Origin of the sequence: Actinoplanes sp. URMC 104 (assembly GCF_051386375.1) — a bacterium.
Taxonomy (GTDB): Bacteria; Actinomycetota; Actinomycetes; order Mycobacteriales; family Micromonosporaceae; genus Actinoplanes.
In genome coordinates this window covers 110459-168129 of sequence record NZ_JBPQTO010000011.1, presented here as the reverse complement: position 1 = coordinate 168129, position 57671 = coordinate 110459, and the positions used below count along the sequence as shown (strand labels likewise).

Below are 57671 nucleotides of genomic sequence, written 5' to 3'. Positions count from 1 at the left end.
GCTGCAGCTCGTGCCCAACACCGTGTCGACGATCGTGGGCGAGCTCGTCTCGTCCGGGCTGCTCTCCCGCGTACGGGACTCCGGCGACCGCCGCGTGGCCCGGCTCGACCTGACCGCGGCCGGGCGGCAGCACCTCGCCACGTGGTCCGAGGCCCAGCACGCCGTGCTGGCGGCGGCGATGGCCCGGCTCGGCGAGGACGACCGCCGCGCGATCAGCGACGCGCTGCCCGCCGTGCGGCGGCTGCTGGAGGTGCTCGACGAGGGCGACACGCCGTAACAGTACCTCCGAGGCAGAGGTATTTCCGCGGCCGGACTGTCAGAACTCGTCGTTCTTGATGGCCGCCTTCACGGCCTCCCACTCCGCGCGCGTGAACTCGACCGTGGCCTCGGGCCGCCTGGTCGACCGCACGGCGACGGTGTCGTCCTCGACCTTGATCTCGGCGCAAGCTGCGTCGGAGCAGAAGCTGCTTCGGCGCCATTCGCTGGTTTCGGTCATGCGAACCTCCCGAATGTCTTGATGGAAGAGGCTACGTGGTTGAGGCTCCGGCCGGAACTCAATACTACGGTTGACGGTATATCTCGTCTCCCGTACGGTTCCAGCCATGCAGGAACCCACTTTTCTCATCCTGGCCTCGCTGGCCGATCAGCCGTTGCACGGCTACGGCGTCATCCAAGCGGTGGCGGACATCTCCGGCGGCGAGGTGAAGCTGCGCGCCGGCACTCTCTACGGCGCCCTCGACCGGCTGGCCGAGCAGGGGCTCATCGAGGTCGACCGCGAGGAGGCCGTCGACGGGCGGCTGCGGCGCTACTACCGGATCACCGACAGCGGCGCGGGGGTGCTGTCGGGCGAGATCGATCGTCTGCGTCGCAACGCCGCGGCCGCCGAGCAGCGGCTGAGCCGGCGGCCCGGGCTGTCGATGGGGTTCGCGGCCGGGGGTGCCGCGTGAGCCTCGAGCGTCGCTATCGCATGCTGCTGCTCGCCTATCCGCGGCCCTTCCGGCGCGGGCACGCCGTCGAGATGGTCACCACGCTGCTGGAGATGGCGGCGCCCGGGCAGAGCCGGCCGGGGGCTTCCGACGCCTGGCACCTCGTGGTCAGCGGTCTGCGGCAGCGTTTCCGGCTGCCGTCCGGGCGGCCGCTGGTGTGGGTCGCGGCGGTGCTGGTCACCCTGATCGGCGGTGCCTTCGGCGCGGCGGCCGGCTCGTGGGCGGCCGAGCGGACGTTCACCGACCTGCCCGCCGACGCCGGCGTCACGGAGCTGGCCCGGCAGGTGGCCGGTGGCAGCGGCGAGGTCGGCCAGGACCGCTCGGCGTCGCCGTGGACGACGACCATGGTCGTCGCCGGCACCGACCAGCCGGGCTGGACCGCGGAGGCCGCCACGCGCAGGCTGGCGGCCGACGGCTGGACGGTCGGCGCGGTCAGCTCCCGGTCCGGCACCGCGGTCACCTTCGACCCCGCGACCGGCGCCCAGTTCGAGGTACCCCTGTCCGGCAGCGCCTTCGAGGCCAGGCGCGACGGCCTGCTGATGACCGTCACCGGCCACGTCACGCCCGGCGGCGCCCCATCCGGCGGGGCCTCGCCCGGCGGCTCGCCCGGCGGCTCGCCCAACGCCTCGCCCGGCGTTTCATCCGGCGGCTCGCCCGGCGGCGGCTCGTCAGGGCACGGCGCCGTCTCGATCGACCTTTGGCCGGCGGACACCGGCGCGATGCTTCCCGCGACGGTCGGCGGCGCGCTGGCCGGGCTGGTCGGCGGCTGGCTGCTGGCCGCCGCGGGCGCCTACCGCCTGCGCGGGTCGTCGCCCGCCCGCCGCCGGGTCGCCGCCGTGCTGACCGGTCTCGCGGTGGCCGCGCTGGCCCTGCCCGCGTTCGCCTTCTGGGTGAACGTCTGGCGGGTCCTCCGGGCCGCCGATCCTGAGGTGTTCACCGTCCACAGCGCGCTGAATGCGGGCCCGTACTGGTCGCACGGCACGCCGTGGATGCTGCTCGAACTCACCGTGGCGGGTCTGGTCGTGACCGCCGCGGCCTGGGTGGTGCTGATGCGCCGGCCGGCAGTGTCCCTGCTCGGCGACCACGTTCCCACAAGCGGTTAGCGGCCGCCACTTCCCGTCCGCCGGCCTGTGGATAGAGCCCATTTGTGGATAACCGTTCCGGGCAGGCCGAGCGGCGTACCGTCGGCTGCGCCCCGGCGAGGGGGTGTTCGGGCGCCGAGGGTGCGGGGAGACTGGCGGCATGAGTGACGAGACGGAGGTCGTGAAGCTTTACGAACGAGTGCTGGCAGCGTGGAACCGCCGGGACGCTGCAGGCTTCGCAGAGATGTTCGCGGCGGACGGGCTGCTCGTCGGCTTCGACGGCAGCCAGGTGCGGGGGCAGGACGTCGCCGGGCATCTGGGGCCGATCTTCGAGGACCATCCGACCGCGGCGTACGTGGGCAAGGTGGTCGGCGGCCGGGCGGTGGGCACGTCGGGGTGGCTGCTGCACGCCATCGCGGGGATGGTGCCGCCGGGTGGCGCGCGGGTGGACCCGGCGCTCAACGCGGTGCAGACGGTGGTCGCGGAGAAGCGGGGCGCAGGCTGGCGGGTGGTGCTGTTCCAGAACACGCCGGCGCAGTATCGGGGGCGTCCCGAGGCCGCGGCCGAGCACACCGCCGCGCTGGGGGAGCCGGGGTAGCCCGGCGGCGATCGGCTTGTCCATGGGCAGCCGGTGGAGCGTCGCTGAGGCGGAGCTCCGCGGCCGGACCGCTGTCGGCGTCGTCGCTCGTCAGCGGTTCGGCGCTGGCCGGCGTTCCGTTCCTCAGTGGTTCGGCGCTGGTTGGCGTCGTCGTTCGTCAGCGGTTCGGCGCTGGTTGGCGTTCCGCTCCTCAGTGGTCGGGCGTCGGTCGGCGTTTCCGCTTAGCGATTCGGCGCCGGCCGGTGGAGGACTGCTGCGAGGGCGGCGTGCGGGCGGTGGGTGCCGTCGCTCGGCCGCCGGTCGCGGGCGACCTCGGTGAAACCGGCCTGCCGCAGGCGCTCGGAGAACTCGTCGACCGGCCAGCGGTACGCCGTCACGACCTTGTGCTCGAACGGGCCGAGCTCGTCCGCGTCGAAGAAGCCGGCCACCAGCGTGCCGCCCGGCTTCAGGACGCGGCGGAACTCGGCGAGCACCCCGTCGAGGTCCGGCGGTGGCAGGTGGATCAGCGAGTACCACGACAGGATGCCGGCGACGGAGCCGTCCTCGGCGTCGAGGCTGCGCATCGAGCCGAGGCGGTAGTCGCCGTCCGGGTGGGCGGCCTTCGCGTGGGCGATGAACTCGGGCACCAGGTCGAGGCCCGCCGCGTCGACGCCCAGCGACCGCAGGTAGCCGGTGAGGTGCCCGGGCCCGCAGCCCACGTCCAGCACGCGCCCGGGCCGGATCGCCAGGTGCCGCCCGATGAAGGCGAGGTCGTCGGCATGCACCTGCTCGCTCGTGCCGAACAGTCCGATATAGAGGTCCGCCACGGCGGCGTACGCGTCCCTGATGCGCTCGACGTTCACCGCGCGAATCCTAGAGGGCGGACGCGGGTCACCCGGCCGCACACGGGCTGCCGGCGAGCGTGAACGCCGCCGGGGCGGTGTTGCTTCTGGTCCAGCGGCCGAGCAGGCCCACGGCGACGGTCGCGCCCGGGCGGATGGTGGCGTTCCACCGGGCGGCGGTCAGCATCACGGTAGCGCCCTCCTGCCGGATTGAGGCGTTCCAGGCGGACGAGACCTGCTGGTCGCCGGGCATCGCGAACGACAGGCTCCAGTCCTCGACCGCGGTGGTGCCGGTGTTGGTGATCGTCACCTCGGCGACGAAGCCGCCGGCCCACTCGGCGGTCGTCCGGTAGGCGACGCGGCACGTGCTCGGCGGCGGTGGCGGCGGCGTGGTCGGGGCCGGTGCGCTGACGGTGTTCGAGGCGATCGACAGGTTGCCGGCCGCGTCGCGTGCGCGCACGTAGTACGCCGGTGTGCCGAAGCCGCCGGACCGGAACGGCGCCACGAACTGCGTGCCGGTCGTCGTGCCGACGAGCGTCGAGCTGAACCAGCCGTCGAAGAAGAAGACGTCGTACGCGGTCACGCCTTCGTCATCCGTCGAGGCGTCCCAGGCGAGCGCGGGGCCGGCCGGCGTCACGGCGGTGAGGCGCAGGTTGCCCGGGGCGGACGGGGGCGTCGTGTCGCCCGTTGCCGCGGCCGGCGTCACGACCGTCACCGAGGTCGGCGAGCTCGCGGTGCGGCCGGCCGTGTCGCGGGCCAGCAGGAAGAAGCGGTACTGGTACGTGGGGCGGATCGACGAGCTGATCGTGATCGTCGTGACGTTGCCGGCCGGCTGCGACAGGTAGACGTCGTTGAACGCCTGCGTGTAGTTGACGTCGTAGCCCGCGATCGGGTCGGAGCCCGGCGTCGCTGCTGTCCAGGCGAGCGTGACCGATGTCGGGGTCACCGCGGTCACGCGGAAGTCGGTCGGCGGCGCGGGCGGTTGTCCCGTCGGCGTGGGCGGTGCAGGAGTCGTGGGAGCCGGGGTCGTCGGCAACGGGGTCGGCGGGGCTGGTGTCGTTGGCGACGTGGTTGGCTGTGACGTTGTCGTCGGAGGTGGGGCTGTAGGGCCTGGCGTGGTGCCGGCCGAGGTCGTGCGGTCCGAGGTGGTACGGCCTGGCGTGGAGCGCGCCGAGGCGGCGCGGTCCGACGTGGTGCCGGCCGAGGTTCTGCGGGCCGGGGTATTACGGCCTGGCGTGGAGCGCACCGAGGCGGCGCGGTCCGACATGGTGCCGGCCGACGTGGTGGGGTCCGACGTGATGCTGGCCGACGTGGTGTTGGCCGACGTGGTGTTGGCCGACGTGGTGGGGGTGGACCCTGTCGGCGCCGGCTGTGCGGATGCCGTTGACGCGAGGGCCGCCTCAGCTCGCGCGGCGGGGATCGCGTGCGTCGCCGGTCGCGCTTGGGTGCCTGAGGGGACGGCTTCGGCCGCGGTGATTGCTGCGCCGCTCAGGAGCGCCGAGACTGCTGCTGTGGCAAGTGACGTCGTGAGCAGAGCGCGCATCCGGGTCCCCATGGCGTCGACCGTTCCGGAAGCATCGACGTATGTCAACGTCTGCCCATCGGTTGGCAGCGCGGCGACCGGCTGTGGCTCGTGATCCGGCCGCGCCGCCTCCAGAAAGGCGATCTGGTTGCGCTCATCTCGCCGTCGGGTGCGAGCGATAGCGGCCGCATCGCCGCCACCGTCGCGGCCCTCGAGGGCTGGGGTCTGCGCGTGCGGCTCGGCGCGTACGCCGGGGGACGGCACGCCTTCTTCGCGGGCACCGACGACGAGCGCCTCGCCGACCTCAACGACGCGCTGCGCGACCCGGCCGTGCGTGGAGTGTTCTGCATGCGCGGCGGGTACGGCATGCAGCGCATCGTCGACCGCGTCGACTTCGCGGCCGTGCGCGCGGACCCGAAGGTCGTCATGGGGTTCTCGGACATCACTGCGCTGCACGTGGCGCTGTGGCGCGAGGCCGGGCTGGCGACGGTCCACGGGCCGACCGCGGGCCAGTTCGAGCGAGGCCCGTCGTCGCTGACCGTCCGAGCCGCCCGGCATGCGGTCATGCTGGACGACCCCGTCACCGTCACCGCCGTGCCGGACGAGCCGACCTACGCCGTACGCGTCGACGGTTCCGCCTCGGGCACCCTGCTCGGCGGCAACCTGGCCATGCTCGCCACCACCGTCGGCACCCCGCACGCACTCGACCTGACCGGCGCCATCCTGCTGCTGGAGGAAGTGGGGGAGGCGCCCTACCGCGTCGACCGCATGCTCGTGCACCTGCGGCGTGCCGGCTGGCTCTCCGGCGTGCGCGGCGTCGCGCTCGGCCAGTTCACCGACTGTACCGACGGCGGCCCCGGCTACCCGCCCATTCTCGACGTCCTCACCGAACAGCTCACCTCCCTCGGCGTGCCCGTGCTGGGCGGCCTCCCGATCGGCCACGGCGCCCAACAGGTCGCCGTCGGCCTCGGCGTCCCCGCCCAACTCGACACCGCCTCCGGCACTCTCATCGTCACCCCGGCCGTCACCTGACCCATCGCCTCTCCGCCGGACAGCTGCGCCGAGTCGTCGCCCGACCCGCCGGTCCGCCGCCCGACAGCTGCGCCCGGTCCGCGGCCGGGCAGCCGCGCCCGGGCCGCCGGTCCGCCACCCGGCAACTGCGCCCGGCCAGCCGGCCTGCCGCCGCACAAGCTGCGCCCGGGTCGCCGGCCGCGTCCGGCAACTGCTCCTGACCCGCCGGCTCGGCGCCGGACAGGCTGCGCCCGGGCAGCCGGCCCACCACCCGGCAACTGCCCCCGATCCGCCTTCCAGCCGCCGGATAGCTGCGCCTCGCGTCCCGCCGGCCCGCCGCCCGACAGGAGCGCCCGGTGGCTGGCCCATCGTCGAGAGCTGCGCCCGGTCTGCCGTCCGGCCTCCGGACAGCTGCGACCGGCCTGCCTTCCGGCCGCCGGACAGCTGCACCCCGCTTCCCGCCGCCCGGCAGGAGCGCCCGGTTGCTGGCCTACCCTCGAGGGCTGTGCCCGGCGTGCCGTCCGGGCTCCGGGCGGCCGCACCCCGCTTCGCGCCGCCCGACAGGAGCGCCCGGTGGCTGGCCTACCCTCGAGGGCTGCGCCCGGCGTGCCGTCCGGGCTCCGGGCAGCTGCACCCCTCTTCGCGCCGCCCGACAGGAGCGCCCGGTGGCTGGCCCACCCCCGAGAGCTGCGCCCGGCCCGCCTTCCGGCCGCTGGACAGCTGCGCCCGGCCGTCGGGCCGCCGCTGAACAGCTGCACCCCGCCTCCCGCTGACCCGCCGCTGGACAACGCCCGGCCCGCCGTCCGGCCGCCGGACAGCTGCGTCGGCCGCCGGCTCGCCGCCCGACAAGAGCGCCCGACCGTCGGCCGAGCCCCGAGAGCTGAGCCCGGCCCGCCGCCGGACAGGTGCGCCCGACCCGTCGGCCGGCAGCTGTGCGGCCCCGATGGTCAGGTGGACGGAGGGCACGGGGCGGTGGTCACTTGTCGGCCCATACCCCCAGTTCGTTGCCGCTCGGGTCGGTGAACTCGAAGCGCCGGCCGCCGGGGAACTCGTAGGGGCCCTCGATGATCCGGCCGCCGGCCGCGCGGACGGCGTCGACCGAGGCGTCCAGGTCGGACGAGTACAGCAGCACGAGGGGGCCGCCGACGCCGACGGGCTCGCCGGCGCGCAGGCCGCCGGCCTCGCCGGTGCCGTCGGGGCGGTGGATGCCCGCGTAGTCGGGGCCGTAGTCGGTGAACTGCCAGCCGAACGCCTCGCCGTAGAAGCGCTTGGCCGCGGCGACGTCGCCGACGGTGATCTCGACGTAGTCGATGGCGTGATGACGGTGTGTCGTCTGGTCACTCATGCGGGGCATTGTGCTCGCGGGGTACGACAACTTTCGCCGGCGCCGGTTCAGCCGAGCGTCAGCGACCGCAGTCCCAGGGCGGCGGCCTCGGCGGTGGACAGGGGAGCGCGGCCGGTGGCCCTGCGGAGCAGTGCGGCGTCGTCGCCGGGCGAGGGTTCGACGGTGAAGAGCATCAGCTTGAGGTGGTGGGCGGCGGCGGGGGTCAGCCACGGCGGGACGTTCGCGGCGTCGGCCACGTCGAGGCCGTGGATCGCGAGCTCGAAGAGGCGGGTCAGCAGGAACTCGGAGAGCAGCATGGCGTCGCCGTGCCGGGTTTCGACGACGCGCGCCGGGGGCTCAGCCTCGCAGGTGGTGACCACGAGGCGGGCGGCGGCCCGCAGGGCATCGGCGTCGGCGGTGGGGACGGAGGCGGCGATCTGCACCCGTTCGGCGTTGGCGGCGGAGCTGAAGCGGTGGTCGTTGCGGAAGTATTCGACGGCGGTGACGGCGGCGCGGAGCGGTGCGCGGAGGGCGACGCTCTGCGGCACGCGGCCGAGCGCGGTGACGACATGCCCGACGAGCTCGCGGATCCGCCAGGGCTCGCAGCGGGTCGGGCGTTCCCAGGCCGTACGGGGAAGGGTCTGCAAGGCGGAGACGAACGCCGCGGCCTCGTCCCGGAAGGCGTCGAGCACGCTGGGCGCCGGTCCCGTCATGGCCCGCATGCTTGCACACCGGCGGGCGAAAGGGCGAGAGCGAGCGGGTCAGGCCGGGGTGCGGGGGAGGGGGACGACCAGGGGTGTGCCGGTTGCGGGGTCGGGGACCACGAGGGCGGCCAGCCCGAAGACCTCGGCCAGCAGCTCGACGGTGAGGACCTCGGCGGGCTCGCCGCGGGCGACGATGCGGCCGTCGCGCAGGGCGACGACGTGGTCGGCGTAGCGGGCGGCCAGGTTGAGGTCGTGCAGGACCATCACGATGGTGCGGCCGCGTTCGCGGTGCAGGCGGGCCACCAGGTCGAGCACGTCGATCTGGTGGGCCAGGTCGAGGTAGGTGGTGGGCTCGTCGAGCAGCAGCACCTCGGTGCCCTGGGCCAGGGCCATGGAGATCCAGGCGCGCTGGCGCTGGCCGCCGGAGAGGGCGTCGACCGGACGGTCGGCCAGGGCGCGCATGTCGGTCCACTCCAGAGCCTCGGTGACGATCCGCTGGTCGGCGGGCGACCACTGGCGGAACCAGTTCTGGTGCGGGTGGCGGCCGCGCATGACGAGGTCGGCGACGGTGAGGCCGTCGGGGGCCACCGGGCTCTGGGGGAGCAGGCCGACGATGCGGGCGACCTCGCGGGTCGGCATCCGGTCGATGCGGCGCCCGTCGAGCAGCACCTCGCCGTCGCGGGGCTTGAGCAGGCGGCCGAGCGCGCGCAGCAGGGTGGACTTGCCGCAGCCGTTGGGCCCGACCACGGCGGTGACGGACCCGTGGGGGATGTCGAGGTCGAGGCCGTCCACCACGACGGTGTCGCCGTAGGCCAGGCGCAGGCCGCGGGCCTGCAGCCGCGGCGTGCGCGCGAGCGGAGTTGCCGACAGGACGGGGGAGGGGTCGGTCATGCGGAGGCCCTTCGGTTGGTGCGGACCAGCAGCCAGAGCAGGTACGGGGCGCCGGCCATGGCGGTCACCAGGCCCACCGGGAGCTCGCGACCGGGCAGGGCCACGCGGGCGGCCAGGTCGGCGGCGGAGACCAGCAGGGCGCCGAGGATGGCGGAGACGACCAGCGGCGGGCGGGAGCCGCCGCAGAGGCGCAACGCGACCTGGGGAACCACGAACGCGACGAACTCGATGGGCCCGGCGGCGGCGACGGCCGCGGCCGCGAGGGCGACGGCGGTGAGCACCACGGCCAGCCGGGCGGTCTGCAGGCGTACGCCCAGGGAGCGGGCCACGTCGTCGTCGAACTGCAGGGCCTGCAACGTGAACGCGGTGGCCACGGCCAGCGGCAGCAGCACGGCCAGCCCGGCCGACAGCGGACGCACCTGCGCCCACTCGGCGCCGGCGACCGAGCCGTTGAGCCAGATCGTGGCGCGGGCGGCGTCGACGATCTCGGCGCGCACGAGGAACCACGAGACCCCGGCCGTCACGACCTCGCCGATGCCGATGCCGACCAGCACGAGGCGGAAGCCGTCGACGCCGCGGCGCCACGCCAGCACGTAGACCAGGGCGGCGGTTACCAGCGCCCCGGCGAGCGCGGCGACCGGCACGGCGCCGAGGGCGGAGGCGCTGCCGAGCACGATGACGGCCACCGCGCCCAGCGAGGCGCCGTGCGTCACGCCGAGCACGTCGGGGCTGGCGAGCGGGTTGCGCGCGAAGGTCTGGGTGAGCGCCCCGGAGACCGCGAGCGCCGCCCCGACGAGCAGCGCGGTCAGGATCCGGGGCAGGCGCAGGTCCACGACGATCAGCTGCTGCGCCGCCGTGCCGCCGCCCAGCAGGGTCGCGACGACGTCGCCGGGCGCGATCGCGAAGCTGCCGTGGCCGATGCCCAGGACGGCGACCGCGGCGGTCAGCGCCAGGCCGGTCACGCCGACCGCGACCGACCGCAGGGCGAGGGTGCCGGAGAACCGTCCGGCGTGGACGACGCGGCGCCCGGCCGGTTGCACCGGCGGGTCGAGGACCTGGCTCACAGCTTGACCACTCCCCGGCGGCTGCGGACGAGCACGACGAAGAACGGGGCGCCGACCGCCGCGAGGACGATGCCCGTCTGCAGCTCGCCGGGGCTGACCACGACGCGGCCGAGCACGTCGGCGAGCAGCAGCACCACCGCGCCGGCCAGCGCCGAGCACGGGACCAGCCAGCGGTGGTCGGGGCCGACGAACGCGCGGGCCACGTGCGGCACGATCAGGCCCAGGAAGCCGATCGGGCCACACGCCGCGGTGGCCGCGCCGGCGAGCAGCACGACCGCGGCGACGCCCAGCGCGCGGGCCGGCAGGACCCGCTGGCCGAGCGCGCGGGCGACGTCCTCGCCCAGACCCAGCGCGTTGAGCGCCGGCGTGTTCGCCAGCGCCAGCACCAGCCCGACGGCGATGAACGGGGCGACCTGCGAGGCCACCGTGGCGTCGCGTCCGGACAGCGAGCCGACGACCCAGAAGCGGAACACGTTGAGGCTCGCGTCGTCGGCCAGCAGGATCGACTGGGTGAACGAGGCGAGCAGCGCGCTGATCGCCATGCCGGCCAGCGCCAGCGCCACGGGCGTAGGCCCGCCGCGGCGGCCCGCGGCGATGCCGAACACCGCGACGCTGGCGAGCAGGGCGCCGGCGAAGGCGAACCAGATGGACGCCGGCAGGCCGCCCGCGCCGAGCTGGATGCCCAGCACGACCGCGAACGACGCGCCGGCCGAGATGCCCAGCAGCCCGGGGTCGGCCAGCGGGTTGCGGGTGTGCCCCTGGATGAGCGCGCCGGCGGCGCCCAGCGCGAGTCCCACCAGGACCCCGAGGACCGTACGGGGCAGCCGCAGCTCGCGGACGATCGAGGTGGCGGGGGCCGCCGGGTCGGGATCGGTGACCGCCTGCCACACCTCGGCCGGGCGCAGCCACTGCGCGCCGATCGCCAGCGACAGCACCACCGCCACGGCCACCGCCGCGACGAGGCCGAGCAGGACGAGGGGGCGCCGGTTGGCGCGTACGGGCGCCGCTGTCGCCGTCATGACCCCCCTTTATGGACGGTGGGCCGGCCGCCCGCCCCGAGGGGTCGTGCGATCGGTCGATGGAAGGTTAGCCTTACCAAAACTCGGACCCCACCTTGCCCCGGCCCGCATCGTCGCTTAGCTTAGCCTCACCTAACTAGCGACCGTGAGGTTCGAGCAGATGTCCTTTCCGATCCGATCCGTCCGTCGCGCCGCCGCGGCCGGAGCAGCGCTGATCGCGGGCCTGGCCCTGACGGCGGGCTGCGGCGGCGACTCCGGCGAACCGGCCGGCACGCAGGGCGCTCCCGCGGCCGCCGCGGCGTACCCCGTCACCCTGACCCACAAGCTGGGCACCGCCGAGATCGAGGCCGCGCCGCAGCGCATCGTCGCGCTCTCCGACGCCGACCTCGACGCGCTGCTGGTGCTGGGCGTGCAGCCGGTCGGCATCGCCGAGTCCTCGGGCGAGGGTGGCATCACCGCGTGGGCCAAGCCGCTGCTCACCGGCAAGCCGGCGGTCCTCACCGCGGGCGACACCGGCTTCGACATCGAGAAGATCGCGGCGCTGGCGCCCGACCTGATCCTGGCCGGCGGCGACTACTACGTCGACGACGAGTACGCCAAGCTCAGCAAGCTCGCGCCGACCACCGCGTACGAGACCACGGGCGCCTTCGAGGACCCCTGGCAGACCACGCTCAAGCAGGTCGGCAAGGCCGTCGGGCGGACCGCGAAGGCCGACCAGGTCATCGCCGAGGTCGAGGGCAAGGTCGCGCGGGCCAAGGCCGACCACCCCGAGCTGGCGGGCAAGCAGTTCACGCTCAGCCAGATGTGGGAGGCCGGCTCGATCGGCGTGCTGCGCTCCGACAAGGACGCCGGCGTCAAGATGCTCAACGACTTCGGCATGAGGCTCGCGCCGGGCGTGGCCGCCCTGCAGGGCGACGACTTCGCCGTGCAGCTCAGCCTCGAGAAGGCCGGCGTGCTCGACGCCGACACCACGCTCGTCTACTACGCCGACAAGAAGCTGCAGCCCGCGCTGGAGGGCAACACGCTGTTCAAGAACCTCGCCTCGGTCAAGCGCGGCTCGTACAAGGCGCTGTCGGACGCCCAGTTCTCCTCGCTGCGCACGCCGACCCCGCTGTCGGTGCAGTACATCATCGGCAACGTCCTGCCGACGATCTCGGAAGCCGCCAAGGCCGGCTGACGAGTGTCCACCCGGGAGGTGACCACCGGTCTCGCCGCGGCCGTGCTCGCGGCGGGACCACCACCGGCGCCGCTCCTCGCGCCGCCCTGGAGCATCCGGCTGCTCGCGGCCGCGGGCGACGACCCGGTGCTGGTGAGCCGCTGGATGAACGAGCCGCACGTCGAGCGGTTCTGGGACCAGGCCTGGCCGCCGGAGCGCTGGGCGGGCACCTTTGAGGACCAGCTCGCGGGCGACTGGTCGCGGCCGTGCCTCGTCTCGTACGAGGGTGAGCCGTTCGCGTACGTCGAGATCTACCGCACGCCGCGCGACGTCGTCGGGCTGCGGTACGACGCCGACCCGTACGACCTGGGTCTGCACCTGGCGATCGGGGACCGCGTACGCACCGGGCAGGGCCTGGGCCGCGCGATGGTCCGCGCCGTCGCCGCCGGACTGGCCCTTGTGGACCCCCGCTGCCGGCGGCTGCTCGCCGACCCCGACGAGCGCCACACGGTGGCCCGCCGCATGTTCGTGGCGGCCGGGTTCCGCCTGATGGGCATCCGCGATCTCGGCCACAAGCGGGCTGCGCTGCACGTTTGCGAATTATCAGCGCATAACCGCTTTACTCGTACCAATTCGTAAGGTAAGCCTTACCTCACACGCCGACCGAAGGAAGCCGCATGACCGCACCGCTGAGCCTCGAGCGCGTCCGTGCCGACGTCGCCGAGGTGCTCGCCGAGGAGCCCGGCAGCTTCGCCGACGAGGACAACCTTCTCGACCTCGGCCTCGACTCGATACGCCTGATGAGCCTCGCCACCCGGTGGCGCGAGGCCGGATACGAGGCCGGCTATCTCGACCTGGCGCAGGACCCCACGGTCAAGGCCTGGTGGACGCTGCTGGCCAAGGAGGGGGCGAAGTGACGACCAACCCGTTCGAGGACGAGGACGGCCGCTATCTCGTGCTGGTCAACGACGAGGGCCAGCACTCGCTGTGGCCGTCCTTCGCCGACGTGCCGGCCGGCTGGACGGTCGCGTTCGGCGAGGACACCCGGGCCGCCTGCCTGGAATACGTCGAGAAGAACTGGACCGACCTGCGGCCCAGGAGCCTGATCGCCCGCATGGGCGACTGACCCTCCCCGCACCTTCGTGGACCGCCGCGCCGGGCTCCGGCGCGGCGCGCTCCGCCCTGCGCGCCTTCAGGAGCAACCCGTGCCCGACCGTCTCGCTCTCACCGCGGCCCAGGCCGGGGTCTGGTACGCCCAGCACCTCGACCCGGGGCCCGCCTACACCACGGCCGCCTGCGTGGACCTCGACGGCGAGGTCGACCCGGCACTGTTCGAGGGGGCCCTGCGCCGGGTGATCGGCGAGGCCGCGCCGCTGCGGACCCGCTACGCCGAGCAGGACGGCATCCCGAGCCAGGTCGTCGGCGACCCGGACTGGCAGCTGGCCGTGGTCGACGCCGGGGACGACGACGCCGCCGAGCGGTGGATGCGCGACGACCTCGGCACCCCCATCGACCTGGCGGCCGGGCCGGTCTTCGCCGAGGCGCTGATCCGCCGCGGGCCGGGCCGCTGGACCTGGTACCAGCGCTGCCACCACATCGTCATGGACGCCTACACCTCGGCGCTCGTGGCCCGGCGGCTCGCCGCCGTCTACACGGCGCTGGCGCGGGGCGCCGAGCCGGCGCCGAGCCCGTTCGGGTCGCTCGCCGACGTGGTGGCCGAGGACCGGGCCTACCGGGAGTCCGCCCGGCACGCCGAGGACCGCGAGTTCTGGCGCGCCCGCCTGGCCGGCGCGCAGGTGGCCGACCTGTCCGGCGGCCCGGCGCGGCCCGGCCCCACCTTCCTGCGCCACCGCATCACCCTGCCCGCCGAGGTGGGCCGCGGGCTCACCGCGGCCGGCCGGGCTGCCGGCGCCACCCGCGTCGAGGCCGTGCTCGCGGCCACCGCGCTGTACCTGCACCGGCTCACCGGCGCCGGTGAGGTCGTGCTGGGCCTGCCGATGATGGGACGGCTCGGCTCGGTGGCCGCCCGCGTGCCGGTCACCGCCGTCAACGTGCTGCCGCTGCGCCTGGCGGTGTCGCCCGCCGACACGCTCGCCGCCCTGATCGCCCGGGTGGCCGCCGAGGTGCGCGCGATCCGGCCGCACCAGCGCTACCGCGGCGAGGACATCCGCCGCGACCTCGGCCTGATCGGCGGGGACCGGCGTCTCGTCGGGCCGTGGGTGAACATCAAGCCGTTCGGCGCCACTCTGGACTTCGCCGGCGTGGCGGGCACCCCGCGCTACCTCGCGGCCGGGCCCGTCGAGGACCTCTCGGTCACCCTCGACGACCGCGGCGGGGACGTGCTTGAGCTCGTCGTCGACGCGAACCCTTCCCGGTACGCGGCGGACACGCTCGCCGGCCACGCCACGCGCCTGGCGGAGTTGCTGGGCACGGTCGCGGCCACGGACGTGGCGACGCCCACTGGGCGGCTCGGCCTCGCGGGCGCGTCGCCCGCCGAGGACGACACCGCCCGCGCGCTGCCGGGGCAGGACTTCACCGCGCTGTGGCTGGCGCAGGCACGGCGTACGCCCGAAGCCCTTGCCCTTCAGGTGCCGGGCGGGCCCGAACTGTCCTATGCGGACCTCGCCGGACGGGTCGAGCGGCTCGCCGGTGCGCTCGCCGCGCGGGGGGTCCGGCCGGGGCAGATCGTCGCCGTGTGCCTGCCCCGCGGCGCGGACCTGCTCGTCGCGCTGCTGGCCGTGCAGCGCGCCGGGGCCACGTACCTGCCGCTCGATCCGGACTTCCCGGCCGACCGGCTCGCGTGGATGCTGGCCGACAGCCGGCCGGCGCTGCTGGTCACCGACCGGCCGGCCGACGGGAACGTGCTGCGCGTCGACCAGCCGTGGCCCACCGGCGCCGCGCCCGAGCCCGCCTTCGAGGCCGGCGCCGCCGCGTACGTGCTCTACACCTCGGGCTCGACCGGGCGGCCCAAGGGCGTCGTCGTCACCCGCGAGAACCTCGTCAACTTCCTGCTGGCGATGCGCGACGAGGTGCCGCTCGGCCCCGGCGACCGGCTGCTGGCCGTCACCACCGTCAGCTTCGACATCTCCGGGCTGGAGCTGTATCTGCCGCTGCTGACCGGCGCGGCCGTCGTGCTCGCCGCCAAGGAGACCGTGCAGGACCCGTACGCGCTGGCGCGGCTCGTCCGCGAGACCGGCGCCACCGTCGTGCAGGCCACGCCGACGCTGTGGCAGGCCCTGGCGGACGTGCCGGGCGGCGCCTCGGCCGTGACCGGGGTGCGCGTGCTCGCCGGCGGCGAACCGCTGCCCGCCCCGCTCGCCGCCGAGCTGCGCCGGCACGCCGCCTCGGTCACCAACCTGTACGGGCCGACCGAGACCACCATCTGGTCGACCGCGGCCCGGCTCGCCGGCGACACGGTCACCGTCGGCCGGCCGATCGGGAACACCCGGGCGTACGTCCTCGACGCCGCGCTGCGGCCGGCGCCGGACGGCTTCGCGGGCGAGCTCTACCTCGCGGGCGCCGGAGTGGCCCGCGGCTACCTCGGCCGCCCGTCGCTGACCGCCGCGCGCTTCGTCGCCGACCCGTTCCACCCCGGCGAGCGCATGTACCGCACCGGCGACCTGGCGCGGCGGCTGCCCGGCGGCGACCTCGATGTGCTCGGCCGGGTCGACCACCAGGTGAAGCTGCGCGGCTTCCGCATCGAGCTCGGCGAGGTCGAGGCCGTGCTGGCGGCCGCGCCCGGCGTGACCCGCGCGGTGGCCGTCGTCCGCGAGGACCGGCCCGGCGACCGCCGCCTGGTGGCGTACGTCGTGGGCCCGGTCGACGGGCTGCGCGAGCGTGCCGCCGCCGAGCTGCCCGACTACATGGTGCCGTCCGCGATCGTCGCACTCGACGCGCTGCCCACCACCCCGAACGGCAAGCTGGACCGGGGCGCGCTGCCCGCGCCCTCCACTGCGGACGCGGCGCCGGAGACCGCCCGCACCCCCACCGAGGAGCTGCTCGCCGGCATCTTCGCCGACGTGCTCGGCGTGCCGTCGGTCGGGCGCCGCGACGACTTCTTCGCGCTCGGCGGGCACTCGCTGCTCGCCGCCCGCGTCGCCGCCCGGGTGCGGACGCTCCTCGGCGCCGACCTCGCCCTGCGCGACGTCTTCGACGCCCCCACCGTGGCCGCGCTCGCCGCCCGGCTCGCGCACGCGGCGGGCGCCGCCCGGCCCGGCCCCGTGCGCGTCGAGAAGCGGGAGCTGTCGCACGCCCAGCGCCGCCTGTGGTTCCTGTCGCGGCTGGGCGGGCCCGACGCCACCTACAACCTGCCGCTCGCGCTCGACCTCACCGGCCCGCTCGACGTGCCCGCGCTCCGCGCCGCCCTCAACGACCTGGCGGAACGGCACGAGCCGCTGCGCACCGTCTTCGCCGAGCGCAACGGGGAGCCGTACCCCGTCGTCCTTCCCCCGGCCGTCGAGCTCACGCCGGAGGACCCGCTCACGCGGCCCTTCGACCTGGCCACCGTGGCCCCGCTGCGCGCGCACCTGACCTCGCGCGGCCCGCACGACCACACCCTGCTGCTGGTGGTGCACCACATCGCCGGCGACGAGTGGTCGCTCACGCCGATGCTCGAGGACCTCGCCACCGCGTACGCCGCCCGCCTGCGCGGCGAGGCCCCGGCCTGGCCGCCGCTGCCGGTGCGCTACAGCGACTACGCCGCCTGGCACAACGCCCTGCCCGTCGAGGAAGACCTCGCGTTCTGGCGCGCGGAGCTGGCCGGCGCGCCCGAGACCCTGCGGCTGCCCACCGACCGCCCGCGCCCCGCCGTCGCCTCACCCGCGGGCGGCACCGTGCACTTCGCCGTGCCCGGCAGCCTGCGGACGCTGGCCCGCCGGCACGGCGTCACCCCGTTCATGGCCGTGCAGGCCGCCGTCGCCGCGCTGCTCAACCGCCTCGGCGCGGGCGACGACCTCCCGCTCGGCACCCCCGTCGCCGGCCGCGGCGAGGACAGCCTCGAGCGGCTCGTCGGGTTCTTCGTCAACACCGTCGTGCTGCGCACCGACGTCTCCGGCGACCCCACCTTTTCCGAGCTGCTCGGCCGGGTGCGCGCCACCGACCTGGCCGCGCTGGCCCACCAGGACCTGCCGTTCGAGCGCCTCGTCGAGGAGCTGAACCCGGCCCGCACGCTCGCGCACCACCCGCTGTTCTCCGTGATGGTGTCCTATCAGGCCGCGCTGCCCGAGGTCGCCGGTTTCCCCGGCCTCACCGTCGCGCCGCGGCTCGTGCCCACCGGCACCGCCAAGTTCGACCTCACGTTCGACGTCGCCGAGCGCGACGGCGGGCTGCTGGGCAGCCTCGAGTACCGGGCCGACCTGTTCGACGAGTCCACCGCGGCTTCGCTGGCCGAGCGTTTCGTGCGTCTGCTCGAGGCGGTCACGGCCGCGCCCGACCGCCGGATCGGCGCTGTCGACCTGCTCACCCCGGCCGAGCGTTCCGCCTCCGAGGGCGTACGGCGGAAGGTCGCCCCTCGTACGCTCGGCCGGCTCTTCGCGGCGCAGGTGGCCGCGCGGCCCTCCGCGATCGCTGTCGAGGACGGCGACCGCACCCTCACGTACGCCCAGCTCGACGCCCTCGCCAACCGGCTCGCCCACCGCCTCGTCGCCGCCGGGGCCGCGCCCGAGCGCGTCGTCGGCGTGCTGCTCCCTCGCTCGGCCGAGCTTGTCGTGGCGCTGCTCGCCGTGACCCGGACCGGCGCGGCCTGTCTGCCGCTCGACGTGCACCACCCTGCGGCGCACATCGCCGGCCAGCTCGCCGACGCCCGCCCCGTCTGCGTGATCACCGATGATCATGCCCGGCACGGCGACCGGTTCGCCGACGATCATGCCCGGTACGGCGACCGGTTCGCCGATGATCATGCCCGGTACGGCCACCGCCTCCCCCGCCCGCCCTGGGAGGGCGACCCTACGCCGTCGCCGGCCGCCGCGCGCGAGCCTGTGGACAACCCGCCGTTCGTGCTGGTCAGCGACCTAACCGACGACACCACCGACCCAGCCGTCCCCGTCGACCCCGCCCACACCGCGTACGTCATCTACACCTCCGGCTCCACCGGCCGCCCCAAGGGCGTGCTCGTGCCGCACGCCGGCCTCGCCGCCCTGGTCGAGAGCGTCCGCGACATCTTCGGAACCGGCCCGCACACCCGCGCCGCCCAGTTCGCCTCCCCGGCGGTCGACGTGGTGTTCAGCGAGCTCGCCGCCTCGATCCTGTCCGGCGGCACGCTCGTCGTGGTGCCCGAGGACGCCCGCCTGGGCGCCGCGCTGGGCGAGTTCGTCACCGCGAAGCGGCTCACCCACGTCGACCTGCCGCCCGCCCTGCTCGCCACCCTGCCCGGGACCGCCATCCCGGCCGGCGTCACCGTCACCATCGGCGGCGAGGCCACCTCCGCCGACGAGGTGGCCCGCTGGCGGCGCGGCCGCCGGCTCGTCAACGCGTACGGCCCCACAGAGACGACGGTGACGGCCACCAGCTGGATCGCCACGGACGGCCCGGTCCTCATCGGACGGCCCGAGGTCGACCGCACCGCGCACGTGCTCGACGAGCGCCTCCGCGAGGTGCCGCCCGGCGTGCCCGGCGAGCTGTACCTCGGCGGCGCCGGCCTCGCCCGCGGCTACCTCGGCCGGCCCGCGCTCACCGCCGAGCGCTTCGTCGCCGACCCGTACGGCGAGCCCGGCGCCCGCCTCTACCGCACCGGCGACCTCGTGCGCCGCACCGCGGCCGGCGAGCTGGAGTTCCTCGGCCGCACCGACGATCAGGTGCAGCTGCGCGGCTTCCGGGTCGAGCCCGCCGAGATCGAAGCCGTCCTCGCCGCCCACCCCGCCGTCGCGCAGGCGGCCGTCGTCCGCAGGGGCAAAAGGCTTTGCGCGTACGTCGTGACGCGCGCCGCCGTCACCCCGGAGGAGCTGCGGGCGCACGCCGCCGCCGTCCTGCCCGGACCGCTGGTTCCGTCGGCCGTCGTGCTGCTGGACGCGTTGCCGCTCACGGCCTCCGGCAAGGTCGACCGGCAGGCACTGCCCGAGCCGCCCGCCGCCGCGCCGGCCGCGGAACACCCCGCCACCCCGGTCGAGCAGACCCTCGCCGGGCTGGTCGCCGGCCTGCTCGGCCTCGACCCGGCGGCGGTGGGACGGCACGACGGGTTCTTCGCGCTCGGCGGCGACAGCATCCTCTCCATCCAGCTCGTGTCCCGCGCCCGCGCGGCGGGGTTGCGCCTCACACCGCGGCAGGTGTTCGAGCACCAGAGCGTCGCGGAGCTGGCGCTCGTGGCCGAGCCGGTGGCCGAGACCGCGGTCGGCGCCGGGGACGCGACCGGCGTCGTGCCCGAGACCCCGATCGTCGCCTGGCTGCGCGAGCTCGGCGCGCCGGTCGACCGGTACTCGCAGGCGATCCTTCTCCGTACGCCCGCAGGGGTGCGCGACCAGGAGGTGCGGCGCGTGCTGCGGGCCGCGGTCGCGCCGCACGAGCTGCTGCGCGCCCGGCTGGTGCCCGCCGGCGGCCGGTGGACGCTCGACGTGCCCGCCACAACCGCCGACGTGCCGCTGCGGGTGGTCGACGCGCGCGGCGCGGACCTGCGCGAGCTCGTCGCCGCCGAGCGGGAGGCCGCCGCCGACCGGCTCGACCCCGGCGCGGGCGTGATGCTGCAGGCGGTCTGGTTCGACCGGGGCGGCGACGACGGCCGGCTGCTGCTGGTCGCGCACCACCTCGTCGTGGACGGGGTGTCGTGGCGCATCCTCGCGGAGGACGTCGCCGCCGCCGCGGCGGGCGAGCAGCCGCAGCGCGAGGGCACGTCGTTCCGGGCGTGGGCGAAGGGGCTGCGCACCGCGGCCGCGAGCGCCGACCCCGAGCCGTGGCGGCGGATGCTCGCCGGGGCCGCCGGCAGCGCGCTCGACCCGGCGCGCGACACCGCGGCGACCCTGCGGCGGCTGACGGTCACGGTCGACGCGTCGATCACCGCGCCGCTGCTCACCACGGTTCCCGAGACGTTCCGCGCCGGGGTGCAGGAGGTGCTGGTGGCGGGGCTCGCCCTGGCCCTGTCCCGGCGCGCCGCCGAGCCGCTGGTCGCGCTGGAGGGGCACGGCCGCGCCGAACAGCTCGTCCCCGGTGCCGACCTGGTCCGTACGGTCGGGTGGTTCACCAGCGAGTACCCGGTGCGGCTCCCGTCCGCCGAGGGTGGCCCGGCCGCGGTGCTGCGTGCGGTCCGTGGGCGGCTGCGCGCGATCCCGGACGGCGGGGTCCCGTACGGCCTGCTGCGGTACCTCGGCGAGCCCGGCGCGCTGCCCGGCGCCGAGCCCGAGGTGCTGTTCAACTATCTGGGCCGGTTCGGCGGCGGGGCCCGGACGGCGTGGGGGCCGGCGCCCGAGCTGCCCGCCGCGCACGCCGTCGCCTCGCCGCACATGCCGCTGCGCCACCGGATCGCCATCGACGTGTCCGCCGTGGACACCGCCGACGGGCCGGTGCTGCGGGCCACGTTCGGCTACCCGGCGTCGGCCGTGGACGAGGCCGAGGTACGCCGCCTCGCCGACGACTGGCTCGCCGCGCTCGTCGCCGTGCGCGCCGCCGCGCTGGAGCCGGACGCGGGCGCGCTCACCCCGGACGACGTGCCGCTGTCCGGTCTCGGGCAGGCCGAGCTCGCCGAACTGGGCCCCGGTGTGGTCGACGTGCTGCCGCTGTCGCCGCTGCAGGAGGGCCTGTTCTATCTGGCCGGGCTCGACGCCGGCGCCGACGTCTACACCGTGCAGCAGGTGTTCACGCTGCGCGGCCCGGTCGACGCCGAGCGGCTGCGGGCGTCCGCCGCCGGGCTGCTCGACCGCTACCCGAACCTGCGCGGCGGCTTCGTCCGCACCAGCACCGGGCGTGCCGTGCAGGCGATCCCGGCCGCCGTCGAGGTGCCGTTCACGCACGTGACCGGCGGCGACGTCGAGCGGATCGTCGCCGACGAGCGCCGCCGCCGGTTCGACCCGGCCGCCGCGCCGCTGCTGCGCTTCGTGCTGGTGACCCTTGCCGAGGACAACCACCGGCTCGTGCTCACCCAGCACCACCTGCTGATGGACGGCTGGTCCGGGCCGCTGGCCGTGCGCGACCTGTTCCGCCTCTACGCCGGCGAGCCCGGCCCGGCCCCCCGCCCGTACCGCGACTATCTGGCCTGGCTCGCCGCGCAGGACCCCGCCGTCGCCGCGGGAGCCTGGCGTGACGCCCTGGCCGGTCTGGAGGAACCCACCCTGGTCGCCCCGGGCGCGCCCTCGACGGCGGGGCTGCCCGAGGTCGCCGAGATCGTGCTCGACGAGGCGGCCACCGCCGAGCTGACGGCCGCCGCCCGCAGCCACGGGCTGACGCTGAACACCGTCGTGCAGGGCGCGTGGGCGCTGCTGCTCGCCGAGCTGACCGGCCGCGACGACCTCGTGTTCGGCGCCACGGTGAGCGGCCGGCCGGCGGCGCTGCCCGGCGTCGAGGACATGGTGGGGCTGTTCATCAACACCGTGCCCGTGCGGATCCGGTTGCGGCCGCACGAGACCTGGGCCCAGCTGCTACGCCGGGTGCAGGCCGACCAGGCGGCGCTGCTGGACCACCAGCACGTCGGGCTCGCCGACATCCAGCGCCTGGCCGGGCTGGGGGACCTGTTCGACACGCTGACCGTGTTCGAGAGCTACCCGACCGGCACCGCCGTCGCCGACGCCGGCGGGCTCACGATCGGCGGGGGCATCCCGGTGGACGCCACCCACTATCCGCTCAGCCTCGTCGTGGTGCCGCACGCCGCCCTGCGCCTGCGGCTCGAGCACCGTCCCGACCTGTACGACGCTGCCGCCGCGACGCGTCTGCTGGGGCGGGTGCGGGAGTTGCTCGACGCCTTCGTGGCGGCGCCGGAGGCGCGGCTGGCTGCTCTGCCGGTGGCGGGGGCGCAGCCGGCTGCCGTCGCCGGCGGGGCCACGGTCGGCGGCACGGTACTCGACGAGTTCGCCGCGACCGTGGCGCGGATGCCGGAGGCGGTGGCTCTGCGGTTCGGGGAGGTCGCTCTCACGTACGCGGAGCTGGGGGCGCGGGTGGACGCTCTGGCACGGGTGCTCGTCGCGCGGGGTGCGGGGCCGGAGAAGGTCGTGGCTGTGCTGCTGCCGCGGACCGCTGATGCGGTTGTGGGCTGGCTTGCCGCGCTGCGGTCGGGTGGGATCTATCTGCCGATCGACGTGGAGTATCCGCGGGAGCGGATCGACTATCTGCTGGAGGACGCGGATCCGGTCGTCGTGGTGACGCCCTCGGTGGTCGCTGAGGCCGTCGGCGCAGGATCCGGTGGCGAGGGGAGCGGGCTGTGGACGGGTGCGGGCGACTCGGGCCCGGATGCCGGCCCGGTCGGCGGCGGCCTGTGGACGACGAACGCTGACGAGGCCGGCTCGGTCGGGGGTCTGTGGACGAGGGCGGCCGAGGCGGGCTCGGACAGCGGCAGCCTGTGGACGACGGACGCCGCCGATTGGGGCCCGGACAGCGGCTCGGGTGGCAGCCTGTGGACAACGGACGGCGGCGGCTCGGAGGGGCGTAGGGTGGCCCCGTCCCTGGGTGGGCGGGGGAGGCGGTGGCCCACCGGCGATCTTGATCTTGCGAGTGGGGAGATCGACGGGCGGTCGGGGGCGTACCTGATCTACACGTCGGGGTCGACGGGGCGGCCCAAGGGCGTGGTGGTCGAGCACGGCAGCCTCGCGAACCTGTACGCCCACCACCGGGCGGCGCTGATCGAGCCGACGGCCGCGGGCCGCCGCAGGAGGGCGGCGCTGAGCGCGGCGCTGGTCTTCGACACGTCGTGGGAGGGCCTGCTCTGGCTGATCGCCGGGCACGAGCTGCACCTGCTCGACGACGACACCCGCCGCGACCCCGAGCTGTTCGTCGCGTACGTCCGCGACCACGGCATCGACTTCCTCGACGTGACGCCGTCGCTGGCCGCGCCGCTGGTGGCCGCCGGGCTGCTCGACGCGGGACCGGCGATGGTGGCGCTCGGCGGCGAGGCGGCCGACCCGCACGTCTGGTCCGCACTGCGGCAGGCGCCGCAGACCACGGGCGTCAACCTGTACGGCCCGACCGAGTGCACGGTCGACACGCTGATCGCGTGGGTGTCCGACAGCGACGGACCGCTCGTCGGCGCCCCGATCGGCAACACCCGGGCGTACGTCCTGGACGGCTGGCTCCGGCCGGTGGCGCCGGGCGTCGCGGGGGAGCTGTATCTGGCGGGCGCCCAGCTGGGCCGCGGCTACAAGGACCGCGCGGCGCTGACGGCGACCCGGTTCGTGGCCGACCCGTGGCAGCACGGCGAACGGATGTACCGCACGGGGGATGTGGTGCGGTGGACGGCCGACGGGCGGCTGGAGTTCATGGGCCGCGCCGACGACCAGGTGAAGATCCGCGGCTTCCGGGTGGAGCCGGGCGAGGTAGCCGCCGCGCTCACCGGCCACCCGGAGGTGCGGCAGGCGGTGGTCGTCGCGCACGAGGGCCGCCTGGTGGCGTACGTCGTCGGAGACACCACCGGCGTACGGGACTGGGCCGCCGAGCGCCTCCCGGATCACCTCGTGCCCGCCGCGGTCGTGGCCCTCGACGCGATCCCGACCACGGTGGCCGGCAAGGTCGACCGGCGCGCGCTGCCCGAGCCCGACTTCGCCGAGCTCGCCACCGCCGGCACGCCGCGCACGCCCACCGAGGAGATCCTCGCCGGCCTGGTCGCCGAGGTGCTCGGCCTGGACAGGGTGGGCACGAACGACGACTTCTTCGCGCTGGGCGGCCACTCGCTGACCGTCACCGCGCTCGCCGCCCGGGTCCGCGCGGTCCTCGGCGTCCCGCTGGCCGTGCGGACCGTGTTCGACGCGCCGACCGTGACCGCGCTCGCGGCGCAGCTGGAGCGCACCGGGCCGGGAATCGACTTGACGGAGCTGAGGCTGCGCGAGCGCCCCGAACCGCTGCCCGTCTCGCCGGCCCAGCACCGCCTGTGGCTGCACCACCAGCTCAACGGTCCCGGCCCCACCTACAACGTGGCGTTCGCGCTGCGCCTGACCGGCCGTCTCGACGTGCCCGCCCTGCGTGCTGCGCTCGACGACGTCCTCGAACGCCACGAGGCTTTGCGCACGGTCTTCCCCACGGTGGACGGCCGTCCCGCCCAGCAGATCCTTTCCGGCGTACGCCCCCGGTGGCACGAAGCCGAGTGCACGGAGCAGGACCTGCCCGCGCGGCTCACCGAGGCCTCGCGTCACGCGTTCACCCTCGAGTCCGAGCTGCTCGTCCGGCCGCACCTGCTGCGGCTCGCGCCGGACAGCCACGTCCTGCTGCTGCTCCTGCATCACATCGTCACCGACGAGTGGTCGGAGGGGCGGCTCATCGCCGACCTGGGCACCGCGTACGCCGCCCGCAGCCGCGGCGCCGCGCCGGGCTGGCAGCCGCTGCCGGTCCAGTACGCCGACTACGCCCTCTGGCAGCGCGAGCTCCTCGACCGTACCCAGGAAGGGCAGCTGGAGTTCTGGCGGAAAGCCCTTTCCGGTGTCCCGGCCGAGCTGTCCCTGCCGGCCGACCGCCCGCGGCCCGCGGTCGCCTCGCACACCGGCGGCATCGTCGCGTTCGAGGTGGACGCCGGCAGCCACCGCCGGCTGCGTCAGCTGGCCCGCCGCACCGGTACCACGCCGTTCATGGTGCTGCAGGCGGCGCTCGCCGCGCTGCTCAGCCGGCTCGGCGCGGGCGACGACATCCCGCTCGGCAGCCCCGTCGCGGGCCGTCCCGACCAGCGGCTCGACCAGCTCGCCGGGTTCTTCGTCAACACGCTCGTGCTGCGCGCCGACGTCGGCGGCGACCCGGCGTTCACCGACCTGCTCGCCCGCGTCCGCGACGCCGACCTGGCCGCGTTCGGCAACGCCGACGTGCCGTTCGACCGGGTCGTCGAGGCGGTCGACCCGCAGCGCTCGCCCGGCCGCAACCCGCTGTTCCAGGTGATGGTCGCGTTCCAGCACGTGCCCGCCGAGCATCCCGGGCTGCCGGGGCTGGTCACCGAGCCGCTGCCGATCGACACCGGCGTCGCCCAGTTCGACCTCGGCGTGGTCGTCACCGAGCGGGACGGCGTGGACGGCCTGCAGGGCATCGTCGAGTACAGCGCCGACCTGTTCGACGCGGCCACCGCCGCCACCCTCGCCGAGCGGCTGACCCGGCTGCTGACCGACGCGGTCGCCGCGCCGCAGCGCCGAGTGTCCGAACTGGACGTCTTCTCGGCCGCGGAGCGCGAGGCCCTCGCGACCGGCTGGCAGGGAGTGCGGGCGCCGAGCCCGCGGAAAACGCTTCCCCAGCTCTTCGCCGAGCAGGTCGCCCGTACCCCGGAAGCAGTCGCCCTCGAGGACGGCGACCGCCGCCTCACATTCGCGGAGCTGGACCGGCTCACCAACCGCCTCGCCCGCACGCTGATCGCCCGCGGCGCCGGCCCGGACCGCATCGTGATGGTGCTGCTGCCGCGCTCGGCCGACCTGTTCGTGGCCGAGCTGGCCGTGTCCAAGGCCGGCGGCGCCTACCTGCCCGTCGACCCGTCGTATCCGGCCGAGCGGATCGCCGCGCTGGCCGAGGACGCCACCCCGGTGCTCGTGGTCGCCGCCGAGGCCCCGGCGGGCGTGCCGCTCGTACGCCCGGACGAGCTCGCCGAGGACGACTCCGCGGTGCAGCTGCCGATCACGCCGGACAACGCGGCGTACGTCATCTTCACCTCCGGCTCGACGGGCAGGCCCAAGGGCGTCGTCGTCCCGCACGCGGGCCTGGCCGACCTGGCCGACACGTTCGCCGAGACCTGGCGGGCCGGCCCGGGCAGCCGGGTCGCGCAGTTCGCGTCGCCCAGCTTCGACGTGACCGTCGCGGAGCTCGCCGTCACGCTGCTGCGCGGCGCCACGCTCGTCATCACGCCCGAGGAGAAGCGGCTCGGCGAGGGGTTCGCGGAGTTCGTCCGGGACAGCGCTGTCACCCACTTCGCGCTGCCCCCGGCCGCCCTCGGCGCCGTGCCCTGGCTGCCGGAGGGGGTCACCGTGGTGGTCGGCGCGGACCGGCTGCCCGCCGAGCTCGTGGGGCGCTGGGCCGGCACGCACCGCATGCTCAACGCGTACGGGCCCACCGAGGCGACGGTCAACTCCACATACTGGGAATGCGTGCCCGGCGAGCCGGTGCTGATCGGCCGGCCGGACCGCAACAAGAGCGCGTACGTCCTCGACCGCCGGCTTCGTCCCGTGCCCGCGGGCGTGCCGGGCGAGCTGTACCTCGCGGGCGCCGGCCTGGCCCGCGGCTATCTCGGGCGGCCCGCGCTCACCGCCGAGCGTTTCGTGGCCGACCCCTTCGGCGCCGCGGGCACGGTCATGTACCGCACCGGCGACGTCGTGCGCCGCGCCACCGACGGGCAGCTGGAGTTCCTGGGCCGAGCCGACGACCAGGTCAAGATCCGCGGGTTCCGCATCGAGCCGGGCGAGGTCGCCGCCGTCCTTTCCGGACACCCGGGCGTCCGGCACGCCGCGGTCGTCGCCCGCGAGGGCCGGCTCGTCGGGTACGTCGCGGGCGCGGTGGACGGCGACGCGGTGAAGGCCACCGCCGCCGCGAAACTGCCCGACTACCTCGTACCGGCGGCGGTTGTCGTGCTGGACGCGTTGCCGCTCACCGCCGCGGGCAAGGTGGACCGCGCCGCGCTTCCCGAGCCGGTCGGAGAGCGTACGGTCGACCGTCCCGCCACCGTCGTGCAGGAGCTGCTCGCCACGCTCGTCGCCGAGGTGCTCGGGCTCGACGAGGTGGGCGTCGACGAGGGCTTCTTCGCGCTCGGCGGCGACAGCATCGTCGCGCTGCAGCTGGTGTCCCGGGCCCGCGCCGCCGGCCTGGAGCTGTCGGCCCGCCAGGTCTTCGAGCTGCAGACCGTCGCCGCGCTCGCCGAGGTGGCCGGATCCTCCGCCCGCCGCGAAACACCTGCCTCGCCGGCGATCGGCCCGGTGCCGGTCACGCCGATCGTGGCGTGGCTGCGCTCGCTGGGCGCGCCGATCGACACCTTCAACCAGTCGCTGCTGCTGCGCGTCCCCGCGAGCCTCACCCACCGGTCGCTCACCGCCGCGCTGCAGGCCGTCCTCGACCACCACGATGCGCTGCGCGCCCGCTGGACACCCGACGGGCTCGTCATCCCGCCCCGCGGCGCCGTCACCGCCGTCGTGCGGCAGAGCGACGGGGCCCTCGAAGAAGAGCACACCGCGGCCGTACGTCGGCTCGACCCGGCGCGGGGCGTGATGCTGCAGGCGGTCTGGTTCCCCGCGCGGCGCGAGCTGCTGCTGGTCGGCCATCACCTCGTCGTCGACGGCGTCTCGTGGCGCATCATCGTGAGCGACCTGGCCGCCGCCACCAGCGGTGCTCCGCTGCCACCGGTGGGCACGTCGCTGCGCGCGTGGGCGACCGGCCTCGCGGCGGTGGATCGCAGCGCCGAACTGCCGTACTGGCGCGGGATTCTGGACGCGCCGGTGGCCTCGATCGGCGCGCCGGGCGGCGGCACGGTCGCCGATCTGCGCAGGCACACGCTGCGGCTCGACCCGTCGCGGACCCAGCCGTTGCTCACGGATGTGCCGGCGGCGTTCCACGCGGGCGTGCAGGACGTGCTGCTGACCGGGCTCGCCCTCGCCGTCCGCGAGTGGCGACCGGCGACCGCCGGCTCCGGTGTGCTGCTGCGGCTGGAGGGCCACGGGCGTGAGGAACACGTCGTGCCCGGCGCGGACCTCACCCGTACGGTCGGCTGGTTCACCACGGACTATCCCGTCCGGCTCGACCCGGGCGGCGACGACCCCACGGCCGCGCTCAAGCGGGTCAAGGAGCAGCTGCGGGCCGTGCCCGACAACGGCATCGGCTACGGGCTCCTCCGCGACTCGCTCCCGAAATCGCCCGTCCCTGAGATCCTGTTCAACTATCTGGGCCGGATGGCCGCGGACACCGGCGACTGGGCGGCCGCTACCGGCAACGACTCGCTCGGCGACGGGCTCGACCCCGCCTTCCCGGCCGGGCAGGCCCTCGAGATCAACGCCGCGACCGCCGACCTGCCGGGCGGTCCCGAACTGGACATCCGGCTGTCCTACGTGGACGGCGTGCTCACCGCCGCCGACGTGCACCAGCTCGCCGACCGGCTGCGCGACGCGCTCGACCGGCTCCGCGAGGCCGCCGCCGACGGTGGCGGCCACACCCCATCCGACCTCCTGGTGACCCTCGACCAGGACGAGATCGACGCGTTCGAGGACGAGTGGAGGCTTTCGTGACCAGCCCGGGCGGACTGCAGGACATCCTGCCGCTGTCGCCGCTGCAGGAGGGCCTGTACTTCCTGTCCGCGTACGCCGGCGACGACGACGTGTACGTCGTGCAGCAGGTGCTGACCCTCGACGGTGAGCTCGACCCGGCCCGGCTGCGCGCCGCCGCCCAGGCCGTGCTGGACCGCCACGCCAACCTGCGCGCCGCGTTCCGCCCGCGCAAGGCCGGGCAGCCCGTGCAGCTGATCCCCGTCTCACTTACGGCCGTTTTCGAGACGCTCGACCTGACCGGCCACGACGCCGACGCCTTCATCGAGGCCGAGCGCCGCCGCCCGTTCGACCTCGCCAAGCCGCCGCTGCTGCGCTGGATGCTGCTGCGCCTCGGCCCTGCCCGGCACCGCCTGGTGCTGACCGCCCACCACATTTTGCTCGACGGCTGGTCCGCGCCCCTGCTCGTGCGGGACCTGCTCACCCACTACGCCGGCGGCGAGCCGCCGCGCGCCCGCCCTTACAAGGACTACCTGGCCTGGGTGGCCCGCCAGGACCGAGACGCCGCCGAACAGGCCTGGCGCGACGCGCTGGCAGGCCTGTCCGAGCCCACCCTCCTCGCCGGCGGCGCCGCCGCCGATTCCTCGCTTCCTGCCGGCGGCGACGCCGTCCGGAGCTCCGCCGAGCCGCAGATCCTCGAGCGGACCGTCGACGCCGGACGCATCGCCGCAGCCGCTCGCGACCGCGGGCTGACCGTCAACACGGTCGTGCAGGGCGCGCTCGCGCTCGTGCTCGCCGAACGAACCGGCCGCGACGATGTCGTCCTCGGCGCCACCGTGAGCGGCCGCCCGCCCGCGCTCGCCGGCGTCGACGAGATGGTGGGCCTGTTCATCAACACCGTGCCCGTGCGCGTGCGTCTCGACCCCGCCGAGACCTGGACCCGTCTCCTGCGCCGCCTGCAGGCCGAACAGGCCGCCCTGCTCGACCACCAGCACGTAGGCCTCGCCACCATCCAGCGCCAGGCCGGGCTCGGCCCGCTCTTCGACACCCTGCTCGTCTTCGAGAGCTACCCCCTCGACAGCGACGGCCTGCGCGCCCTCGAAGACGCGTCCGGCCTGCACCTCACCGCCGTGACCGGCAGCGACGCCACGCACTACCCGCTCACCATCACCGCCGTGCCCGGCGACGACCTCGTGCTGGGCGCCGAGTACCGGCCCGACCTGCTCGACCGGGCAGCCGCCGAACGCGTGCTGGACCGGCTCGTCACCCTGCTCGGCGCCTTCGCCGACGACCCCGAGACCCGGGTCTGTGCACTGCAGCCGGCCGCCACGCCCCCGGAGGCCTCCACCCACCTGGCCGTGCCGTCCACCCTCCTGCTCGACGAGTTCGACGCCACCGTCGCCCGCATGCCCGAGGCCGTCGCGCTGCAATTCGGGGCTGTCGCCCTGACCTACGCCGAGCTGGCCTCGCGGGTCGACGCCCTGGCGCGGGTTCTCGTCGCGCGCGGCGCCGGCCCCGAGCGGGTCGTCGCCGTGCTGCTGCCCCGCACCGCGGACGCGGTTGTGGCCTGGCTTGCCGCGCTGCGCTCGGGTGGCATCTACCTGCCGATCGATGTGGATTACCCGCGGGAGCGCATCGACTATCTGCTGCAGGATGCCGCCCCGGCCGTCGTGGTGACGCCCGATCTGGTCGCCCAAGCCGCCGGGGACATCGATCGCGCAGGTCCTCGTGGCGGAGTCGCCGGCGAGGGGTCCGCCCTGTGGACGACCGACGCCGGTCCTGACGGGGATGCAGGCTCGGTTGGCGGCCGCTTGTGGACGACGGAGGGTGTGGATACCGGCTCGGTCGGCGACCTGTGGAGGGCGGACGGCTCCGATGCAGGCCCGGAAAGCGGCTCGGCCGGCGGCCGCTTGTGGACGACGAACGCTGCGGATACGGGCTCGGTCGGCGACCGGTGGACCACAGACAGCGGCGGCTCGGCCAGCGACAACCTGTGGACGACAAACGGCGACAGCTCGGTCGGCGACGTCCTGTGGACGACAAGCGGCGGCGGCTCGGTCGGCGACAACCTGTGGACGACAAACGGCGACAACTCGGTCGGCGGCGGCCTGTGGACGACAAACGGCGACAGCTCGGTCGGCGGCGGCCTGTGGACAACCGGAGGCGGTGGCTCAGAAGGGCGTAGGGTGGCCCCCTCCCTGGGTGGGCGGGGGAGGCGGTGGCCCACCGGCGATCTTGATGAGCGTGATGTTGCGGGTGGTGGGGTCGACGGGCGGTCGGGGGCGTACCTGATCTACACGTCGGGGTCTACGGGGCGGCCCAAGGGCGTGGTGGTCGAGCACGGCAGCTTGGCGAACCTGTTTTACCACCACCGCGAGCGGCTGTTCGTGCCGACGGCGGGTGGGCGGCGGGTCAGGGTGGCGCTGTCGGCGGCGCTGACGTTCGACACCTCGTGGGAGGGGCTGCTCTGGCTCGTTGCGGGGCATGAGCTGCACCTGCTCGACGACGAGACGCGCCGGGACGCCGACCTGTTCGTGGCGTACGTGCGCCGGCACGGCATCGACGCGCTGGACGTCACGCCGTCGCTGGGGCAGGAGCTCGTCAACGCGGGGCTGCTCGACGGCACGGGGGACGACGGCGACGGCGACGGCGATGGCTGCGGCGGCGGCGATGGCTGCGGCGGCGGCGATGGCTGCGGCGGCGGCGATGGCTGCGGCGGCGATGGCTGCGGCGATGGCGATGGCTGCGGCGATGGCGATGGCGGCGATGGCGGCGGTGGGCAAGGGGCGCCGGCGCTGGTGATGCTGGGCGGGGAAGCTGCGGGGCCAGCGCTGTGGACGGCGATCCGCCGGGCGCCGGACACGCGAGGCGTCAATCTGTACGGCCCGACCGAGTGCACGGTCGACACGTTGATGGCGTGGGTCGCCGACGACGCAGCGCCGGTGGTGGGGCGGCCGATCGGCAACACCCGGGCGTACGTGCTGGACGGCTGGCTGCGGCCGGTGGCGCCGGGGGTGGCGGGGGAGCTGTATCTGTCCGGCGCTCAGCTGGGCCGCGGCTACAAGGACCGGCCGGGGCTGACCGCGACGCGGTTCGTGGCGGACCCGTGGCAGCACGGGGAGCGGATGTACCGCACCGGCGACGTGGTGCGGTGGACGGCGGGCGGGCGGCTGGAGTTCGTGGGCCGCGCGGACGACCAGGTGAAAATCCGTGGCTTCCGGGTGGAGCCGGGGGAGGTCGCGGCTGTGCTGGCGGAGCATCCGGCGGTCCGGCAGGCGGTGGTCGTGCCGCGGGACGGGCGCCTGGTGGCGTACGTCGTCGGCGCCTCAGAGGGGCTGCGAGAGCCGGCCGCCGCGGACGAAGCGCGGTGGGAGGCCGCCGCGAAAGAGGTGCGGGACGGGTCCGCCGCGGACGCGATGCGGGGGAGGGCCGCCGCGGAACAAGCGCGGGAGGGGACCGCCGCTCAGGGAGCGCGGGAGGGGACCGCCGCGCGGGAGGCGCGGGAGGGAGCCGCCGCGGGCGGGATGCGGGAAGGAACTGCTGCGAGACAAGGGCCGGAAGGGGCCGCTGCGGGAAGGGCGTGGGAGGGCATCGCCGCGGGAGGGGTGCGGGAAGGAACTGCTGCGAGACAAAGGCGGGAAGGGGTCGCTGCGGGAAGGGCGCGGGAGGAAATCACCGCGGGAGGGGTGCGGGAGTGGGCGGCTGCGCGCCTGCCGGACCACATGGTGCCGGCGGCGGTTGTCGTGATGGAGAGGTTCCCGACGACGGCGGCGGGCAAGGTGGATCGGCGGGCGCTGCCGGCGCCAGACTTCGGCGGGCTTGCGGGGGACGCGGCGCCGAGGACGGCGAGGGAAAAGACGCTGGCGAAGCTGTTCGCCGAGGTTCTCGGGCTGCCGGCCGTGGGGGTGGAGGACAGCTTCTTCACGCTGGGCGGGGACAGCATCGTCTCGCTGCAGCTGGTGGCCCGGGCGCGGGCGGCGGGGCTGCGGATCACCGCTCGGCAGATCTTCGAGCTCCGGACGGTCGCGGCGCTCGCGGCGGTGGCGGCGCCGGCGACACAGGCGGGGCCGGTGGGGGACGCGGTCGGGGACGTGCCGCTGACCCCGGCGCTCGCGTGGCTGCGCGACGCCGGGCCGGCCGGGCGCTACAGCCAGTCGATGACGCTGCGGGCCCCGGCGGGCCTGACGCTGGAACGGCTGCACGCCGTCGTGCAGGCGCTGCTCGACCGCCACGACCTGCTGCGCGCCTCCTGGACCCCGCAGAAGGGCTTGACCGTCCCCCCGCCCGGCACACTCGATGCGGCCAAGGTCGTCGTGGGTCCGGAAGCGGCGGCCGAGGGGATGGCCGACGGCCTGCGCCCGGCGGACGGGATGCCGCTGCGGGTCACGTGGGCCGGCGACGAGGTGCACGTCGTGGTGCACCACAGCGTCGTCGACGGCGTGTCGTGGCGCATCCTGCTCGCCGACCTGGCCACCGCCTGGGCGGGCGAGCCCTTGCCCGCGGTGGGCACGTCGTTCCGGGCCTGGGCCAAGGCGCTGCCGGTCGGCGACGAGAGTGAGCTGCCGTACTGGCTCGGCGTCCTGCGCGAGGAGGAGCCGCCGCTCGGCGCGCGGCCGGTCGACCCGGCCCGCGACACGGTCGCGACCGCGCGCACGGTCACGGTCGAGCTCGACGCGGCCGTCCTCGACGGCCTCTCGGAGGCCTTCCACACGGGCGTCGCCGAGGTGCTGCTGACCGGGCTCGCGCTCGCTGTCACGGCCCGCACCGGCCGGGACAGCGTGCTGGTCGAGCTCGAGGGTCACGGCCGCGAGGAGCACCTCGTGCCCGGCGCCGACCTGTCCCGCACGGTCGGCTGGTTCACCACGGAGTTCCCCGTACGCCTGACGCCCGGCGACAACGGTCCCGCGGCCGCGCTCAAGGCCGTCAAGGAGCAGCTGCGCGCGGTGCCCGGCAACGGCGCGGGCTTCGGCCTGCTGCGCCACCTCGATCCGGCCGGCCGGCAAGCGCTTGCCGCCCGGCCCGAGCCGCAGATCGTCGTCAACTACCTGGGCCGCTTCACCACCGGCGACGAGACGGCTCAGCCGTGGACGCCGGTGGGTGGCCTCGGCGGCGACGCCGACCCGGCCATGCCGCTGGCCCGCGCCCTCGAAATCAACGCCTCCGTGCTCGACGGCCGCCTGGTCGCCACGCTGACCTACCCCGGCGGCGTCCTGACCGAGCACGAGGTGCGGTCGCTGGCGGACGACTGGTTCGCGGCGCTCGCGGCGATCCCCGCGGCGGCCGGCGGCCGCACCCCGTCGGACCTGCTGCTGCCCGGCATCTCGCAGGACGAGGTCGACGCGCTGGAGCGGCGCCCGGGCGGCCTCGACGACGTGTGGCCGCTGTCGCCGCTGCAGGAGGGCCTCGCGTTCCTGGCCGCCGTGGCCGGCGCCGTCGACCCGTACGTCGTCCAGCAGGTCCTCGACCTCGACGGCCCGGTCGACCCCGGACGCCTGCGCGCCGCCGGACAGTCCCTGCTGGACCGTCACCCCTCGCTGCGCGCCGCGTTCGTTCCCGGCCCCGACGGCTCCCACCGACAGGTGGTCGCCGCCCGCGCGGAGCTGCCCTGGCACGAGCTCGACCTCACCGCGGGCGGCTTCGAGGAGTTCGCCGCCGCCGACCGGGCCCGGCCGTTCGACCTCGGCCAGGCGCCGCTGCTGCGGCTCACGCTGGTGCGGCTGGGCGAGCACCGGCACCGCCTCGTGCTGACCAACCACCACATCCTGCTCGACGGCTGGTCGACCCCGCTGGCGGTCCGCGAGCTGTTCGACCTGTACGCCGGGCGGGCGCTGCCCGCGCCGCGGCCCTACCGCGAATACCTGCGCTGGCTCGGCGGGACCGACCGCGCGGCGGCCGAGAACGCCTGGCGGGCCGCGCTCGACGGGCTCGAGCAGCCCTCGCTCGTCGCCCCCGGCGCGGGCGCGGTGCTGGACGCGCGCCCCGGCAAGCTCGAACGCGACCTGCCCCGTGAGGTCACCGAGCGCCTGACCGCGCTGGCCCGCGACCACCAGGTCACCCTCAACACCGTCGTGCAGGCCGCCTGGGCGGTGCTGCTGGTGCAGCTCACCGGCCGCACCGACGTCGTCTTCGGCACGACGGTCAGCGGCCGTCCCGCGCAGGTACCCGGCGTCGAGGACATGATCGGCTTCTTCATCACCACGCTGCCCGTGCGGGTGCGGCTGGACCCGGCGCTCACCTGGGCGGCGCTGCTCGACCGGCTGCGCGACGGCCAGGCCGCCCTGCTCGAGCACCAGCACCTGCCGCTGCCCGACATCCAGCGCCTGGCCGGCATCGGCGAGCTGTTCGACACGCTCACGATCTTCGAGAGCTACCCGCTCGACGCCGACGGCCTGCACGCCGCCACCGGCGCGGCGGGGCTGCGCATCGCCGACGTGACGGGTGACGACGCGCCGCACTACCCGCTCACCCTCGCCGTCGCCCCGGGCGACCGGCTGCGGCTCGGCCTCGCCTTCCGCACCGACCTGTTCTCCTCGGACGCGGCCGAGGACATCCTGGACCGGTACGGCGCCCTGCTCGCCGAGCTGGCCGCCGGCCCCCGCACCGCCATCGGCCGCTCCCGCTTCGACGAGGCCGCCGTCGCGGAGCACCCGGTGCCCAGCACCACGCTGCCCGAGCTCTTCGCCCGGGCCGTGCGCACGCATCCGGACCGCCCCGCGCTGGTCTTCGAGGGCGAGACCCTGACGTACGCCGAGGTGGACGCCCGCGTGGCGGGCCTGGCCGGCTGGCTGCGCGAGCAGGGCGCGGGACCGGAGACGATCGTCGCGGTCGCGCTGCCCCGCTCCCTGGACCTCGTGATCGCGCTGCACGCCGTGCACCGCGCCGGGGCCGCCTATCTGCCGCTCGACCCGTCGCACCCGAAGGAGCGCACCGGATTCCTGCTGGCCGACTCCGGCGCCACGCTGGTGCTCGACGAGCGTTCGGTGCGCAACGTGGGCGCCCCGGTGGTGGACGCGCCCGAACTGCCCGGCGACGCGGCGGCGTACGTCATCTACACCTCCGGCTCCACCGGGCGGCCCAAGGGCGTCACCGTCTCGCACCGGTCGATCGTCAACCGCCTGCTGTGGATGCAGTCCGCGTACGGCCTGGCGCCGGGGGAGCGGGTGCTGCAGAAGACGCCGGCCGGGTTCGACGTGTCGGTGTGGGAGTTCTTCTGGCCGCTGCTGACCGGCGCCACGCTCGTGGTGGCCCGCCCGGACGGGCACCGCGACCCCGCGTACCTCGCCGCGACGATCGCGGCCGAGCGGGTGACGACCGTCCACTTCGTGCCGTCGATGCTGCGGGCCTTCCTCGCCGACCCGGCCGCGGCCGGTGCCGCGCCGGCGCTCACCCGGGTGATCTGCAGCGGTGAGGCGCTCCCGGGCGAGCTGGCCCGCCGCTTCGGCGAGGTGCTGCCGGGCGTCGAGCTGCACAACCTGTACGGCCCGACCGAGGCCGCGGTCGACGTCACGCACCACCCGGTCGACGTCGCCGCCGACGCGCCGGTGCCGATCGGCCGCCCGGTCCGGAACACCACCGTGCACGTGCTGGACCCGTGGCTGCGCCCGGTGCCCGCGGGCGTCGTCGGCGAGCTCTACCTCGGCGGTGTGCAGCTCGCCCGCGGCTATCTCGGGCGGCCCGGGCTGACCGCGCAGCGCTTCGTCGCGAACCCGTTCGGCGCCCCGGGCGACCGCCTCTACCGCACCGGCGACCTGGCCCGCCGCACCCCGGGCGGCCTGCTGGAGTACGCGGGCCGGACCGACGACCAGGTGAAGATCCGCGGCCTGCGGATCGAGCCCGGCGAGGTCGAGGCGGCGCTGACCGCCCTGCCCGGCATCACCGCCGCCGCCGTGGTCGCCCGCGACGACGGCCCGTCCCGCCGCCTGGTCGCCTACGTGGTGGGCGACGCCGTGGGCGACCTCGCGGCGGCGCTCGCCCGGACGCTGCCGGAGCACCTGGTCCCGGCCGCGTTCGTGGAGCTGCCGGAGCTGCCGCTCGGCCCCAGCGGCAAGCTCGACCGCCGCCGCCTGCCGGCCCCCGACCTCGCGCAGCGGGCGGGCGACGACGCGCCGCGCACCCCGGCCGAGGAGGTCTTCGCGGATCTGGTGGCCGGAGTCCTCGGGCTGCAGCGGGTCGGGGTGCGGGACAGCTTCTTCGCGCTCGGCGGCGACAGCATCCTCGCCCTGCAGCTCACCGCGCGAGCCCGCGCGAAGGGCTGGCGGCTGTCGGCGCGCGACGTCTTCGCCCGCCCGACGGTCGAGGGCATGGCGGCCGTGGCAACGCCGGTCGACATGACGACCGCCGCCGAGGACGGGTGGGGCGACGTGCCGGCGACCCCGTTCATGCGGGGCGTGGACGCGGCCGACCCGCGGCTGAGTCAGTCGATGGTGACCCGCCTGCCCGACCACCTCGAGGACCGGCTGCAGGCCCTGCTCGACCGGCACGACATGCTGCGCGCCCGGTGGACCGGCGACGGCCTGCACGTGCCGCCGCCGGGAACGGTCCGCGCGGCCGGCGTGCTGGGCGGCAGCCTCGACCCCGTCGCGGGCCGGCTGGTCGCGGCCGAGGTGCTCGACGGCGACCGGCTGCGGCTGACCGTCCACCACCTGGCGGTCGACGCCGTCTCGTGGCCGATCCTGCTGGAGGACCTGGCCGCCGACGGGCCGCTGCCCGCCGTGGGCACGTCGTTCCGCGCGTGGGCGCGGGCCCTGCACCGGCTCGACCGCAGCGCCGAGCAGCCGTACTGGGACTCGGTTCTGACCGGCCCCGCGTACCTCGGCCACCTCGTGCCGGACGCCACCGACACGCTGGGCACGCTCGACCAGGTGACCGTGCGGGCCCCCGCCGCGCCGCTGTTCGCAGCGGGCCGGGCCAACCCGCAGGACGTGTTGCTGACCGGGCTCGCGCTCGCGGCCGGCGACGAGGACGTGCTGGTCGAGCTGGAGGGCCACGGCCGCGAGGAGCAGCTGCTGCCGGGCGCGGACCTGTCCCGTACGGTCGGCTGGTTCACCACCTCGCACCCGGTGCGGCTGCGCGTCCCGGGCACGGATCCGGCGGCGGCGCTCAAGCACGTCAAGGAGCTGCTGCGGGCGGCGCCGGACGGCGGCATCGGCTACGGGCTGCTGCGCCGCGACGACCCGCGCCCGCCGATCCTGGTCAACTACCTCGGGCGTACGGGCGAGGGCGGGCTGCGCGGCGATGCCGGGGACGACGTCGCCGCGCGGCACGTGCTGAGCGTCGAGGCCACTGTGGCCGGCGACGAGGTGGTGCTCTCCGCGGCGTACCCGCGGCGGCTGCTGGACCGGCAGACCGTACGGGCGCTGCTCGAGGCGTGGACGGGCGCCCTCGCGCGGATCGAGGGCGCGAGCGGGCTGACCCCCTCGGACGTGCTCGCCGGCGTGGACCAGCCCGGGCTCGACGAGCTGGAAAGGCGTTTCCCGGCGCTCACCGACGTGCTCCCGCTGACGCCGCTGCAGGAGGGACTGTTCTATCTGCACACCCTCGACGGCGCCGGCGACGTCTACACCGTGCAGCAGCAGCTCGACCTCGACGGCGAGCTCGACGCGCAGCGGATGCGGGCGGCGGCCGCGACACTGCTCGACCGGCACCCCAACCTGCGCGCCGTCTTCACCACGACCGCCGCGGGCTCGCCGGTGCAGGTGATCCCCGCGGACGTGCCCGTGCCTTTCCGGGTACGCGACGTCGCGAGCACGGCGGAGGCCGACAGCGCCGCCGACGAGGAACGCGCTCGGCCCTTCGACCTGGGGAGCGCGCCGCTGCTGAGGTTCCTGCTGCTGCGGCTGGCCGCCGACCGGTACCGGCTCGTGCTCACCCAGCACCACCTGCTGGTGGACGGCTGGTCCGGGCCGCTGGTGGCCCGCGAGCTGCTCACCGCGTACGCCGGGAAACCGCTTGCCCCGGCCCGCCCGTACCGCGACTTCCTGGCCTGGCTGGGCGCCGCCGACGCGGGAGCCGCCCGTGAGGCGTGGCGTGCCGCGCTCGACGGCGTCACCGAGCCGACCCTGGTCGCTCCCGGCGCGGGTGGCCGCCCCGCGCACCTGCCCGGCGAGGTGACCGCACAGCTCCCGCCCGCGTTCGCGGGCCTGGCCCGCGGGCACGGCGTCACCCCCAACACGCTGGTGCAGGCGCTGTGGGCGGTGCTGCTGGGCCGGCTCACCGGCCGCGACGACGTCGTGTTCGGCGCCACGGTGAGCGGGCGGCCGCCCGAGCTGACCGGCGCCGACGAGACCATCGGCCTGTTCGTCAACACCGTGCCCGTGCGCGCCCGGCTGCTGCCGGGGGAGAGCTGGGCGGCGTTCCTCGCGCGGCTGCAGCAGGAACAGGCCGCGCTGCTGGACCACCAGCACCTCGGCCTCGCCGCGATCCAGCGCCTGGCCGGGACGGGCGAGCTGTTCGACACCCTCGTCGTGTTCGAGAGCTACCCGGTCGACGAGGACCGGCTCGACGACAGCCGGCGCGCCGCAGGGCTGAAGCTGGCCGGGGTGACCGGGCGCGACGCCACGCACTACCCGCTGACGCTGGTGGCGGCCGAGGACGACGGGCTGCACCTGGCGCTGGAGTACCGGCCGGACCTGGTCGACGCGGCGACCGCTCGGCTGCTGCTCGACCGGCTGGTCGCGCTCGCCGCCGAGGCCGCCGCCGACCCGGCGCGCCCGGTGGACCGCGCCGACGCGCTGACCGCCGCCGAGCGCCGGCAGGTGCTGACCGAGTGGAACCGGGGAACCCTCGAGGTCGCGCCGGCGACGCTGCCCGGCCTCGTCCGCGACTGGGCCACCCGGACGCCGCAGGCCACCGCGCTCGTGGTGGAGGACAGGCGGTGGACGTACGCGGAGCTGGTCGCGCAGGCGGAGACGCTGTCCCGCACGCTGGCCGCGCTGGGCGCCGGGCCCGGCCGGATCGTCGCGCTGCTGCTGCCGCGCGACGAGCACATCGTGCCCGCGCTGCTCGGCGCGATGGGCTCCGGGGCGGCGTACCTGCCCCTCGACCCGGCGTATCCGGCCGCCCGCATCGCCGAGATGCTCGACGACGCCCGGCCCGTGGTCACGCTCGCGGTGACGTCCACGGTGGACCGGCTGCCCGCGGACGCGCCCCGTCTGCTGCTCGACGAGCCGCTGCCCGCCGCGCAGGCCGAGCCTCGCGCGATCACGCCGGACCACCCGGCGTACGTCATCTACACCTCCGGCTCGACCGGGCGGCCCAAGGGCGTGCTCGTGCCGCACCGCGCCGTGGTGAACCTGCTGGCGAGCCACACCGACCGCATCCTGGGCCCGGCGTCGCGGCGGCTGGGCCGGCCGCTGCGCGTCGCGCACAACTGGTCGTTCGCCTTCGACGCCTCCTGGCAGCCGCTGCTCGCGCTGCTCGGCGGCCACGAGCTGCACCTGGTCACCGACGAGCCGCGGCACGACCCGGCGCTGCTGGCCGCGCTGCTGCGAGAGCGCGGCATCGACGTCGTCGAGCTCGCCCCGTCGCACCTCGACCAGCTGCTGGCGGCCGGGTTCGACGCCGCCGGGCTGGCCGTGCTCGGCGTCGGCGGCGAGGCGGTGCCCGACCCGCTGTGGGCGGCGATGGCCGCGCTGCCGGACACCGAGTCGTACAACTTCTACGGGCCCACGGAGTGCACGGTGGACGCGGTGGTGCAGCGGGTCAAGGAGGTGCCGCGCGCGCTGATCGGCCGCCCGGTCGCCAACCTGAGCCTGTACGTGCTCGACGGCCGGCTGCGGCCCGTGCCGCCCGGCGTGGCCGGCGAGCTCTACATCGGCGGCGCGCAGGTCGCGCTCGGCTACCTCGACCGGCCGGGGCTGACGGCCGCCCGGTTCGTCGCCGACCCGTACGGCCCGCCCGGCGCCCGCCTGTACCGCACCGGCGACGTGGCGCGCTGGACCCCGGACGGGCGCCTCGACTACCTGGGCCGCTCCGACGACCAGGTGAAGATCCGCGGGCACCGGGTGGAGCCGGGCGAGGTGGCGACCGTGCTGGCCGGGCATCCCGCGGTGACGCAGGCCGTGGCGGTCACCGACGGGGGGCGCCTCGTCGCGTACGTGGTGGGCGACGCCGACCCGGCGCAGGTCCGAGCCTGGGCGGGGCAGCGGCTGCCGGCGCACCTCGTGCCCGCGGCGGTGGTGGCGCTGGACGCGCTGCCGCTCACGGTCAACGGCAAGCTCGACCGCGCCCGGTTGCCCCGGCCCTCGTACGCGGTGACCGGCCGCGCCCCCGCCGGCGAGCGCGAGGAGCGTCTCGCCGAGCTGTTCGCCGAGGTGCTCGGCCTGCCCGCGGTGGGCGCCGACGACAGCTTCTTCGACCTGGGCGGCGACAGCATCTCCGCGATGCGGCTGACCGCCCTGGCCCGCGCCAGGGGAGTCGAGCTGAGACTGCGCGACCTGGTGACCCTGCGGACCGTGGCCGCGCTGGCCGGGGCCGCGTCGTGAGGCCCGCCGTGCTGCTGCGCCGGGCCGTGCGCGACTCGGCCCGCGGCCTGGCCGCCTCGGGGCTGGGCGGCCTCGGCTACCAGGCGGGGCTGATCCTGCTGCCGTGGTGCCTCGGCCGCGCGCTCGACGAGGGCATCACCACCGGCGACACCGCCGCGCTGCTGCGGTGGGCGGGCGCCACGCTGGCCGTGTCGATCGCGCTCACCGTCGCCGAGCTGGCGATGCGCTGGTGGGCCACGCTCGCGGGGGTCCGCACCGGCAACCGGCTGCTGCTGCGGCTGGCCGAGCGCGTGCTCGGCTGGGACGCGGGCACCGCGCACCGGTTCGGCGCCGGCGACCTGGTGACCCGCGGCACCCGCGACGTCGAGCAGGTCACCGTCTGGCTGTCCACCGTGCCGTCGCTGGTCAGCGGCGTGCTCGGCTTCCTGGCCGTGCTCGTCGTGGTGGCCGGCCTCGACCCGATGCTCGCCGTCGTCGGGCTGGCCACCGTGCCGCTGCTGATCGCCGTCAACCTCTGGTACCCGCGGCGCTACGAGAAGGCCAACGCCGCGCTGTCGGCCGCGCACGGCGCCCGGGCCGACGCCGTGGAGGACCTGCTGTCGGCCGGTGCCGCCGTACGCGGCCTCGGCGGCGAGACGGTACTGGTGGAGCGGCACCACGCGGCGAGCCTCGTGGTCCGCGACCGCACGCTCGCCCTCGCCCGCATCGCCGCGGGCTGGTCCGCCCACGCCCCCTTCGTGCCGTGGCTGGCCACCGCGGCCGGGCTGGCGTTCGGCGGGCTCGCGGTGCTCGACGGCCGGTTCTCCGTCGGCGGCCTGGTGTCGTTCGCGAGCTGGATGGCGCTGCTGGGCCGCCAGGTCATGATGCTGACGTTCCGCTTCGGACAGCTCGGCGACGCCTGGACCGCCGCGGGCCGCATCGGCGCGGTGCTGGGCACCGGAGCCTCGCTCGCCGGCCCGGACGACCCGGTGGCGCTCCCGGCCGAGGGCGCGCCGGCCGCCACCGGGCTCCGCGTCACGTACGGGGACCGGACGCTGCGGCTGCCCGACCTGAGCGTCGCCCCGGGGGAGTTCGTCGCGCTGGTGGGCGCGGTCGGCACCGGCAAGTCCACCCTGCTGCGGCTGCTCGCCCGGCTCGACGACCCGGCCGCGGGCACGGTCCGCTACGGCGGCACGGACCTGCGCGACGCCGCCCTCGCCGACGTGCGCGACACGATCACGCTGGTCGGGCAGCGACCCCTGCTGCTCAGCGGCACGGTCGCGGAGAACCTGCGCCTCGGCCGCGCGGCGCTCACCGACGAGCAGCTGCGCGAGGCGTGCCGTACGGCCGGGATCCTCGAGCACATCGAGTCGCTGCCGGACGGCTTCGGCACGGTGGTGGGCGAGCGCGGCAGCACCGTCTCGGGCGGGCAGCTGCAACGGCTCGCGCTCGCCCGCGGTCTGCTGCGCGGCGCCCGGGTGCTGCTGCTCGACGACGTGACCTCCGCCGTGGACGCCGGCACCGAGCGGCGCATCCTCGACGGCCTGCGCGGGCTCGGCCTCACGGTCGTCTTCGCCACGTCGCGGCCCGCCGTGGCCGAGCGGGCCGACCGGGTGATCGATCTGGGTGTCGTGGACGGGGAGCTGGTGCGGCATGGGTGACGTCCGGCTGCTGACCGAGGAGCCCGACCAGCGCCACGTGCTGCGCCGCGCGTGGCCGCACCTGCGCGGGCACCGGCGCGCGACGGCCGGCGCGGTGGCGGTGAACCTGCTGGCCACGCTGTCGCTCACGCTGGTGCCGGTGGTGATCGGCCGCGCGGTCGACGAGCTGCTCGCCGGCGACCGCGCCGGGCTGCTCACCAGCGCCGCCGTGGTGCTCGCGCTCGTGGTGGCGCGGACCGTGCTGCTGCGCTGGTCGGAGCTGCTGCTCACCCGGGTCGGCGAACGCGTCGTGCACAGCCTGCGCGACCTGGTCGTGGACCGGCTCGGCGGCACGTCGCTGCGCTTCCTCGAGGCGCACCGCGGCGGCGACCTGCTGCAGCGCGCCACCGTCGAGATCGCCGAGCTCGCCGCCTTCGTCCGCGGCCAGCTGCCCGACCTGATCTCGCTGGGCGGCTACCTGGTCTTCAGCGTCGTGGTGCTGCTGACCTCGTCGTGGCAGCTGTTCGGGCTGCTCGTGCTGGTCTTCGCGCCGCCGATGTGGTGGGTGGGCCGGCGGTTCCGGCGGGCGGCGCAGGCGGCGTACCCGGCCGAGGCCGCCGCCCGGGCCACGCTCACCGCGACGTTCGCCGAGAGCCTGCAGGCCCGCGAGCAGCTGCAGATCGACGACGCCACCCGGATCTGGCTGGACCGGCTGCGGACCGACGCCGACACCTACCTGGACCGGGCGCGGGCCGCCCAGCGCGGCGCCAACTGGATCGACGCCACCTGGATCGTGCAGGGGCTGACCAGCGCCGCCCTGCTGGTGGCCGGCGGGATGCTGGCGTCCGCGGACGTCGTGACGGTCGGCGTCGTCGTCACCTTCGTGCTCGCCAGCCGCGACCTGTTCGGCTCGGTCGACGACTTCACGCTGGTCGCCGGCGAGATGCTCGAGTCGCGCGTCGGGCTGGCGCGCCTGCTCGACCTGCTGGATGCGACGACGGACCCGGCGGCGCCGGCCACCGTCGGCGCGGTCGAGCGGGAGGCGGGGCTGACCGCGGAGGCGGTCACCTACAGCTACCGGCCCGGCGAGCAGGTGCTGCACGGCATCAGCGTCCACTTCGCGCCGGGGGAGCACGCCGGCATCGCCGGCGAGACGGGATCCGGCAAGACCACGCTCGCCAAGCTGCTCTGCGGGCTCTATCTGCCCGACACCGGCGCCGTCCGGCTGGGCGGCCGGGACCTCGCCGCGCTGGACCCGGCCGAGCTGCGGCGCCGGCTCGTGCTCGTCCCGCAGCAGGTCCACCTGGTCGCGGGCACGCTCGCCGACAACCTCGCGCTCGCCCCGGGCCGCCCGGGCCGCGCCGACTTCGCCCGCGCCGCCGAGGCGCTCGGGCTGACCGGCTGGGTCGCCGGGCTGCCCGACGGCTTCGACACCGCCGTGGGCCGCCGCGGGGAGCGGTTCTCGGCCGGGGAACGTCAGCTCGTCGGGCTGATCCGGGCCGCGCTCACCGACCCCGAGGTGCTGATCCTCGACGAGGCCACCGCCGACCTCGACCCCGGCACCGCGCACCGCATCGAGGAGGCCCTCGCCCGGCTGCGCGCCGGCCGCACGGTGCTGGTCATCGCGCACCGGCCGGCCACCATCGACCGCCTGCCCCGCGTCGTGCGCCTGCACGCCGGGCGCCTCACCACCGGGGAGCGCTGATGCCCTTTCTCGACGGGCTGCACTATCAGGAGTCCGGCGCCGGGCCGGGCGTGCTGCTGCTGGCCGGGACCGGCGCCCGCGGCCGCACCTGGCAGCTGCACCAGGTGCCCGCGCTGGTCGCCGCCGGCTACCGGGTCGTCACCTACGACACCCGCGGCGTGGCGCCCAGCGACACGCCCCCGGTCGTCACGATGCCCGGCCTGGTCGCCGACGCGGCCACGCTGATCGAGAAGCTGGGCCTGGGCCCGTGCCGGGTCGCCGGCTCCTCGATGGGCGCCCGGGTCGCCGCCGAGCTGTGCCTGCACCGCCCCGAGCTGGTCGACCGCGCGGTGCTCATGGCGACCTTCGACCGGCCGGGCGCCTTCCTCACGGCGATGTCGGCGGCCGAGCGCCGGGTGGCCGGCGCCGGCCTGCCGGTCGAGTACCTCGCGGTCGTGCGCGCCGCCTGCAACCTGTCGCCGCGCACGCTCGCCGACGACCAGCGGGCGCAGGACTGGCTGGACGTCTTCGGGCTGCCGCTGACCGGCGCCGGCGGCAGCCCGAGCCGGCTGGACGCCGGGCAGGACGCCGACCGCCTGGGGGCGTACGCCGGGATCGCGGTCGCCTGCCTGGTGATGAGCTTCGCCGACGACCTGATCGCGCCGCCGCCCGCCGGCCGGCGGGTCGCCGCGGCCATCCCGGGGGCGCGCTACGTCGAGATCCCCGACGCGGGCCACTACGGCTACCTCGAACAGCCCGGTCCCGTGAACACCGCCCTGATCGACTTCTGGAAGGAGCCCGCATGAAGACGCCCGAGCTCGTCTGGCACGACCTCACCCCGCGCCTGCTCGAGGTGCGCCGGACCACGCGGATCAGCCCGCGCATGCTGCGCGTGACGCTCGGCGGCGAGGACCTCGACGGGTTCAGCCACGCCGCGCCCGACGACCACGTGAAGGTGTTCTTCCCCGAGCCGGGCGCCGAGCTGCCGGTTATGCCCACGCTCGGCGAGGAGGGCCTGGAACCGCCGCCGCCCGGCTCGCCGCTGCCCACCTTCCGCGACTACACCGTGCGCCACCTGCGGCCCGGACTGCGCGAGCTCGACATCGACTTCGTGCTGCACGAGCACGGGCCCGGCGGATCCTGGGCCGCGCGGGCGGAACCGGGCGACAAGGTCGGCATCCTGGGCCCGCGCGGCTCGACCCTGGTCCCGTACACCTTCGACTGGTATCTGCTCGGCGCCGACGAGACCGCCCTGCCCGCGCTCGCGGCCTGGCTCGAGCGGCTCCCGGCCGGCGTTCGCACGATGGCGTACGTCGAGGTGGCCGACGCCGCCGAGGAGCAGCAGCTCGCCGCCGAGGTCCGATGGCTGCACCGCGACCGCGGCGAGACCCTGGCGAGCGTGCTGTCCACGGTGGAGCTGCCACCCGGCGACGGGTACGTCTGGGTCGCCGGCGAGGCGACCGGGCTCAAGCCGATCCGCCGCCACATCCGCGCCCGCGGGCACAACCGCGACTGGGCCGAGATCGACGGCTACTGGAAGCGCGGCGTCGTCAACCTCGACCACCACGACGACGATGAGTAGCGGGATCGCGCTGGTCACCGGCGCCGGGCAGGGCATCGGCCGGGCCGTCGCGCGGGCCTTCGCCGACGCGGGCCTGCGGGTGGCGGCCGTCGACCTCGAGGAGCGGGACCACGAGCACGCCGCCATCACCGCGTACGCGGCGGACGTGGCCTCGCCGGCCCGGGTCGACGCGCTCGTCGGTGAGGTCGAGGCGGAGCTGGGCCCGATCACGGTGCTCGCCAACGTGGCCGGGGTGCTGCGCACCGGCGCGGTCGTGGACCTGTCCGACGAGGACTGGGCCGCCACGTTCGCCGTCAACGCCTCCGGCGTGTTCCACGTCAGCCGGGCGGTGGCCCGGCGGATGGTGCCGAGGCGCACCGGCGTGATCGTGACCGTCTCGTCCAACGCGGCGGGCGTGCCGCGGATGGGGATGGCCGCGTACGCCGCGTCCAAGGCCGCCGCGACCGCCTTCACCAAGAGCCTCGGCCTCGAGCTGGCGCCGCACGGCATCCGCTGCAACGTGGTCGCCCCCGGGTCGACCGACACCCCGATGCAGCGGGCCCTGTGGACCGACGAAGGGCCGGCCGCGGTCATCGCCGGTGACGCCGCGGCGTACCGCATCGGCATCCCGCTAGGCCGCCTCGCCGAACCCGGGGACATCGCCGACGCCGTCCTGTTCCTGGCCTCCGACCGGGCGCGGCACATCACCATGCACGACCTGTACGTCGACGGCGGCGCCACGCTCCGGGCCTGAACAGCCCGGAGCCCGAAAGGAGAACCATCCGTGACAACCGTCAGCGCCGCGGCACCCGCGGCCACCGCGGCCGAGCTGCTCGCCGGCTACCGCCCCGGCAGCTGCACCCTGTTCGCCTCGCCGAGCGGCACCCTGCTCGCCGAGGGAACGTACTTCGCGGTGCCGCCGTCCGGGCGCCGCGACGGCCTCGCCGACCTGTCCCGGCGCGTCGACGCGGTGCTGGGCGTCGCCGAGGCGGCCGGCCACGAGGTCCGTACGGTCGTCGGGGCCGTCCCCTTCGCCCCGGGCGCCCCCGAGCACCTCGTCGTGCCGATGCGGCTGCGGCGCGGCGGCGCCCCGGTCGCCACGCCGGTCGAGCCGGCCGTGTTCCGCGCCGGCCGGGTGCGGCCGGTGCCCGGGCCCGGGCAGTACGCCGCCGCGGTCGCCGAGGCGGTCCGGCGGATCGACGCGGGCCGCTGCACCAAGGTGGTCCTCGCCCGGTCGCTGCGGGTCGACGCGCCCGGCTTCGACCCCGCGCCGGTGGTGCGCGCGCTCGCCGGGCGCGAGCCGGGGGCGTACACCTTCGGCGTCGACCTCGGCGGCGGGCGGACGCTGTTCGGCGCCAGCCCGGAGCTGCTGGTCGCCCGGCGCAGCGGCCGGATCACGGCGCACCCGCTCGCGGGCTCGGCGGCGCGCGGCCGCACCCCGGCGGAGGACGCGCGCCGGGCGGCCACGCTGATGCGCAGCGAGAAGGACCGGCACGAGCACGCCGTGGTCGTGGACGCGGTCGCGAGCGCGCTGCGGCCGTACTGCCGGGACCTGGTCGTGCCGCCCACGCCTGCGCTGGTCGCCACCGCCTCGATGTGGCACCTCGGCACGATGATCTCCGGCGCCGTCGCGGACCCCGCGGTGTCGGCGCTGACGCTGGCGACCGCGCTGCACCCGACCCCCGCGGTCTGCGGCACGCCGACCGCGGCCGCCCGGCAGGTGATCGCCGAGCTGGAGCCGTTCGACCGCGGGTTCTACACCGGCGCGGTCGGCTGGATGGACGCCTCCGGCGACGGCGAATGGGCGGTCACCATCCGCTGCGCCACCTCCGACGAGGACGGCCTGGCGCTGTTCGCCGGGGCCGGGGTGGTCGCCGGGTCCGATCCGCGGGCCGAGCTGGCCGAGACCACGGCGAAGCTTGCGACGATGCTCTCCGCGCTCGGACTGGAGCTCGGCGATGAGTGCTGACGGCTGGCCCGAGGAGTTCGCGGCGCGCTACCGCGAGCGCGGCTACTGGACCGGGCAGACCTTCGACGACCTGCTCTCCTGCGCCGCCGAGCGGCACGGCGACCGCGTCGCCGTGGTCGACGGCGGCCGCCGGCTCGGCTACCGGCAGCTGCGCGACCGGGCGCTGCGCCTGGCCGCCGGCCTCCACGGGCTCGGCGTGCGCCGCGGCGACCGGGTGGTCGTCCAGCTGCCCAACGTCGCCGAGTACTTCGAGGTGGTCTTCGCGCTGTTCCGGCTCGGCGCGCTGCCGGTCTTCGCGCTGCCCGCGCACCGGGCCGCGGAGATCGGCTACTTCTGCTCCCACACCGGGGCCGCCGCCTACGTCACCACCGGCGTGCACGAGGGCTTCGACCACCGCACGCTCGCCGCGGTCGCCGGGGACGCCCGCGTCGTCGTCGCCGGCGACCCGGGGGAGCACATCGCCCTGGCGGAGCTGGACGGCGACCCGGCCGCTCTGCCTGCCGGGCCGGGCCCGGGCGACGTGGCCTTCCTGCAGCTCTCCGGCGGCAGCACGGGGCTGCCCAAGCTGATCCCGCGCACCCACGACGACTACCTCTACAGCGTCCGGGCCAGCGCGGACATCTGCGATCTGACATCCGCCAGCGTCTACCTGGCCGTGCTGCCGGTGGCGCACAACTTCACGATGAGCTCGCCCGGCGTGCTCGGCGTCCTGCACGCCGGCGGCCGCGTCGTGCTGGCGCCGCGCCCCGACCCGGCGACCGTGCTGCCGCTGATCGCGGCCGAGCGGGTCACCGTCACCGCGGTCGTGCCGCCGCTCGCCCAGCTCTGGATCGACGCCGTGGCCGCCGCGGACCGGCGGCCCGACCTGTCGAGCCTGCGGGTGCTGCAGGTGGGCGGCGCCAAGCTCGCGAGCGCGGTCGCCGAGCGGGTCGGGCCCGTGCTCGGCTGCCGGCTGCAGCAGGTCTTCGGGATGGCGGAGGGGCTGGTCAACTACACCCGCCTCGACGACCCCGACGAGGTCGTGCTGCACACCCAGGGGCGGCCCATCTCGCCCGACGACGAGATCCGCGTGGTCGACGACCGGGACCGGCCGGTGCCGCCCGGCGAGGTCGGCCACCTGCTCACCCGGGGCCCGTACACCATCCGGGGCTACTGGAACGCGGCCGCGCACAACCGGGAGGCGTTCACCCCGGACGGCTTCTACCGCACCGGCGACCTCGTGCGGGTGCGCCCCGACGGCTACCTCGTGGTCGAGGGCCGCGCCAAGGACCAGATCAACCGCGGCGGCGAGAAGATCGCGGCCGAGGAGGTCGAGAACCACCTGCTCACCCATCCGGGCGTGCACGACGTCGCGGTCGTGGCCGTGCCCGACCCCTACCTCGGCGAGCGGACCTGCGCCTTCGTCGTGCCCCGGCCGCACGCCGAGCCGCTCACGCTGCCGGGGCTGCGCGGCTACCTGCGCGGGCGCGGCCTCGCCGCGTACAAGATCCCGGACCGGCTCCGGCTCGTGGACGCGTTCCCCGTCACCGGCGTCGGCAAGATCAGCCGGCGCGAGCTGCGCGCCGCCCTGCGCGCCACCCGGAGAGGCTGACCCGTGGCGCTGCCCCGCATCACCCCCTACCCGGTGCCGACCGGGTACGGCCTCAGCCGGGCCCGCGTCGGCTGGCGCCCCGACCCCGGCCGCGCCGTGCTGCTCGTGCACGACATGCAGAACTACTTCCTGGCGCCGTTCGGCACCGCCGACAACGCGCTGCTCGCCCGGGTCGTCGACAACATCGCGACGCTGCGCAAGCACGCCGCCGAGCTCGGCATCCCGGTCGTGTTCTCGGCCCAGCCCGGCGGCCAGAGCCGCGCCGAACGCGGCCTGCTGCAGGACTTCTGGGGCGACGGGCCGCCCGCCGACGAGCACGCGCTCGCGATCGCCGACGCGCTCACGCCCGGCCCCGGCGACGTACGGATCACCAAGCGCCGCTACAGCGCGTTCGCCGGCACCGCGCTGGCCGCCCTGCTGGGCGAGCGCGACCAGCTGATCGTCACCGGGGTGTACGCGCACATCGGGGTGCTCGCCACCGCGCTGGACGCGTTCATGCGCGACCTGCAGCCGTTCGTCGTCGCCGACGCCGTCGCCGACTTCAGCCCGGCGCACCACCGCGACGCGCTGCGGCACGTCACCGACCGCTGCGGCGTCGTCGCCACCACCGCCGAGCTCACCGACCTCCTGTGAAAGGCACACCCATGGTTTCTCCGGAACAGCCGGTGTACGACCTCGTCGGCATCGGCTTCGGGCCGTCCAACCTGGCCCTCGCGATCGCCGTGGAGGAGCACAACGCCGCCGGCGGGCGCCCGATCGAGGCGCTGTTCCTCGAGAAGCAGGACGGGTTCGGCTGGCACCGCGGCATGCTGTTCGACGACGCCACCATGCAGGTGTCGTTTCTCAAGGACCTGGTCACGATGCGCAACCCGGCCAGCGACTACAGCTTCGTGTCCTATCTGCACGCGCACGGCCGGCTCGCCGACTTCATCAACTACAAGTCGATGTATCCGCTGCGGGTCGAGTTCCACGACTACCTCAGCTGGGCCGCCGGCCGGGTCCGCGACCGGGTGCGCTACGGCCAGGCGGTCACCGACGTCGTGCCGGTCGCCGACGACACCGGCGAGTGCCACGCGGTCGACGTGCACACCGCCACGGCCACCTTCCGCGCCCGTAACGTCGTCGTGGCGGTCGGCCTCGAGTCGTCGCTGCCGCCCGGGGTCACCCCCGGCCCGCGGGTCTGGCACAACCTCGACCTGCTGCACCGGGTGGCCCGCTTCGACGTGCCCGAGCCGCAGCGGTTCCTGGTGGTCGGCGCCGGGCAGAGCGCCGCCGAGTCGGTCGCCTACCTGCACGAGCGCTTCCCGGGCGCCGAGGTGCACTCGGTGTTCCACCGCTACGGCTACAGCCCCGCCGACGACAGCAACTTCGCCAACCGCATCTTCGACCCCGAGGCCGTCGACCTGTACTTCGACGCGCCCGCCGACGTGAAGCGGATGCTGTTCGACTACCACCGCAACACCAACTACTCGGTGGTCGACGGCGACCTCATCGACGACCTCTACAAGCGGGCGTACCGCGAGAAGGTGCTCGGCCGGCCGCGCCTGCACATGCGCAACGCCTCCCGCGTCGCCGAGCTGCTGCCCGGTGACCACGGCGTCACCGCCGTCGTCGAGCACCTGCCGACCGGCGACCGTACGTCCCTGGACGCCGACGCCATCGTGTACGCCACCGGCTACCGCCCGGTCGACGCCACCCGCCTGCTCGGCGCCGCGGGCGCCCGCTGCCATCGCGACGCCGAGAACCTGCTGCGCGTGCACCGCGACTACCGCCTGGTCACCGACCCCGGGCTGCACGCCGGGCTGTACCTGCAGGGCGGCACCGAGCACGCGCACGGGATAACGTCCACGCTGCTCTCCGCGGGGGCCGTCCGGGCGGGCGAGATCGTCGCCTCCCTCAGCGCGCGGTTGCGGGACCGACCCGCGGCGCCCGCGCCCGCATCCCGGAGCCTGGCGATGATCGCCGGACCGCTGCGGGAGGCCGCGATCGTCACAGCGAGGCCGTGAGCCCACCGTCGATGAGGACGTCGGCGCCCGCGATGTTGCCGGCCCGGCCGCTCGCCAGCAGCAGCACCAGGTCGGCGACCTCCTCGGGCCGGGTGAACCGGCCGGTCGCCGTGCCGGCCACGGCGGCCTCGGCCACGTCCCCCGGCGCGCGGCCGGCGGCCTCGCCGAGAACGTCCGCAACGCCGCCGGCGCCCAGCCAGAGGTCGGTCCCGACCGGGCCGGGGCTGATCGTGTTGACCCGTACGCCCCGGGGACCGACCTGTTTGGACAGCGCCTTGCCGAAGTTGACCAGGGCCGCCTTGGCGGCGCCGTAGTCGATGACGAGCGGATCGGGCAGCGACGCGTTGACCGATCCGACGGTGACGATCGTGCCGCCCCGATCCAGCAGGTGCGGCAGCGCGGCGCGGGTGGTGCGGACGGCGGACAGGAAGTTGATCGTCAGCGACTCCAGCCACTGCTCGTCGGTGACCGACAGGAACCCGCCGGTGCGCGGGTGCACCCCGCCGACGTTGTTGACGAGCAGGTCCAGCCGCCCGCCGAGCAGCTCCGTGCCCGCCGCCACCAGGCGGGCCGGGCCGTCCGGGGTGCTCAGATCCGCTGTGACCGGGTGGACCCGGCCGCCTTCGGCGAGAGCGGCCAGCTCCGGGGAGACGCTGCGCGACCCGGCGACGACCCGGACGCCCTCGGCGGCGAGCGCCCGCACGATCGCCAGCCCGATGCCGCGGCCGGCGCCGGTCACCAGGGCGGCCCGGCCGGTCAGGCGAAGATCCATCGCGGGCTCACAGGTTCTGCTCCTTCAGCCAGGTGAGGCAGGTCTCGGCGACCTCGCGCCAGCCGGAGTCGATGGTCAACGAGTGCGCCCTGTCCGGGAACTCCACGAAGTCGGTCACCGCCTGCGAGTGGCGGTACTGCTTGAGCGTCGCCCGGACCACCGTCTCGGGCACGGTGTGGTCCCGGCCGCCCGCGATCAGCAGCAGCGGGCCGCGCGACGCGTTGCCGGTGGCGACCTTCGCCGGCGAGTGCGGGTTGAAGGTGGCGGACGCCGCCTCGAACAGCGGCTTGCCGGGCGCCGGGATCGACCACCGGTCGTACAGCTCCCGCGACTCCCGCTCGGTGACGGCGTTGCCGAAGGCGTAGCGGAACTGCTCCGGGGTGAGCGACACGGCCCGGTGGCGGTTCGCCGGGTTGCTCAGCACCGCCGAACCGGACCGCAGCGCCGACAGCGGGACCGGCAGCACCCCCTTGATCTGGGCGGCGTCGACGGCCACGGCGGCGGCGCCGAGGTCCAGGCCGAGCAGCTTCTGCGCGATCATCCCGCCGAACGAGTGCCCGATGAGGATCGGACGCTCGGGAAGGTCCTCGATGATCGCCGCGTAGTGGGCGACCACGTCGTCGATGCCGTGGCCGGCGAGCGCGTCCGGGTTCGCCCGGGTCTGCTCGACGGTGGGGGCGTCGCCGGGCCAGCCGGGCGCGACCGGCCGGTAGCCGCGCTCGCGGAACAGCTCGACCCAGGGCTGCCACGACGACGCGTGCAGCCACAGGCCGTGGATGAGAACTACGGGAACACTCATGGCGGGGACGGTAGAGATCACTTGTGACCATCGACTGACCACGGGGCCTTGCCGTGGCGGGCCGGGGTTCCTAGCGTCGTTGCGTGGACCCGACGACCGACGCCCTGCTGCCCGGGCCGAAGATCTACTTCTCCCTGTTCGGCGGTGTCCGCGCCTGGCGCACACAGCAGCCGCTGCAGGTCGGGCCGCCGCAACGGCAGGCGCTGCTCGCGCTGCTGCTCGCCGCGGACGGGCGGGTGGCGGGCGTCGACCATCTGATCGACACGATCTGGGGCGAGCGGCCCAGCGCGAGCGCGACGAACCTGCTGCACCGGCACGTCGGCAAGCTGCGGCGGACCTTCGAGCCCGAGCTGCCCGCCCGCGCGACCGGCCGGTGGCTGCTGCGCTCCGGCAACGGATACCGGCTGCTCGTCGACGCCATCTCGTGCGATCTGCGCCGCTTCCGGCTGCTCAACCGGGAGGCGGAGGCACCCGGCACCGCGCCGGAGACGGAGACCGACCTGCGCACCCAGGCGCTGGCGCTGGCCGCCGGGCCACCGGGCGCGGGCCTGCCGTTCCCGCTCACCCAGGCGCCGCCGTTCGCGGTGATCGAGCGCGAGCTGCTGGACACCGCGCGGGCCGCGGCCGCCGCGGCACTGTCCTGCGGCCGGGGCGGCCGGATCGTGCCGCACCTGATCGCCCTGGCGGCGCGGCATCCGCTCGACGAGCCGCTGCACGCCGCGCTGATCGACTGCCTGGCCGCGGGCGGCCAGCGGGCGGAGGCCCTCGACGTGTACGCCGGCATCCGGCGGCGGCTCGACGAGGAGCTCGGCGTCGAACCCGGGCCGGAGCTCGCGGACGCCCGCCGGCGCGTGCTCGCCCGGCCCGAGCCGCAGCCCCGGCGGACGTCCGCGCGTGCCCGGCGCGCCGCGCCGACGCAGCTGCCGCCCGCCCCCGGAACGATCGCCGGCCGGGACCGGGAGCTCACCGCGGCCGACGCCACGCTGACCCGCGCGCCCACCGCCGGCCATCGGATCTGCGCGGTCACGGGCCTGCCCGGCATCGGGAAGACGCACTTCGCCCTGCACTGGGCGCACCGCGTCGCCGGTCACTTCCCGGACGGGCAGCTCTACGTCGACCTCGGCGGCGCCGACGGCACCGGCGCCGCCCCGCACGACGTGCTGCGCGGCTTCCTGCGCGCGCTCGGCGCCCCGGCGGCCGCGGACACCAGCGCGCCGGCCCTGGCGGCGGCGTTCCATCAGGCCGTCCGTGGCCGGCGTCTGCTTTTCGTGCTGGACGACGCCCGCGGCAGCCGGCAGGTCCGCGCGCTGCTCCCGGGCGACCCCGGCTGTCTGGTGATCGCGACCAGCCGGTTCTGCCTGACGGGCCTGATCGCGCACGAGGGCGCCCAGCCGGTTCCGCTCGAGGCGCCCCCGGCCGGTTGAGCAGCCGGCCGCCCGGCGGCTCAGATCCGGAAGCGGCATGCCGATAGGACGATCGTGCCGGAACAGCTCTCCATCCTGGGCAACCTGGTCATCATGGCCGCGTACGCCGCGATCATGGTGGCCATCCTGGTGCCGGTGGCGCGGGCGAGGCAGCTGGGGAGCAACAAGCTCGCGGTCGCCACGTCGATGATCTTCTTCAGCTGCTCGGTGGGGCACGGCCTGCACGCGTTCATGGCGATCCGCGGCGCCGGCGACGGCGGGCACGGGCAGCTCGGGCCGGGCTGGGAGTGGCCCTCGGCGGCGTGGGACGTCCTCACAGCGCTCATCGGGGTCTACTACTGGACGCTGCGCCGCAGCTACAAGGTGCTGCTCACCGAGGGCTCGGTGTTCAGCTCGCCGGGGGAGCAGAGCCGCCTGGCCGACGCCGACGCGCGCGAGCTGGCGGCGCTCAACGCGGCGGAGAAGCACCGGGCGACGCTCGCCGCGGTCGTCGAGCACACCGACGACGCGATCATCGGCGTGAACCTGGACGGCCGCGTGACGGCGTGGAACCGGGGCGCCGAGCGGCTGTTCGGCTACAACGCGGGCGCGGCCATCGGGCAGCCCATGTCGCTGTTCTCGGGCGACGCCGGCGCCGCGGCCGACCAGATGGCGATGGTGGCCCGCATCCGGCACGGCGAGCGCCACATCCACTACGAGACGCGCCGCGTGCACCGCAACGGCACGCCGCTCGAGCTGTCCATCAACATGGCGCCGATCCGCGACGCGAACGGCGTGGTCACCGGCGTGTCGATCACCGCCCGGGAGATCAGCGAGCTCAAGGTGGCGGCCGACCGCCGCCGCGCCGACGAGGAACGCGCCCGGCAGGCCCAGCGGATGGAGAGCCTCGGCAAGCTCGCCGGCGGGCTCGCGCACGACTTCAACAACATCCTCGGCATCATCGTGAACTACACCGAATTCGCCCTTGAGGAGATCGACGACCCGGCCGTACGGGAGGACCTGCAGCACGTGCGCTCGGCGGCCGACCGGGCCATGGCGATCACCCGCCAGCTGCTCACGTTCACCCGCGGCGCCGGCGCCGAGCCGCGCGACGTCGACCTCAACGCCGCCCTCGAGCAGGCGAGGACCGCGCTCGCGGCCACCGTCGGGGAGTCCGTCTCGATCGTCGCCCGCCCGTCCGCCACCCCGCTCACCGTGCGCGCCGACCCGCGCCAGCTGGAGCAGGTGCTGCTGCAGCTGGGCACGAACGCCCGCGACGCGATGCCCGGCGGCGGCACGCTGGTGCTCGAGGCCGGCCTCGCCGAGGTGACCGCCGACGGGCCCGGCGCGCGCACCGGGCTGGCCCCCGGCCCGTACGCCCGCCTGCTCGTCAGCGACACCGGCGAGGGGATGACCCCCGAGGTCGCCGAGCGGGTGTTCGAGCCGTTCTTCACCACCAAGCCGGGCAAGGGCGCCGGCATGGGCCTGGCCGCCGCGTACGGCATGGTCACCGAGTCCGGCGGCTCGATCGGCGTCTACTCGGAGCCCGGCGTGGGCAGCACCTTCCGCATCTATCTGCCGCTGGCCGGCGCGGACGTGCCGGATCCCGGGCTGCGCCCCGCCCCGCCGCAGGGCGACGGCCGCACGATCCTGGTCGTCGAGAACGAGCCCGCCCTCATGCGCGCCACCATCCGCATCCTCACCGTCGCCGGCTATCACGTGATCGGCGCCTCCACCGGCCCCGAGGCGCTGGTCGTGCTCGGCGAGCACGACCTCGACGGCTTGGTCACCGACGTGGTCATGCCCGACATGAGCGGCCCGCGGCTGGCCGAGCTGCTGCGCGAGCGGCACCCGGACCTGCCCGTGGTCTACATGTCCGGCTACAGCAGCGGCATGCTCGACGCCACCGGGCTGCTGGACCGCGACGCCCGGTTCGTCGAGAAGCCGTTCACCGCCCCCGCACTCCTGCACGAGGTCCACGACGCGCTGTCCGGCCGCGCCCGCACCGCGGTCTGAGCCGGACGGCGGCCGCGGGCGGTACGGTGCGGGCATGGCGGACATCGGGATCGTGGGCGCCGGCATCGTCGGGCTGGCGATCGCCCGCGAGCTGACCCGGCGGCGGCCCGGCGACCGGGTCGTGGTGCTCGAGAAGGAGGACCGGGTCGGCGCGCACCAGACGGGCCACAACTCCGGGGTCGTGCACGCGGGCATCTACTATCCGCCGGGCAGCATCAAGGCGCGGCTGTGCACGCGCGGCCGGGCGATGCTGCGCGAGTACTGCGCGGCGCGCGGGATCCCGTACGAGGCCTGCGGGAAGGTCGTCGTCGCGGTCACGCCCGAGGACGTGCCGAGGCTCGACGCGCTGGCGGTGCGGGCCGAGGCCAACGCCGTGCCGGGGCTGCGCCGGGTGGGGCCGCAGGAGCTGCGGGCGATCGAGCCGTACGCGACCGGGCTCGCGGCGCTGCACTCGCCGGAGACCGCGATCACGTCGTTCCCGGCGGTCGCGCGGGCCTTCGCCGACGACGTCACGGCGGCGGGCGGCGAGGTGCGGCTGGGCTTCCCGGTCACCGGCATCGCCGCGGGCCGCCGGCTGCGCGTCCGCGGCCCCCGGGACACGGTCGAGGTGGACCGGCTGGTCATCTGCGCGGGCCTGCGCAGCGACCTGGTGGCCGCGCTGGCGGGCGACACCGCGTCTCCGCGGATCGTGCCGTTCCGCGGGGAGTACATGCGGGTGCGGCCGGCGAAGGCGCACCTCGTCCGCGGAATGATCTATCCCGTTCCGGATCCGCGCTACCCGTTCCTCGGCGTGCACTTCACGCGGCGGGTCGACGGCACGCTCGAGGTCGGACCGAACGCCGTGCTGGCGACCGCGCGCGAGGGCTACCGCGCCACCGACGTGTCGCTGCGCGAGCTGGGCGGCATCGCGGGCTGGCCCGGCACGTGGCGGATGGCCGCGAGGCACTGGCGCACCGGGCTGCGCGAGCTGCACGGGTCGGTGTCCACCACGGCCTACATGCGGGCGGCGCAGCGTTACGTGCCCGCCATCGGCGCCCGGGACGTCGAGCGGGCCGGATCCGGCGTCCGGGCGCAGGCCCTCGACCGCGACGGCAGCCTCGTCGACGACTTCCGCATCCACCGCCTCGGCGCGGTCACGGCCGTGCGCAACGCGCCCTCCCCGGCGGCGACCTCCAGCATGGCGATCGCCGAGCACGTCGCGGACGCCCTACTCGGAGCCGCGTAGCCAGACGCGCAGCGGGCCCAGCGTGCGGAAACCGGCCGCCGACGCGTGCGCGAGGTCGTCGCCGCGCTCGTAGCCGACGATCGGCAGCCCGCCCGCGG

At 75.6% G+C, this 57671-nt stretch carries 35 protein-coding genes (2 of these 35 running past the window's edge); 24 read left to right on the top strand and 11 right to left on the bottom strand.

Features of this window, described 5'->3' with window-relative positions:
- On the top strand, window positions 1-277 hold the 3' portion of the coding sequence (locus tag ACSNN8_RS26520; protein ID WP_436652276.1) for a MarR family winged helix-turn-helix transcriptional regulator. Its footprint begins 200 nt before the window's first position; only the last 277 of its 477 coding nucleotides appear in the window; the start codon falls outside the window, past its left edge; its stop codon occupies window positions 275-277.
- A gap of 39 nt (window positions 278-316) precedes the next feature.
- Here ACSNN8_RS26520 and ACSNN8_RS26515 read toward each other — a convergent pair whose 3' ends face one another.
- Window positions 317-496 carry a DUF397 domain-containing protein gene (locus tag ACSNN8_RS26515; RefSeq protein ID WP_436652275.1) on the bottom strand — a complete coding sequence of 60 codons (180 nt, stop codon included), beginning with the start codon at window positions 494-496 and terminating at the stop codon, window positions 317-319.
- Between the two features lie 106 nt (window positions 497-602).
- Between ACSNN8_RS26515 and ACSNN8_RS26510 the strand changes: the two genes are divergently transcribed.
- The 3 genes from ACSNN8_RS26510 (at window position 603) to ACSNN8_RS26500 (ending at window position 2666) form a co-directional block, all read left to right on the top strand.
- Complete coding sequence (locus ACSNN8_RS26510) at window positions 603-947, top strand: PadR family transcriptional regulator (protein WP_436652274.1); 345 nt, start codon at window positions 603-605, stop codon at window positions 945-947.
- Complete coding sequence (locus tag ACSNN8_RS26505; protein WP_436652273.1) at window positions 944-2089, top strand: hypothetical protein; 1146 nt, start codon at window positions 944-946, stop codon at window positions 2087-2089. The genes ACSNN8_RS26510 and ACSNN8_RS26505 overlap by 4 nt, the downstream gene beginning before the upstream one ends.
- Window positions 2090-2228: 139 nt before the next feature.
- A complete protein-coding gene (locus ACSNN8_RS26500) occupies window positions 2229-2666 on the top strand; it encodes an SgcJ/EcaC family oxidoreductase (RefSeq protein ID WP_436652272.1) in 438 nt (145 codons plus the stop codon).
- A gap of 221 nt (window positions 2667-2887) precedes the next feature.
- Here the strand turns inward: ACSNN8_RS26500 and ACSNN8_RS26495 are convergent, their stop codons facing one another.
- The gene (locus ACSNN8_RS26495; RefSeq protein WP_436652271.1) at window positions 2888-3508 is read right to left on the bottom strand and encodes a class I SAM-dependent methyltransferase; all 621 of its coding nucleotides are present in this window, start codon (window positions 3506-3508) and stop codon (window positions 2888-2890) included.
- Window positions 3509-3536: 28 nt separating this feature from the next.
- Window positions 3537-4523 carry a cellulose binding domain-containing protein gene (locus ACSNN8_RS26490; RefSeq protein WP_436652270.1) on the bottom strand — a complete coding sequence of 329 codons (987 nt, stop codon included), beginning with the start codon at window positions 4521-4523 and terminating at the stop codon, window positions 3537-3539.
- Between the two features lie 124 nt (window positions 4524-4647).
- Between ACSNN8_RS26490 and ACSNN8_RS26485 the strand changes: the two genes are divergently transcribed.
- The gene (locus ACSNN8_RS26485) at window positions 4648-5124 is read left to right on the top strand and encodes a hypothetical protein (protein ID WP_436652269.1); all 477 of its coding nucleotides are present in this window, start codon (window positions 4648-4650) and stop codon (window positions 5122-5124) included.
- On the top strand, window positions 5121-6041 hold the full coding sequence (locus ACSNN8_RS26480; protein WP_436652268.1) for a S66 peptidase family protein: 921 nt from the start codon (window positions 5121-5123) through the stop codon (window positions 6039-6041). The genes ACSNN8_RS26485 and ACSNN8_RS26480 overlap by 4 nt, the downstream gene beginning before the upstream one ends.
- A 955-nt stretch (window positions 6042-6996) precedes the next feature.
- Here the strand turns inward: ACSNN8_RS26480 and ACSNN8_RS26475 are convergent.
- Genes ACSNN8_RS26475 through ACSNN8_RS26455 form a run of 5 tightly spaced genes read right to left on the bottom strand, consistent with a single transcriptional unit; the run spans window position 6997 to window position 11022 of the window.
- Window positions 6997-7365, bottom strand: a complete 369-nt coding sequence (locus ACSNN8_RS26475; protein WP_436652267.1) for a VOC family protein — start codon at window positions 7363-7365, stop codon at window positions 6997-6999.
- A 47-nt stretch (window positions 7366-7412) separates the two neighbouring features.
- Window positions 7413-8057 carry a maleylpyruvate isomerase family mycothiol-dependent enzyme gene (locus tag ACSNN8_RS26470; RefSeq protein ID WP_436652266.1) on the bottom strand — a complete coding sequence of 215 codons (645 nt, stop codon included), beginning with the start codon at window positions 8055-8057 and terminating at the stop codon, window positions 7413-7415.
- A 48-nt stretch (window positions 8058-8105) separates the two neighbouring features.
- Window positions 8106-8939: an ABC transporter ATP-binding protein gene (locus ACSNN8_RS26465; RefSeq protein WP_436652265.1), complete on the bottom strand. Its 834-nt coding sequence runs from the start codon at window positions 8937-8939 to the stop codon at window positions 8106-8108.
- The gene (locus ACSNN8_RS26460; RefSeq protein ID WP_436652264.1) at window positions 8936-10003 is read right to left on the bottom strand and encodes a FecCD family ABC transporter permease; all 1068 of its coding nucleotides are present in this window, start codon (window positions 10001-10003) and stop codon (window positions 8936-8938) included. The genes ACSNN8_RS26465 and ACSNN8_RS26460 overlap by 4 nt, the downstream gene beginning before the upstream one ends.
- On the bottom strand, window positions 10000-11022 hold the full coding sequence (locus ACSNN8_RS26455) for a FecCD family ABC transporter permease (RefSeq protein ID WP_436652263.1): 1023 nt from the start codon (window positions 11020-11022) through the stop codon (window positions 10000-10002). The genes ACSNN8_RS26460 and ACSNN8_RS26455 overlap by 4 nt, the downstream gene beginning before the upstream one ends.
- A 160-nt stretch (window positions 11023-11182) precedes the next feature.
- Between ACSNN8_RS26455 and ACSNN8_RS26450 the strand changes: the two genes are divergently transcribed.
- From ACSNN8_RS26450 to ACSNN8_RS26380, 15 genes are all read left to right on the top strand, one after another.
- On the top strand, window positions 11183-12199 hold the full coding sequence (locus ACSNN8_RS26450) for an iron-siderophore ABC transporter substrate-binding protein (RefSeq protein ID WP_436652262.1): 1017 nt from the start codon (window positions 11183-11185) through the stop codon (window positions 12197-12199).
- Window positions 12200-12217: 18 nt separating this feature from the next.
- A complete protein-coding gene (locus tag ACSNN8_RS26445; protein WP_436652261.1) occupies window positions 12218-12817 on the top strand; it encodes a GNAT family N-acetyltransferase in 600 nt (199 codons plus the stop codon).
- Between the two features lie 38 nt (window positions 12818-12855).
- Complete coding sequence (locus ACSNN8_RS26440; protein ID WP_436652260.1) at window positions 12856-13095, top strand: phosphopantetheine-binding protein; 240 nt, start codon at window positions 12856-12858, stop codon at window positions 13093-13095.
- Window positions 13092-13304 carry an MbtH family protein gene (locus tag ACSNN8_RS26435; RefSeq protein ID WP_436652259.1) on the top strand — a complete coding sequence of 71 codons (213 nt, stop codon included), beginning with the start codon at window positions 13092-13094 and terminating at the stop codon, window positions 13302-13304. The genes ACSNN8_RS26440 and ACSNN8_RS26435 overlap by 4 nt, the downstream gene beginning before the upstream one ends.
- Before the next feature lie 79 nt (window positions 13305-13383).
- On the top strand, window positions 13384-28470 hold the full coding sequence (locus ACSNN8_RS26430; RefSeq protein ID WP_436652258.1) for an amino acid adenylation domain-containing protein: 15087 nt from the start codon (window positions 13384-13386) through the stop codon (window positions 28468-28470).
- Window positions 28467-40928 (top strand): amino acid adenylation domain-containing protein, encoded by a 12462-nt coding sequence (locus ACSNN8_RS26425; protein ID WP_436652257.1) that lies wholly within the window; start codon window positions 28467-28469, stop codon window positions 40926-40928. Before ACSNN8_RS26430 ends, ACSNN8_RS26425 begins: the two co-directional genes overlap by 4 nt.
- Window positions 40925-42568 (top strand): ABC transporter ATP-binding protein, encoded by a 1644-nt coding sequence (locus ACSNN8_RS26420; protein WP_436652256.1) that lies wholly within the window; start codon window positions 40925-40927, stop codon window positions 42566-42568. The genes ACSNN8_RS26425 and ACSNN8_RS26420 overlap by 4 nt, the downstream gene beginning before the upstream one ends.
- A complete protein-coding gene (locus tag ACSNN8_RS26415; RefSeq protein ID WP_436652255.1) occupies window positions 42561-44252 on the top strand; it encodes an ABC transporter ATP-binding protein in 1692 nt (563 codons plus the stop codon). Before ACSNN8_RS26420 ends, ACSNN8_RS26415 begins: the two co-directional genes overlap by 8 nt.
- A complete protein-coding gene (locus ACSNN8_RS26410; RefSeq protein ID WP_436652254.1) occupies window positions 44252-45037 on the top strand; it encodes an alpha/beta fold hydrolase in 786 nt (261 codons plus the stop codon). Before ACSNN8_RS26415 ends, ACSNN8_RS26410 begins: the two co-directional genes overlap by 1 nt.
- Window positions 45034-45813, top strand: coding sequence for a siderophore-interacting protein (locus ACSNN8_RS26405; protein WP_436652253.1), 780 nt, complete (start codon window positions 45034-45036; stop codon window positions 45811-45813). The genes ACSNN8_RS26410 and ACSNN8_RS26405 overlap by 4 nt, the downstream gene beginning before the upstream one ends.
- Window positions 45806-46546: a 2,3-dihydro-2,3-dihydroxybenzoate dehydrogenase gene (locus tag ACSNN8_RS26400; RefSeq protein WP_436652252.1), complete on the top strand. Its 741-nt coding sequence runs from the start codon at window positions 45806-45808 to the stop codon at window positions 46544-46546. The genes ACSNN8_RS26405 and ACSNN8_RS26400 overlap by 8 nt, the downstream gene beginning before the upstream one ends.
- A 30-nt stretch (window positions 46547-46576) precedes the next feature.
- Window positions 46577-47761: an isochorismate synthase gene (locus ACSNN8_RS26395; RefSeq protein WP_436652251.1), complete on the top strand. Its 1185-nt coding sequence runs from the start codon at window positions 46577-46579 to the stop codon at window positions 47759-47761.
- The gene (locus ACSNN8_RS26390) at window positions 47751-49352 is read left to right on the top strand and encodes a (2,3-dihydroxybenzoyl)adenylate synthase (protein WP_436652250.1); all 1602 of its coding nucleotides are present in this window, start codon (window positions 47751-47753) and stop codon (window positions 49350-49352) included. The genes ACSNN8_RS26395 and ACSNN8_RS26390 overlap by 11 nt, the downstream gene beginning before the upstream one ends.
- 3 nt (window positions 49353-49355) lie before the next feature.
- On the top strand, window positions 49356-49985 hold the full coding sequence (locus ACSNN8_RS26385; RefSeq protein WP_436652249.1) for an isochorismatase family protein: 630 nt from the start codon (window positions 49356-49358) through the stop codon (window positions 49983-49985).
- An 11-nt stretch (window positions 49986-49996) separates the two neighbouring features.
- A complete protein-coding gene (locus ACSNN8_RS26380) occupies window positions 49997-51358 on the top strand; it encodes a lysine N(6)-hydroxylase/L-ornithine N(5)-oxygenase family protein (protein WP_436652248.1) in 1362 nt (453 codons plus the stop codon).
- Here the strand turns inward: ACSNN8_RS26380 and ACSNN8_RS26375 are convergent.
- Together ACSNN8_RS26375 and ACSNN8_RS26370 are read right to left on the bottom strand one after the other, a co-directional pair.
- Window positions 51342-52130: an SDR family NAD(P)-dependent oxidoreductase gene (locus ACSNN8_RS26375; protein WP_436652247.1), complete on the bottom strand. Its 789-nt coding sequence runs from the start codon at window positions 52128-52130 to the stop codon at window positions 51342-51344. The two genes, ACSNN8_RS26380 and ACSNN8_RS26375, sit on opposite strands and share 17 nt — an antisense overlap.
- A 7-nt stretch (window positions 52131-52137) precedes the next feature.
- On the bottom strand, window positions 52138-52929 hold the full coding sequence (locus ACSNN8_RS26370; protein WP_436652246.1) for an alpha/beta hydrolase: 792 nt from the start codon (window positions 52927-52929) through the stop codon (window positions 52138-52140).
- 83 nt (window positions 52930-53012) lie between these two features.
- Here ACSNN8_RS26370 and ACSNN8_RS26365 point away from each other — a divergent pair, with 83 nt between their 5' ends.
- Genes ACSNN8_RS26365 through lhgO form a run of 3 tightly spaced genes read left to right on the top strand, consistent with a single transcriptional unit; the run spans window position 53013 to window position 57573 of the window.
- Window positions 53013-54353 carry a BTAD domain-containing putative transcriptional regulator gene (locus ACSNN8_RS26365; protein WP_436652245.1) on the top strand — a complete coding sequence of 447 codons (1341 nt, stop codon included), beginning with the start codon at window positions 53013-53015 and terminating at the stop codon, window positions 54351-54353.
- A 54-nt stretch (window positions 54354-54407) separates the two neighbouring features.
- Window positions 54408-56348 (top strand): hybrid sensor histidine kinase/response regulator, encoded by a 1941-nt coding sequence (locus ACSNN8_RS26360; protein ID WP_436652244.1) that lies wholly within the window; start codon window positions 54408-54410, stop codon window positions 56346-56348.
- 34 nt (window positions 56349-56382) lie between these two features.
- Complete coding sequence (gene lhgO, locus ACSNN8_RS26355) at window positions 56383-57573, top strand: L-2-hydroxyglutarate oxidase (protein WP_436652243.1); 1191 nt, start codon at window positions 56383-56385, stop codon at window positions 57571-57573.
- Here lhgO and ACSNN8_RS26350 read toward each other — a convergent pair.
- Window positions 57556-57671 carry the 3' portion of a hypothetical protein gene (locus tag ACSNN8_RS26350; protein ID WP_436652242.1) on the bottom strand. The gene runs 532 nt beyond the window's last position, so only the last 116 of its 648 coding nucleotides appear in the window; the start codon falls outside the window, past its right edge; it ends in the stop codon at window positions 57556-57558. The genes lhgO and ACSNN8_RS26350 overlap by 18 nt on opposite strands.

Excerpts from the sequence above, each read along its gene's own strand:
- ACSNN8_RS26515 (WP_436652275.1), bottom strand. The coding sequence starts at position 496 with ATGACCGAAACCAGCGAATGGCGCCGAAGCAGCTTCTGCTCCGACGCA.
- ACSNN8_RS26510 (WP_436652274.1), top strand. The coding sequence starts at position 603 with ATGCAGGAACCCACTTTTCTCATCCTGGCCTCGCTGGCCGATCAGCCG.
- ACSNN8_RS26500 (WP_436652272.1), top strand. The coding sequence starts at position 2,229 with ATGAGTGACGAGACGGAGGTCGTGAAGCTTTACGAACGAGTGCTGGCA.
- ACSNN8_RS26475 (WP_436652267.1), bottom strand. The coding sequence starts at position 7,365 with ATGAGTGACCAGACGACACACCGTCATCACGCCATCGACTACGTCGAG.
- ACSNN8_RS26470 (WP_436652266.1), bottom strand. The coding sequence starts at position 8,057 with ATGACGGGACCGGCGCCCAGCGTGCTCGACGCCTTCCGGGACGAGGCC.
- ACSNN8_RS26465 (WP_436652265.1), bottom strand. The coding sequence starts at position 8,939 with ATGACCGACCCCTCCCCCGTCCTGTCGGCAACTCCGCTCGCGCGCACG.
- ACSNN8_RS26455 (WP_436652263.1), bottom strand. The coding sequence starts at position 11,022 with ATGACGGCGACAGCGGCGCCCGTACGCGCCAACCGGCGCCCCCTCGTC.
- ACSNN8_RS26450 (WP_436652262.1), top strand. The coding sequence starts at position 11,183 with ATGTCCTTTCCGATCCGATCCGTCCGTCGCGCCGCCGCGGCCGGAGCA.
- ACSNN8_RS26440 (WP_436652260.1), top strand. The coding sequence starts at position 12,856 with ATGACCGCACCGCTGAGCCTCGAGCGCGTCCGTGCCGACGTCGCCGAG.
- ACSNN8_RS26415 (WP_436652255.1), top strand. The coding sequence starts at position 42,561 with ATGGGTGACGTCCGGCTGCTGACCGAGGAGCCCGACCAGCGCCACGTG.
- ACSNN8_RS26410 (WP_436652254.1), top strand. The coding sequence starts at position 44,252 with ATGCCCTTTCTCGACGGGCTGCACTATCAGGAGTCCGGCGCCGGGCCG.
- ACSNN8_RS26405 (WP_436652253.1), top strand. The coding sequence starts at position 45,034 with ATGAAGACGCCCGAGCTCGTCTGGCACGACCTCACCCCGCGCCTGCTC.
- ACSNN8_RS26400 (WP_436652252.1), top strand. The coding sequence starts at position 45,806 with ATGAGTAGCGGGATCGCGCTGGTCACCGGCGCCGGGCAGGGCATCGGC.
- ACSNN8_RS26390 (WP_436652250.1), top strand. The coding sequence starts at position 47,751 with ATGAGTGCTGACGGCTGGCCCGAGGAGTTCGCGGCGCGCTACCGCGAG.
- ACSNN8_RS26380 (WP_436652248.1), top strand. The coding sequence starts at position 49,997 with ATGGTTTCTCCGGAACAGCCGGTGTACGACCTCGTCGGCATCGGCTTC.
- ACSNN8_RS26375 (WP_436652247.1), bottom strand. The coding sequence starts at position 52,130 with ATGGATCTTCGCCTGACCGGCCGGGCCGCCCTGGTGACCGGCGCCGGC.
- ACSNN8_RS26370 (WP_436652246.1), bottom strand. The coding sequence starts at position 52,929 with ATGAGTGTTCCCGTAGTTCTCATCCACGGCCTGTGGCTGCACGCGTCG.
- lhgO (WP_436652243.1), top strand. The coding sequence starts at position 56,383 with ATGGCGGACATCGGGATCGTGGGCGCCGGCATCGTCGGGCTGGCGATC.